The organism is Streptomyces sp. STAM6 (assembly GCF_054963715.1).
The window spans coordinates 52613-109419 of sequence record NZ_JBUEFZ010000011.1; the positions used below are offsets into that span (position 1 = coordinate 52613).

A 56807-nucleotide genomic window follows, 5' to 3' on the forward strand; every position below is an offset into this window, starting at 1 on the left:
CGCACGGATTCATCCCCGTCCTCACGGCCTCTTCCTCATTCCTCCAGGAGACTTTCATGTCCACGCGCCCCTCACCCACGTCGTCCGCGTCCGGTGGCCTTCTGAGCGCGCTCGGGCACCGATGGCCCACCTTGGTGGGGCTCGCCCTCGTGCTGGTCACCTTCTTCGACGGCGTCCCGAGTGTGGAGCTCCTCGCGGGCCTCCTCTTCATCATGCCGCTGTGCTACCTGGCCTTCGGGACCGTGCGCGGCGAGCTGCGCCCGCCGAAGGTCCTCGCCGTCCAGCTCGCGGGACTCGCCGGCTTCGCCGCCGTGGCACTGCTGGCCGTGGTGGTCGGCGAGCCCGCCGGCCACTACGTGGTGGCGGCCGGCTGGCTGGCCCACGCGGTCTGGGACTTCGCCCACCACCGGATCGGCAGGGTGGTCCCCCGGGCGTGGTCGGAGTGGTGCTGCGTCGTCGATGCCTTCGGCGCCCTGTCGATCGCGATCCTGGCCTAAGGGCTGTCCCGTAATCCCCGGCGGGCGCACGACGACAGCCACGGTATCTCGCTGCGTTGTCGGAACGCCCGAATACGCCCAGTATGAGGACGCCCCTCCGCCTTGCGATGCACCGCATCTGACGCCGCGCGCTGATCCACCGGGGATTACGGGACAGCCCTTAGGGTGCGTATCGAGTCGTGATCAATTCGCGGGATGTGCCTTCGTGGCACAGTCCGGTCCGATAGACGGTCTTACGTGACGCGCCTGCAACTGACCGATGCGGATCGGGAGTTCATCGAGCCGTACCTGCCGATCGGCGAGTACGGCCCGTACCCCGAGCGACTGCGGCAGCAGTTCGAGGGCGTGTACTGGCGGTTCAGGACGGGCGGGCAGTGGCGGGAGATGCCGACGGCGGTCGGCGCCTGGTCGACCGTCCACAACCGCTTCCGGCAGTGGCGTGACGCCGGCGTCTTCGAGGGCCTGCTGGAGGGCCTGATCACGGGAGCCTCGAAGGGGGGTGAGGTGGACCTGTCCCTGGTCAGCATCGACTCCACCACCGCCCGAGCCCACCACGACGCGGCCGGGATGCACCTCGACGAGGACGTCGTCACCGCCCTGGAGAAAGCCGCGGCCGAGGAGGAGAAGTCCAGGTCAAAGGGGGGCGGCCTCGAAGAGCGAAACGGGCAAGAGACCGAAAGTGATCCCGCGCTGGAAGGACGACGACGCATCCGGCGTCGGCGGAAACTCCGGCTGGAGGCCGCCCTCCTCGGACGTTCCAGAGGCGGGCAGATCAGCAAGGTCCACCTCGCCGCCGACCGCAAGTGCCGCCCGCCGGCGTTCATCCTGACCACAGACCGGGCAGCGGACAGCCCGCAGTTCGTCCCCGCCCTGAAGAAGGTACGGGTACGCGGGCCCGTCGGCCGGCCCCGCATCCGGCCGGACGCGGTCGCCGGGGACAAGGCGTACTCGTCCCGCGGAAACCGCGCCCACCTGCGCGAACGCCGTATCAAGGCGGTCATCCCGGACAAGAAGGACCAGGCCGCCAACCGGAAGAAGAAGGGCTCCAGAGGTGGCCGACCTGTCAGCCACGACGCCGATCTCTACAAGGAGCGGAACACCGTGCTGAGGTGCCGGACGCCAAGGGCGGGCAGGAGTTGAGTCAACGGTCAACCAGCCGTGGACGCGGGGCCTCACCCGTGGATTCCGCGTCGGTGTCGTCGGTGCCGACCGGGCCGCGGGGAAGCATCCCGTCCAGCCACTTCGGCAGCCACCAGTTGGTCCGGCCGAGAAGTGTCATGGTCGCCGGTACCAGCACCATGCGTACGACCGTGGCGTCGATGAAGATCGCGGTGGCCAGGCCGAGCCCGAACATCTTGGTGGAGGGGTCCTCGGCGACGGCGAAGGACAGGAAGACCGCCACCATGATGAGGGCGGCCGAGGTGATGATCCGGGCGGTGCGCGAGACGCCCTCGACGATCGCCGTGCCGTTGTCGCCGGTGCGCAGGTACTCCTCGCGCACGCGGGAAAGGAGGAACACCTCGTAGTCCATCGACAGGCCGAACAGGATGGCGAAGAGGAACATCGGGATGAACGACACGATCGGAACCGTCGCTTCCAGCCCGATGAGTGCGCCTCCCCAGCCCCACTGGAAGACCGCGACCATGATGCCGTAGGCCGCGCCGATGCTCAGCAGATTCAGCAGTACCGCCTTGAGCGGCACGAGGATCGAGCGGAAGACCAGCATCAGCAGCAGGAACGAGAGCGCCAGCACGGCGGCGACGAACACCGGCAGGCGTTCGCTGGTGCGTCGGCCCACGTCGGACAGGCTCGCGGCGGCGCCGCCTACGTGCGCCCTGGCCGGGCCGTGCCCGATCGCCGCGGGCAGCACTTCGGTGCGCAGCCGGGCGATGGTGTCGGCCGTGGCCATGTCCTGAGGGCCGGTCGTCGGGAACACCACGAGGGTCGCGACGCCGGTGGCCCGATCGACGTGCGTCGGCGCGACGGACGCGATGCCCGGATCCGCCGCGACCGCCCCGACGAGACGGTCCACCACTCCCGGATCACCGGCGGGGTCCGCGGCGATGACGAGGGGACCGTTGGTGCCCGGGCCGAACCCCTCGGCGACGAGGTCGTAGGCACGGCGCTCGGTACGGCTCTGCGGCAGTGAGCCGTCGTCGGGCAGGCCGACGCGCAGGCCGAGCACGGGCAGCGTCGCGGTCAGCAGCAGCCCCGCCGCGCCTATCGCGTACAGCACCGGGTGCCGGCCGACGTGCCTGATCCAGCGCCGCCAACCGGCGGCGGGAGCGGCGCCTGCCGCCGGGTCCCGCCGCCGTGCGAGTCGGACCGGCTTCCCGGTCTGCAGAGCCCGGCCGATCCGGCCGGCCCGGCCCAGGCGTGGGCCGGCGGCGCCGAGGAAGGCCGGCAGAAGCGTCACCGACGCGACCACCATGGTCAGGACGACGATCGAGACGGCGAGCCCGCCCACCGTCATGAACGGCACGTTCGCGACCGCCAGGCCGAGGATCGATACGACGACGACGACGCCGGCGAAGACCACGGGCCTCCCCGCCGTGGCCACCGCTCGCCCCGCCGCCTCGTGGGGATCGAGCCCGCGCGCGAGGTACTCCCGGTGCCTGGCGAGCACGAACAGCGCGTAGTCGATGCCCACTCCGAGCCCGACCATGCTGCCCAGGATGGGGGCGAAGGTCGGGACGTCCGTCACCCCCGCCAGTACCGTCATCGTGGCAACTCCGATGGTCAGCCCGAAGACCGCCATGCCGATCGGCAGCGCGGCGGCGACGAGCGAACCGAACGCCAGGAACAGAATCGCGGCCGCGGCGAGGAGGCCGATCAGCTCGCTTGTGCCGCCGTCGGGGTCGGAGAAGGCGTAGAAGAGGTTCCCGCCCATCTCGATGCGCAGGGGCAGTTCGGCGCGCAGCCGGTCGGCGAGATCGACGAGGGCGTCGAGGTCTTCGGCCGACAGCCGGCTCTGGTCGGGGTACTGCACCCGGACGACTGCGATCCGCCCGTCGGCCGAAACGAGGCCGCCGCGCACGGCGGTGTCCCCGCCCGTGTCGAGCGCCCCCGCCGGGTCGCTCGTGCCGAGCACGTGCGGCAGCCGCTTCACCTCGGCCCGCAGCCGCGTGAGAGCGGTGCGCGCGCCGTCGTCGTCGAAGAACGTCGCACCGCCGTCGAGGGGGGTGACGACCACTTGGGCGGTCATCCCCTCCTGGCCGGTGCCGGCCCGCTCGATCAGTTCCGCGGCCCGCTGGGAGTCCAGTCCCGGAGCTGTCATCGAGTCCGCGGTCCGCCCGCCGAAGGCGACGGCGGCGAGGACGGCGAGCGTGGCGGCGATCAGCCATGCCGCGATCACCCGCCAAGGATGGCGGGCGGCGCTTGCGCCCAGGCGCAACAGGGCTTTCGAGAGCATCGGGTCCTCCAACCACCTCGTCGGCCGTCCTTGTACGGCCGCCGATGCCGAGGCTCGTCGCCGCGGCGCTCCGCGGCATCGGCCCGCGGGCCGCGGATCCGTCGGCCCCGGGGCGGAGTGACGACCCGTCCTTTCGGCCGATGCGCGGCACGCCGCGGTCCCTAGGCTGAGAACCGTGCTCCGAGACGACCTGCGAACCCTGTGGACCGAACCCCGGCCGCCCGACGCGCCCGCCCGAGTGTGGCGGGACTGGGCGCTGCTTGCCGCGGGCCTGGCCGGTGTGATGCTGGAGGCCACCCTGCGCGAGAACGTCGTGTGGCGGCCGGTGGCGGTGGTGTTCGCCGTATGGCTGTGCCTGCTGCCCCTGTGGCGCCGGACCCGCCCGCTGGCGATGGTGACGCTGGCGTTCGGCTCGGTGATCCTGCTGCCGGTGGCCTCGCTCGTCGCCGCACCGCGCGAGTCCGTCGGCCTGTACACCGGCGCGGTCGTGCTCGTGCTGGTGTACGCGCTGCCCCGGTGGGGATCGGGACGCGAGATCGTGCTGGGCAGCGCGGTGATCCTCGCGGCCGGCGCGCTGTGTTCCGTCACGGACGAGACCCCGGTCGTCGAAAATGTCGTGGGCTTCGTCTTCCTGCTGCTGCCCGGCGTGGTCGGGGCTGCCGTGCGGTTCCGGGTGACCGCTCGCGAGCGGCAGTTGGAGCAGGTGCGCTCCCGTGAGCGCGAGCAGCTGGCCCGGGAACTGCACGACACGGTGGCCCACCACGTGTCGGCCATGGTGATCATCGCCCAGGCGGGCCGGGTGCTCGCGGGCACCGACCCGTCCGCCGCCGTCGAGGCGCTGGAGGAGGTCGAGGAGGAAGGGGCGCGCACGCTGGAGGAAATGCGCGCCATGGTCGCCGCGCTGCGCGACCGCGGGGTCGGCGCCGAGCTGGCGCCCCCTGCCGGAGTCGCGGATCTGGAGCGCCTGGTGCGCACCCCGGGTGGTCGCCTCAGGGTCGACCTGGGGCTCGACGGCGAACTGGACGCGCTGCCCCCGGCCGTGGACGCGGCCGTCTACCGGATCGTGCAGGAGTCGGTGACCAACGCGCTGCGCCATGCGGTCGACGCGACCGAGCTCGTCGTCCGGGTCGCCGCGGAACGGCACACGGTACGGGTGAGCGTGCGCGACGACGGCCGGCGCACCGGCCGGGGTCGCGACGGATACGGACTTACCGGATTGCGCGAGCGCGCGACGCTGCTCGGCGGCACACTACGAGCCGGCCCGGGTACCGACCGGGGCTGGCATGTCGAAGCCGAACTGCCGAGAGCGAGGAGCGAGAGCGGTGTCCATTCGCGTCCTCGTCGCTGACGACCAGACGATCATCCGCACCGGGTTGCGGATCATGCTGAACGCCCAGCCCGGCATCGAGGTGGTCGGCGAGGCCGCCGACGGGCGGGAGGCGGTACGTCTGGCCCGCGAACTACGCCCCGACGTCTGCCTGTTCGACATCCGCATGCCCGTACTCGACGGGCTCGAGGCCACCCGGCTGGTCGCCGGCCCGGGCGTCGCCGACCCGCTGGCCGTGGTCGTCATCACCACGTTCGACCTCGACGAGTACGTCTACGGCTCACTGCGTGCCGGCGCCCGCGGATTCCTCCTCAAGGACACGGGGCCGGACCTTTTGGCGCAGGCCGTACGGTCGGCGTCCGACGGTGAGGCGCTCATCGCGCCCAGCGTCACCGTCCGTCTGCTCCAGGCATTCGCGGACCTGCCCGCCGGCCGGCCCGTGGCCCAGCCGGTCTCCCCCGTCACCGCCCGCGAGGAGCAGGTGCTCCTCGCCGTCGCTCGTGGGCTGACCAACACCGAGATCGCCGATGCACTCCACATCAGCCTCAGCACGGTGAAGACGCATCTGGCCAGCCTGATGGCCAAACTCGGCGCCCGCAACCGGGTCGAGATCGCGATGTGGGCCTACGAAACGCGCCGTATCCTCCCCGGAACCTGAGCCGGATGCCGGGCCATGTCCCAATGAGTCCCCGCCCGGACATCAGTGCACCGGTCGGCTCACGTCGGCTCCACGTGCCTCACCCGCCTCAGAGCGTGACGTACCAGGAGGCCGGAACCGGGACGGTGAGACACCCGATACGACAAGACTCCCGACAGCTACCTCGCCAGTCTCCACCTGCACGCCGCGATGATCTGGATCAAAGACCTCACCAGGACCACCCGATGATCACGACTCGGTACCCGCCCTAGGCGGTGTCCAGGAAGGATTCGGCAACGCTCGTGCGTGCGTAGAGCACGGAACGTCCCACTCGATGGGCGCTGACGAGCCCCGCGTCGCGCAGCGCGGTCAGGTTCTGGGAGACACCGGCCGGGGAGAGCCGGGTGCGCCGCGCCAGTTCCGTGGTGGAGGCCGGGGTCTCCAGCTCGGTCAGCAGAAGGGTGCGTGAGCGGCCGAGCACGGCGGCGAGGGCCGCCGTCGCGGTGGTGGGACGCGGTTCCCACAGGGAGCCGATTCCCCGTGCCGGATAGGCGAGTTGGGGCGGATCGGGCGGGGACACCCTGGTCAGTGTGCCGGGCCCCGTGAAGGCCGAGGGGATCAGCAACAGCCCTTCACCCGCCGTCTTCCGCGAGAGGGGCTTGGGCCGGTGCAGCCGCAGAGTGTCGTCGTCCCAGCGCACCGAGTCGTGCAGGTCGTTGAACAGGTGCGCGGCGCCCCACTCGGCGACCTGCCGGGCCCGGTACGTGACGTCGGCGTCGAGTACGGTCCGGATCCGCGCCCAGTAGGCGGCGAGCGCCACGTCCCAGTAGTGCTCGATCTCTTCGGCGACACGGGCCAGTCTGGCCCGCGGATCGGCGTACAGGGCGCGTGACCGGGGGCCGAGGCCGCCCTGGTAGAGCCGGAGGCGGTCGAGGTCGTGGCGGACCCGGTCGGGATGGGCCGCCCGGATGCCCGCCAGTTCCTCGGTCAGGGTGGGGGCGGGTCCGGAGGGGGTGGGGTTGAGGAAGTCGGGGACGTAGCCCGAGGGCGGGACGAGTTCACGGAGCCACCCGCGGTCCAGCCCGGCGGCAGCCGTCCGTGGCCGCGCCTGCTCGATCCAGCGCTGGTGCACCGGGTGCGGGGCCCCTCGCGTCAGCAGCCGGAAGCTCGGCCCGACCTCCCACATCGGAGAGACGGCGAAGCGCATCTGCGCCAGGTCGCGCACCGAGAACACCAACCGCGCCACGAAGCCCCCACCCCGTTGGATTCAGCCATACCTGAATCAATGGCGGTCACCTTATGGCATGTGGATCATTCCGGCATGACTTCTCAGACGAGCGGCGCAACGGCGTCAGGCACGTGGACTCTCGGCGACTTGACGGTCAACCGGCTCGGTTTCGGCGCGATGCGTCTGCCGCAGACCGGCGAGGCGCTCATACCCGACGCGGTTCCGCGTGACCGCGACCAGGCGATCAACGTACTGCGCCGGGTGGTCGACCTCGGCGTGAATCACATCGACACCGCCGCGTTCTACTTCTCACCGCTGCGCTCCGCCAATGAACTGATCAACCGGGCCCTGGCCCCTTACGGCGACGACCTCGTCATCGCCACCAAGGTCGGTCCGGCGCGGGGGCCGTCGGGCGAGTGGGTGACCCACGCCGGGCCCCGGGAACTGCGCGGACAGGTCGAGGAGAACCTGCGCCAGCTCGGCCGGGACCACCTGGACGTGGTGAACCTCCGGGTCGTCGGCACCCATTCGATCGCGGAGCGTTTCGGCGCGCTGGCGGAGCTGCGCGACGCCGGACTCATCCGCCACCTCGGCCTTTCCAACGTCACTCCCGAGCACCTGGCCGAGGCGCGGGCCATAGCGCCGGTGGTGTGCGTGCAGAACCGGTACGGCATCGGTCTGAAGCCCGACCAGGAGGCGTTCGTCCGGACCTGTGGTGAGCTGGGAATCGCCTTCGTGCCCTTCTACGCGATCGCCGGTGCAGGGCGCGAGGCAGGGGCGAGCGGCACCGACCACCCCGCGATCGCGGAGATCGCCCGGGCGCACGGGGCGACGCCCGCCCAGATCAGGATCGCCTGGACCCTGCACCGCGGTCCGCACATGCTGGCCATCCCGGGGACCGGCGATCCCGACCATGTGGCCGCCAACGTGGCCGCCGGTGCGCTGCGGCTCTCCACGGACGATCTGGCGGTTCTCGAATCCCTTCACCGCGCGGGGCTCTGAGGACCGGTCACGGTGGCCGAGCAGGCCCGGACGGCGTCGTCCCACACTCCGGGGCTGCGGTAGTGGTTCGCGTGGCCGGCGGCGAGCACCAGGCGCAGTTCCGCGAGGTGCTCGGTGCCGTCGGGAAGGTCCAGTTCTTCGAGGAGGGCCAGCGCGGCGGCCGGTTCGAGATGGCCGTACACGTCGTGGAAACCGGCCTTGATGCCCCTGAAGAGCGCCCGGTGCAGCGCCGGGAGGCGTACGGCAGTCGCGTACGCCTCCCGTTTCACCGGCCAGGGCACCGGTCCGGAGCATTCCAGGACGCGGCGGGCCCGGCGCAGCAGACCTTCCGGCGCGCCGGGCAGCAGTCGGTGGACGTCCTTGCCGAGTACTTCCGCGAAGGCCGTCTCGACCGTGCGCCGGTCCTCGAAGTGGTCGACCCACAGTGAGTACGTGACGGCCTCGGGGCACTGTTCCGCCTCCAGCCGCTGCCGGTACCCGTCCCACAGGAGGTCGGCCGGCAGCGGGCCGTCCGGGTCCTGAGTGGCGAACATGATCTCGCAGGTCACCCAGTACTCGTCGAGCAGGTCCAGCAGTCCGAACGCGAGGCGGAGACATCCGGTGTCGTCCAGGTCGTCCTCGACGAGCGCGTCGGCGGCCCAGGAGTGGGCGATCTCGCCGGCGGTGAGGCGGCGACCGGGTGCCTCGGCGTCGGCCCATGTTCCGTCGTCGGCCTGGGTGATGCCGCGCTCGGCCAGCCAGCGACGCGCGTCGTCCATCGCCTCCGTATCCATGGCCACAGTATGCGGGGTCCGTGAAGGAGGGCTCCGGTCGTAGGGAGGGCGGCGCTCGGCACCACGGTGTCACCGGCGGGGGAACCCTTGCCGGCACTGGGAAGTGGTCCGCGCGGAAAGGGACTTCGTCCGGCTTGACGGACCTCATACTGAGATGTGTCTCGTACGACGGTCGCGGGAGGTCTGCACTTCATGGCAGCAGCTCGACGATGCGGGCAGGATCGCGTCCCGCGCCCTGTTGACGTCCCGGCCGTCCGCCCCCTCGAAGTGCGCGGCGGCGAGTTCAAAGCGTCCGTCCCGGGGCTGCTGGGGCCGGCGGCCCGGCGCGAGCGGGAATGAGCGTGGTCCCGGACGACGCCGCGGACGCCGGAGGCGCCGTGGGCGTGGGCGCCGGGTCCGGGGCCCACGGTGACGCGAACCGTGGTCCGGCGGCCTCGGCTTTCGCCGCCTTCGCCGCCTTCGCGGCCTTCGGCGGGTTCTGGGGAGTGTGGGGGGCGTCCGTGCCGCGGGTGCGGGAGCAGGCCCGGGTGAGTGACGGCGAGCTGGGACTGGCCCTGCTGTTCGTCGGGGTCGGCGCTCTGCCGGCCATGCTGCTGGCGGGCAGGGCGGTGGATCGCTGGGGGCCGCGGATCGCCGCGGGAGCCATCGGGTTGCTGGGGGTGGTCGGGGTCGGTCTGGCGCTGTCGGCGTCGAGCCTCTCCCGTCTCTGCGTCGGGCTCACCGTCGTCGGTGCCTCCAGTGGCGCTGCGGACGTGGCCGTCAACGCGGTCGCGGGACGCGCCGAGCACCTGGCCGGCCGCCCGGTCATCGCCCGTGCCCACGGCATGTTCTCCGTGTTCGTGGTCCTCACCAGTCTGGGTACGGGCGTGGCGGCAGCCGCCTCCTGGCCGCTCGTCGTCCCCTTCGTGGGCGTGGCCGTCCTCTCGGCGGCCGCGGGGACCGCCATGCTCGGGACACTGCCCGGACGGCCCGCCGTTCGCCGCGAAGAACACGTGCCGGCGGCCGGCTCTCCGCCCCTCCGCCTCCCCGCCGTCCCGCTCCTGCTCGTCGGGGTGCTGGGGGCCCTGGCCTTCGCGAGCGAGAACGCGCACCAGAGCTGGAGCGCGGTGTTCGCACACACCGAACTGCGTGCCGGGGCGCAGCTCACCGCGGTGGCTCCCGCCGTCTTCGCGGGAACCGTCGCCGTCGCACGGTTCGCGCTCGGCGGCCTGAGAGCCGCGCACACGCGGTCCGTCGTCCTGACCGGCTCGCTGGCCGCCGCGGCCGGCACGCTCGTCGTCGCGGCCGCACCCACACTGCCGGTGGCCGCGCTCGGGCTGGTGCTGGCCGGAGCGGGAACCGCCGTCCTCTTCCCGGCCCTTCTCAGCGCCGTCGCGGGCAATGTGACGGAGTCCCATCGCGGCCGGGCCACGTCCGTGGTCACCGCCGTCTCCTACCTGGGCTTCCTTCTGGGCCCCGGCTATGTCGGCCTCTGGGCGGACGCGACCGGCCTGCGCGGAGCCATGGTCGCGGTCGCCGCGCTCGCCGCCGTCCTGTTCGTCGTGACACCCCCACTGCTCCGCCTGACCGGCTTCACCGGCGAACGGCCCTGAGGGGCCGGGGCGAATCCCGTCTTCACTGAAGTGCGACTCCAGCCGCGTTCCCGTGAGAGTCGCTGTCCGGCCGGCGAGGAGGAGACATGGCGACGGGGAAGAGTACGGGGGCACGAGTCGCCCGGACGGCCGCGAACCGGGCGCCCGTGCTGGGTGCGGCCCGGGATCTGTTCACGGACCGCGGCTACACCGCCACGACGATGAAGGCGATCGCCGACCGGGCCGGAATGGCGGTGCAGACGCTGTACTTCACCTTCGCCACCAAGCGGGCCATCCTCTCCGAGCTGCTCGACGTGGAGATCGCCGGGGACACCGAACCCCTCGCGACCCTCGACCGTCCCTGGGTCGCGGAGGCGCTGGACGCTCCCCCGGCCCAGCAGGTCAGGCTTCAGGCCGCCGCCGCGCCATCCTGGGGCGTGTGACCCTCCTGCTGGAGGTGGTCCGCTCGGTGGCGGCGAACGATCCGGAGATCGCCGAGCTGTGGCGTACGAACATCGAGCAGCGGCACACCGTGCAGCTGCGCTTCGCCGAGGCGCTCGCCTCGAAGGGGGCGCTGCGGCCGGGGGTGGACGCAGCCCGGGCCGCCGACATCACGCTCGCCGTGCTCGCGCCGGAGACGTACCACCTCCTGGTCGGGGAAAGGGGCTGGCCGCCGGCCCTCTGGGAGGAGTGGGCCGGCGAGGTCCTCGTCCAGCAGCTGCTGGCGCTCTGAACCGCTGCCGTCAGACCAGCAGCGCGGCGGCCTCCCGACGTGCCTCGCCCAGCCACGACGCGCGTACCTCGGGGGTGGAGTCGGTCACCGTGCGGAACACGACCCTGCGCACATCGGCCGCCCCTACGTACGGAAGGACGCATGCCGACCAGATGGCGCCCAGCGGGTCACCGAACTCCTTGTCCTCACGCTCCGCCGGGGTGTCGGAGGTGTTCAGCACGAGTGCCCGGCCGGCCCGCAGGAGTCCCGCCGGTTCCCCTTCGGCCGAGGTGAGTTTGTAGGCGACGCCCGGGACGAGGACCCGCTGGACCCAGCCGGTCAGCACCGCCGGCGGCATGCCCCACCAGTTGGGGTGGACGAAGACCATGGCGTCGAGCGTGGACACCTCTTCGCGGTGCAGAGCCACCCTCGGGTCGCGCGCGGCCGAGGCCGCGTCGACCGTCTCGGTCTCCTCGACCGTCAGCACCGGCGGGAACCCCTCCGCGCACAGGTCGTGTGCGACGACATCGCATCCGCGGCCGCCGAGTTCGTCCACCACGGCGTCGAACAGCGCATGGTTGAAGCTGCCGGGACGGGGATGGGCGAGATAGACCCCTGCGCGCATCGTGCTCCTCATCGCGATTCCGGGAATTCGGTCGGGTGCCGGACGACGGCGACCGGGTGCAACGGGCGGCCGCGACACGCCCTGTGGCATTGTCCCTCGCGAGGATACGAGGCGGTCTGCCCACGGGAGGAACGAAGTCGGGGTGTGACACTGAACGTCATGACGAGGGAAAGCACCTGGGGCCTCCGGCAGATGGTCCACCCGCGGGAGATCACCGGGGAGCTGCGGAGCTCACTGATCGACTGCTGGATCGAGGTCACCAACGCGGGGGGCGCCGCGGGGTTTCCGTTTCCTCCCGTCACGACCGACCAGGTCGCTACGGCACTGGACCGGATCGTCGCGGGGCTGGCTCCCGCGCGCAGCCGCCTGCTCGTCGCCCTGCACGGTGGGGCCCTGGCCGGATGGATGAGCCTGCGTTGTGAGCCGGGGCCGCTGGTGGGGCACTGGGGGACGATCCACCACGTCCAGACCCGTCCCGGGCTGCGCGGCCGGGGCGTCGGCGCCGCTCTGGTGAACCACGCGCGGGACATCGCGCGCGACGAGATGGGGCTCGAACAACTGCACCTCGCGGCCCGGGGCGGTATGGGCCTGGAGGCTTTCTACGGCCGGCTCGGCTGGAAGGAGACCGGACGCCGGCCGGGTGTGCTGCGGCTGGCGCCCGGGGACGACCGTGATGAAGTCCTCATGGTCCTGGCTCCTCTGTGAGGTGACTCGGGCACTGCGGCCCGCGGAGCCGCCGTAGACTCGCAGCCGGTCTCCGGACGTTCGGTCCTGGAACTTGGCGTGGAATGAGAGTGGTTGGGAATGTGGCAGGAGATACCGATCTACGACCGGCTCATCGCTGAACGCGGCGATATTCCCGCACAGGTGCGCAGCGAAGCCGAGCGGACCGTGCGGAACCTGGAGCAGGTGATGCGCTGGGGGACGACGAGAGTGGACGGTCTCGGGCAGCCCGGCGGGCTGCCACATCCCCCGGTACGCGGCTGACACGTCGTCGGCGGCCGATTCCCCGTGGCGTCGGCCGACCGGCGTCGGCGTCACGCGTCACGGGGAATCGAAGCCCTGCCGGGCGCGTTCACCCGACGACCGCCCCTGCCCGGCCTGCCTCCGAACCACCGTCCCGCGTCAGGCGGACGGGCGGCCTCGGCCGGCCGGCTGCATCGAGGCCTCCGACTGCACGCTGTCGGCCGTGTGGACGGCCTTCTGCAGCACGTGGCGGCCGAGGTCGCCGTCGACGCCCACGTGGAGCTTGTCGATCAGCCCCCTGTTGAGGGCCTCGGCATGCGCCGTTCCGGAGACGGACAGGGCGGCTCCGGCGAGAGCGACGCTGATCATCGCGCGCTTCGTTGTGGTCGACATGCACGGTCAACGACCCGTCGCCGGGACGGGTCACCGGCCCTTTCACCCGTTCGGCGTCACGGGCTTGGGGTGCGGCTGTCCTCCTGGAGACGCGGGAAGAGCGGCTGCGACGCGGGGAGGGTCCCGTCGACCGGCGTCAGCTGCTCAGCGATCCGGGCGGCGGCCGTGGGGACGAACGGGCCGAGTTCGTCGGCGAGGACCCGGCACGCGGTGATCAGCGCGGCGAGGGCGGTGTCGAGGCGCCTCGCCGCCTCCCCGTCACCGTTCCGCTCCGCGCGGGCCAGTTCCCAGGGCCGGGTCGTGTCGATACAGCGGTTGGCCTCCTCGACGATGCTCCAGGCGGCGCGTGTGGCGCGCCGGAAGTCGAAGTCGGCCAGTGCGGCGTCGATGCGGGCGGGGGCCTCGCGGCAGACGTCCTCGAGCGCCGCCGCGGCGGTGAGCCCGACACCGGGCGTGGGCACCTTCCCACCGCGGTAACGGTGGACCATCGTCACGCTGCGGTGGACGAGGTTGCCCAGTCCTCCGGCGAAGTCCGCATCCGCGCGGGCCCGCAGGCGGTCCGGGGTGAAATCGGCGTCGCCGACGCGGGGCACGTCTCGAAGGAGCCACCAGCGGACCGCGTCGGTGCCGTGGGCCGCGGCCAGCTCGGTCGGGTCGACGGTGTTCCCACCGGACTTGCTGATCTTGCGGCCGCCGACGGTGAGGTAGTCGTGCACCAGGATGTCGGTGGGCAGCGGGAGTCCCGCCGACAGCAGCATGGCCGGCCAGTACACGGCATGGAAGCGCACCACTCCCTTGCCGACCAGGTGGACGCGGCGTTCACTGCCCGCCCACCACTGGTCGAACGCGCTGTCACCGGTGCCGTAGCCGAGGCTGGTGACGTAGTTCCCGAGTGCGTCCCACCACACGTACACGACCTGGCTCGGGTCGTCGGGCACGGGGATGCCCCAGCCGCGGGCCCGGCTGTGGGAACGGGAGATCGAGAAGTCGTGCAGGCCGCCCTCGATCAGGGCGAGGACCTCGTTGCGGCGCGCGGCGGGCTCGATGCGCAGAGCGCCGCTCGCGATCAGCTCGTGGAGTGGGTCGGCGTAGCGGGACAGCCGGAAGAACCAGTTCTCCTCCGCGACGAGCTGCGGTTCGGTGCCGTGCTCGGAGCAGCGCCCGTCGACCAGTTCGTCGGGGGTGTAGAACTGTTCGCAGCCCACGCAGTAGAGGCCCTCGTACTCCTTGCGGTAAAGGTCGCCGGCCGCCGCGCACCGGCGCCACAGCTTCTCCACTCCGATCCGGTGGCGGGGGTCGCTGCTGGTACGGATGAAGTCGTCGAGCGAGAGTGCCAGTGGGTCGCGCAGCGCGGCGAAGGCCTCGGCGTTGCGGTCGACGAACGACTGCACATCGGTGCCCGCGGCCTCGGCGGCGAGGACGTTCTTCAACGAGTTGTCGTCGGTGCCGCTGAGCAGCCGGACCCGGTCGCCCCGGTGCCGCCGGTGGCGGGCCAGGGTGTCCGCCTGGACGAGCTCGAGGGCGAAGCCCAGATGGGGGTGCGCGTTGACGTACGGGATGGTCGTGGTGATGTAGTGAGCGGCCATGGGTCCTCCTACCGGGTGGTGGGGCCTGGTCCGCACAACGGTCGAGGCCCCTTCCCGGGGCCTCGGATTCGGTACGCGTCCGTGCTCAGCAGCCCCGTCGAGGGGGCATCATCCGGTGCTGAGGCGAAGGCGTGATCATGGTTTCGATCGTAGCAACGGGCTCTCGCGGGAAGCACACGTTTTTCCGCCGCTCGCCCCCGGAGGTGCCGTTGCGCCGGGCGGTACGGCGCGTCGGCAACGCAACGGCTCCCCTCACCGCATGAGAGGTCCCGTGAGCGAGGGTCGCGTCAGGACACGTAGCGGTGACCTATCCGGCCTCCGACGCCCTGGCGTACCCGGCTGCTCGTGCGAGGATCGGCCCCGGCAGGCACGGCCCCGAAGCCGTCTCGGTCGGAGGGACGATCCTGCCGGCCCGCCCAGCGGGTTCTTCGCCGGCGGCGGACGCCCCGTTGAGGCGAGCCTGGGGATCCGGCCCCCGCACGACAGGCGACGCTGCGGGAACGCACGGCGCGGTGAACCGCCGGATGCGACCGGGGTCCCGCTCGACTCCGCCGCCGGCCGCCCCGGACCGGCCGTCAGCGCACGGACAGGAGGGCGGACACGGGGCCCGTGGCTTCCGGGTCCTCGGCTCGTTCGGTGAGCCGGGCGAAGACCCGCTGCCAGGCCTCCCGGTCGTCGCCGAGCCGGTCGCGCACGAGTGCGGTGGCCGTCTCCCGCGCGGTGCGCACCTCCTCGGGGGCGTCGGACCTGCGCCCGGCACGGTTGAGGTAGCTCAGCACGACGGCCGCCGGCGCCGTTTCGTGTACCAGGTCCCGGCCCGTCAGTTGGCCCGTCTCCAGGAGGTGGTCGAGCAGGGCGTCCACGGGCTCGCGGTGGTGCCCTTCCACTCCGTGCCGGAGCCGGGCCACGGTCAGCTCCCGTCCCAGCGGGACGCTTCGCGTCGACGGCTCACGCAGGTGCGCGGCGTTCCGTACCCGGAAGTCGTGCGGTGCGTCGTGACGCCGCACCAGTTGCTCCCAGCCGGGGATCGGCTCCTCGCGGTGCGCGGCTTCGAGCCCCTCCCAGTCCGGGGAGCCGGGGACGCTGTCCAGGATCCCTCGGGTGATCCAGTGCTCCTCCGCGCGCCGCAGCCGTTTCACCAGCCGGTCCGCGGACGACTCCTTGTCGGCGCGGGCTTGGAGGAGGGCGGCCGGATCGTCGGTCGTCAAGGCCTTCTGACACAGACGGGTCACGGCTGATCCGAGCATGCCGCTCTCCGCCAGCGCCGCCAGCCGTTCCCGCCCGCCGTGGCGCAGCAGGCTGAGACAGCCCACCAGTTGCTGCGCCAGGTTGAGGCGTTTGCCCACCCGGGCGAAGACCAGTTCCACGAGGTCGGGCTCGGCCGACTCCAGCCACACGGTGCCGCCGGGCGGCCGGGCGAGGGGATCGTCGCGCAGCTCCGCGACGAGGCGTGGTGCCACCACGCCCGGTCGTGCCGCGATCCGGCGCCGCACGCCGAGGTCGGAAGCGGTGCGCAGGACGGCCAGGTCGACCTCGGGATCGGCCAGGTCGAGCAGCAGGTCGACGCCGCCGTCACCGAGCCACCGGGACTGTTCGGAGAGCAGGCGCAGCGCCGCCCGGTCGCGCGACCGGAGGAGCCAGGAGAGAGCGGTGGGCGGTGTCTGCCGGTACCGCAGCAGGAACGCGGCCAGCAGCCACGGCCCGTCCGGGCCGAAGCGGGGCAGTACCGCGTCGAGGACCCGGGGCCCGGCCAGGCACAGCAGGCTGCCGAGCGGCCACGCCCACAGGTGGTTGCCGCGGGCGAGCAGTTGCAGTGCGGCTTCGGGGGTGGCGGGCGCGACCGTGCCGGCGGGCCCGCCGACCGGTGTGCACAGCGCCGTCAGCGCCTCCGGTGCGCGTGGACCGTCCCGGCGGGAGCGTTCGAGCAGCTCGGGCCAGGTGTCGGGCTCCTCCCGGAGCTCGATGCCCTCGTAGGTCGCCACGCCGCGCGCGGTGGCGGCGAGTCCCAGCCAGGCGTCCGTGTCGGTTCCCAGCTCGCGTGCGAGGAAGGCGGCGAGCGCCCGCCGCCAGCCCGTGGCGAACGCGAAGTCCTCCCAGCCGTGGGGCAGTCGGATCCATCGGGCGGCGGGCAGACGGTGCAGCAGGTCGTCGGCCTGCAGGACGCCGTGGAGATACGCCCGTTCGGCCACCCGGGCGGCGGCTTCGGTGTTCCTCGCCCCCCGGATTCCCGCCAGTACGTCCGCCTGGGCCGGTGCCTCGCAGCGGTGGGCCGTGTCGTCCAGCCCCCGGTCCAGGCAGGCCTGCCTCAGCCAGTCCGGGTGCCGCCCCCCGGGCACGTCCACGGCCTTGTGCGCCGCGAGGTACCGCAGGACGCCCAGGTCTTCCGGAAGCGGCGCTCCACCGTCCCCGGCCAGCGACAGGAGCAGGTCGACAGCGCCGAGCGCGGCACGTCCCAGGCGCCCGACGGGCTCCGCCGGCGCCACATGGGCGGCGGGCACGCCGGCGACCTCGGGCTCGTCCGGGGCGTGCACGTCGGCGACCTCGCGCTCGTCCGGGGCGGGCGGCTCCCCGTCCCTGCCGGACTCGTCCGGTGACACGACTCCGGCAGCGGCGGACGGCCCACCGGCTGCCGGACGTCCGGCCGCGGGACCAACGGACGGATCACCGGCTGCCGGTCGGCCGGCGGGCGGATTCGTACGCGCCGCTTCGGCGATGGCTTCCGCGAGCGTGCCGCGGTGCTCGGGCAGCGACGCCAGCAGCGCCTCCCAGGCCTCGGGGGGCGTTCCGAGGCCCTCTCGCACCGGCGCCGCGAGCGCTTCGCGGCTCTCGCTCCCCCACAGTCCCCGCTCGTCCAGGGCGTTCAGGGCATGCACGGCGCGGGCGGCGGGCCGGGCGGTGGTGACGAGTTCGGCGGGGTCGAGAAGGCCGGCCCGCACCACACCGACGACCCAGTCGGAGGCCGCGGCGTCCAGTTCCTCCTCGGCCAGCCGCCGCGACGGCGGTGTGAGGTTCCCCGCGATGCGTCCACCGGCCCGCCACGGGGCGTTCAGGACGGTCAGCAGGAAGCCGGCGCGCTCGGTGTCCGTGGCGTCCTCGTGCCGGACCAGTTCCTCCGCGGCCTTGGGCATGAACGGCGCTCGGCGGTTGGCGTCGGCGAGGGCACGGATGTCGTGGACGTACGGCTCGTGGAACAGGTCTCGCAGGGTGCTGGTTCCGCGGCTGGTGCTCAGCAGTTCCGGCAGTGCGGCCGGGTCCTCGTACGGCTCCCCCTCGGTCCGCAGCCGGGCGGGCCCGCCGGGCTCGTCGAGCGCGGCGGCGACGTCCGCCCTGACCTCCGGGTGGATGTGCCGTGCCAGGGCGGGGTCGGCGAGCATGGCCCGGACGCTGTCGGGGCCCCGGCACTCCCACACCCGCACGAGTGCGTACCGCTGCGCCACCTTGCGCGTGCCGGCGGCCAGCGCCCGGGCGACGAGCCGCGGGTCTCCGCAGGCCAGTAGCGGCGCCGTACGGCTGCGTGAACCGTCGCCGCCGGCCGACAGCAGTTCCGCGCGCAGCGCGTCGTCGAGGGGAACGCGGTGGATCGCGTGCGCGATGGTCCTGCGAAGAGACGGTGTGCAGCGCGCGTTGCGGTACACGGCGGCGTTGACCGCCGGATCGTCCGCTGCCACGAGCCCCTTCAACAGACGGGTGTCGAGACGGGCGTGGCGGGCGAGGGCGGACCGGGCACGGCTGTCTCCGTGTCGGACGACCGCTGCCGAAAGCCCTGGCCCGGGCAGTGAGCCGCCCGAGAGCAGCGTGTCCACCGTCCGGTCCGGGAGGGTGGTCAGCGCGGCGGCGGCGTGTTCCGGTGGCGTCTGCTCCAGCAGCAGTTCCAGCGTCTCGCAGACGGACCGCGGAGGCAGCGGCGCCGGTTCGCCCGCCGGCACCAGGTCCTCGGTGAGCAGCGCGGGCAGGGTGTCCCCGTACGTCGCGAGCGTGTCGTGGAGCGCGCGCCAGCGGGCGGGATCACCGCCGAGGTGGCGCTGTGTCAGCTCGCCGAGCAGAGCCGTCACGGCGCTGCCCGGCCGCACACTCCCGGCCAGATACCCGGCGAGTGCGCGGGCCGGCCGCACACCCCCCACCAGTTCGACGGCGAGGTGGTCGTCGAGTTCGCCCGCCCCGCGAGCGGCGTCGACCAGCCGCGCGAGTCCTGGCGCCTTCCGCGCGCCGAGCGCGGCACGCAGCGCCGCCGCGGCCCGTCCCGGCTCCTTCACCGCAGCCGGCTTCCGGGACGCGGGTGGTTCCGGCCCCGGCTCTCCCAGCCGCTTGCGCAGCGCGGCAGGCTCGTCGCCGGACATACCGGCGGTCAGCAACTCCAGCGCCGCCCGGCGCAGTCCTGCCGCTTCCTCGTGCGTACGAGACGTCACGCCCGCCCCCGTTCGATCATGTGTCCGGCGTGGTGACCATCTCAGCACGTGTCACTGACAGCGGCTCCACCTGCCTCGAGCCCAGGACGCGGGCGGGTCCGGGGGCGGGCGGGGCGACCCGCGCCCGGGAAGCGGCGGAGTCGGGGGGCGGGAGGGGGACCCTCGGGGGAAGCGACGGAGGGTGGGGCGGCCGCGCTGCGGGCCTCCCCACCCCATGGCCTCACCGGCGGTCACCCGCGCGGGAGAGTGGCCGTTCAGACGCCGGCGATGCTCTGGATCCAGGAGCGATAGGCCGTCACGTTCGTGTACGCCGTGGTGGTCTGGCGGTCACTGGTGGAGGCCACGCCGACCTGGACGCCGTTGGCCATCATCGGGCCGCCCGAGTCGCCGCCCGCGGTGATGCCGTTGCCCCGACGGGCGCAGATCGCCGAGCCGTTGTAGGCGTCGCGGCAGCCGCCGGTCACGATGACATCGGCGACCTTCAGGTAGCGGGACTGGCAGTTGATCTCGGAGCCGCACTGGGACGTGGCTCCCCAGCCGTACACCTGCACGGTCTGGTTCACCGAGACCGAGCCGGGCTGGCCGAGGCGGGAGTAGGTGGCGGAGACGGAGCGGTCGAGCCTGACGAGGGACAGGTCCGAGGAGGCATGGTTGTGGACGCTGACGCCGTTGGCCACGGTGCCGCCGGTGGTCTGGTCGAGGCTGCCGATGCGGAAGGACAGCCCGCCGCCGCTGACGCAGTGCTTGGCGGTGAGGATCCAGGTCGGGGCGATGATGGTGGCGCTGCAGGTCTGCCGGCCGTTGGAGAACAGGCGGGCCGCCCAGGGGGCGTTGTTGGCGTAGCCGCCGCCGATGATCGGCTGGACCGCGGTGGTGGAGGGCGCGGCGGGGGCGGGCGCCGCCGTCCGGGCCTCGGCTGCCGGCGCGAGCGAGAGTAACGACAGCGCGGCGGCCGCAAGGGCGGGGACCAGTCTGGTGAGTCGCACGGTCTTCTCCATCGTGTGGGGGTGGAAGCGTCCTTCATGAGGACCGAGCCGCATAGGTATGCGGCCGGACATGCACGCAAAGGCTGGGTAGGCCTGTCACGTCCATGTCAGATTTGGCTGTGGCGAATTTGACAGAGCCGCCACTGCGGGCGCAAGGGGTCGGTCGTCAAAACCTCACCGCGGGCAACAACACCCCGTGGCCGAATCACGCTGGCCGGTTAGGTATACGACATGCGGAATGGGGATATGACTGGTCCGGACCATTGTGCACCAAAAGCCCGTACTCCTGGGCCACTTGCGGACCGCGCCGGGGCATGCGGCGGTGGCCCTCCGGCGAACCGGAGGACCACCGCGTGCTCCCGCTGTCCGGCCGTGTTACGTGGTGCAGCCGGTGAACTGCTCGCTGGTCTGGGCGGCGTACACACTCGCGCCGCCCTGGTCGTCGTGCCTCAGCGGCACGGTGATGGTGTCCTGGGCGCTCCAGGCGAAGCCCTGCGCGTCGAACGTCCAGGTGCCGGTGACCTTCGTGGCCAGTTCTGACAGTGCCACCCAGCCGTAGTGCTTCGGCGGGACGGTCACGACCAGGCTGTTGCCCAGTTCCTGGCCGAGGTTGAGGGTGACCGAGCCGTTGACCGTGGTACTGACCTCTGTCTGGAGGGCCGGGGCGCCCCCGGCGGACAGGGTGGAGGAAAGGGTGAAGCCGATGGTCGACGACCAGCCCGTGGTGGTCTTCAGGGAGAAGGTCCACGGCACCGGCGCGCTGGTGCCGTTGTACCAGACGGGGGACACGCACACCTTCGGCAGCGGCGCGGCCGGGGCCTGGGTGGCCTTGGTCCAGGAACAGGTGGAGACGTCCTTGGCACAGCGGGCGGCCGCGTGGTCGACGGCCATGTTCCACGCGGCCTCACGTGCAGCCTGCGGCAGGACCCATTGCTGGGCCTTGGTGCCGTTGCACCGGTAGGTCTGGGTCCACGCGTCGTTGTACTGGGCGTCCTGGACCACGTCGAGGCAGGCGTTGGTGGCCTTCTGGCGGATCATGAACGCGCCTTGGACGGACCCGCTGACGGGCTGGAAGTACCAGTTCTCACTGGCGCGGCCGTCGCACGTCTGCTGCCGCAGGGGGAAGCCGGCGTCGATGCACTTGCCCGTGACGTTGTTGACGATGGTGAACGAGGCGTCGGCACCGATGCTGTTGATCCGCCACGACTGGGCGTGGCCGGGGGCGGAGTTGGTCACGACGAAGACGCCGTTCCCGGAGTTCCCGTTCTGCACGTCGAGGTTGCGGCCGTTGCTGAAGGAGGTGAGCGTCGTCTCACTCAGGGCGGAGGACGCATCGGCCGCCGCGGCGGGGGACGCAACGGCGGGGGACGCCACGATGCCGAGCGCCGCGCACAACGCCGCCGCGAAGGCTGCGATCGCACCGGGCAGACCGCGTGAGAACCTGCCGCGTCTCAAAGGCATGGCTAACATGCATGTCCGTTTCTGTCGTGGGGTGGGTTCGGCCACGCAAAATGTTTCGGGCCATTTCCCACGGGCAATTCCAGCCCGTTTGCAGAGCATGTCATTCGCGGCACTTCCGCGACGCTACACCTGTCGGCCATTCACCGGCCGGATCTTCCTCGCCGGACGTCGGAAGGGCGGCGCACCGACACGGGAAGCTCGGGGGGCACTCCCGTGACGCCTTGTGCGCCGCCCTCAGGGACGGCCGCGCCACTCCTCAGAGATCGTGCCGGAACAACTCAACGATCACTGCCCACAAGGCACGAGCGCCGAGCCCGGCCATAATGCGCACGGCCAATTCACGGCTGAACCTTGCACGGGTGGTCGACGGTTTGTCGTCCATGTCTCCTCCTCCCTGACGAGGCCCACGGGTCGCGGGCCCTTCCCCCGATGGGTGAGGTGACCCGCTCAACGTAACGCCACGGGCCACGAGTTCGGAAGCGGCCTGCCGGGAAAGGCCGAAAGGACCCCGCGGGCGGCTCTGCCACCCGCACCTCGCGTCGTCTCGGCCGGACGGGGGAATACCGGCTGCCGGTGGCCGGTGCGAACGGTGTCGCCGCGAAAAGGCCGGGCGCCGCGGCGAGGATGGGCGTATGGGCGTCGTCCTGCCAGTCGTGTTCTCCGTGTCCGCAGCGTTCAGCAATGCGCTCGCCACGGTGCTGCAGCGCCGCGCGGCGCTGACGGTCCCCGAGTCCGGCGGTTTTCGCCCGGGCCTGATCCTGGACCTGGCGCGCCGCCCGATGTGGCTCGCGGGCATCCTGGCGGTGATCGCCGCGGGTGCCGGGCAGGCCGCTGCCCTCGCCACGGGACCGCTGTCGCTCGTGCAGCCCCTGTTCGTACTGGAATTGCCGCTCGCGCTGCTGATCGCCTCGCTGATGTCCCGCCGACGGCTGCCGGGCGCACTGTGGCTGGCGGTGTCCGGCGTGGTGGCGGGGCTCGCGGTGCTCCTTGTCGCGGCCTCTCCGGAGGGTAACCGGGAGCACGTGCCGGTGGAGCGCTGGGTGCCGACTCTGGTGGTGTGCGCGGCGGGTGTGATCGCGCTCGCGGCCTTCGGACTGCGGCGGCCGACGGGGCGGGCCCGCGCGGGCAGCCTCGGAGCGGCCACCGCCATCTGCTACGCGCTCACCGCGGCACTGATGAAGACGTCCATGCACACCCTCGACGACAGCGGCCCGGTCGCGTTCCTCACGAAGTGGCAGACCTACGGCTTCTGCGTCACCGGCATCTGCGCTCTGCTGTTGCTCACCCACGCCATGCAGGGCGGGCCGCTGGTCGCGTCGCAGCCGGCGCTCACCCTCGGGGACGCGACCGTGAGCCTGGCACTCGGCCTGCTCCTGTACGAGGAACACATCCGGACGGGCTGGTGGCTGGTGCCGCAGCTGCTGGGGCTGGTCCTCATCGTCCTGGGTGTGTTCGCCCTCGCCCGCAGCGGAGTGAGCTCCACATGACGGTCCGGGTCGACACGAGGTGAGCGGCCGGGGGCCGGGCCGGGACGCACGTCACCACGGGAGGGCGGCGGCAGCGCCGATCGTCTCGAACACGATCAGCCAGCCGGAGACCGCGGCACATGCCCTCGCGCCACGGCCGCCCCCACCGAACCTCACAGCGGTGACGACCATGAAAGTGCCGACGGCCGCCAGGAGGAGAGCCGCGAGGAGGAGAGCGATCAACCCCACGAGTCCGAACGCGCCGCTGGTGAACGTGACCCCGGCGATCGCGCAAGCCACGGCCCCGATCAGATGGGCTCCTCCCGCGACGAAGAACAGCCAACGGGCGGCCCGGGCGGCGGGCATCCTCATGCGGTCTCCTCCGTCGTGCGGCTCGGCGGCTCCGCGCTGCCGTGCGGCGACACGATAGCCACACCCGCCCTCCCTGCGAAGACCTCGCGAAGGCCCCCTGGGGCCAAGATCAGTGGCCCGGGCTCGGCGAGGTGTGCGAGGCTCGGCCCATGCGGTACATCATCATCGGCGCGGGTGCGGTCGGCGCCACCATCGGCGGACGGCTCGCCCAGTCCGGCAGAGACGTCGTCCTCGTCGCACGGGGCGAGCACGCGGAGGCCCTGCGGACGGAGGGGCTGCGGCTCACCACCGCGGACGGGGAGCGGGTCCACCGGCTGCCGGTGGCGACCGAGCCCTCGGACCTGGGTGCCCTGCGTCCGGACGACGTCCTGTTGCTCGCGGTCAAGACGCAGCACGCCGTCGCCGCGCTCGACACCTGGGGTGACGCGGAGGTGGCGGGCGGCGGCACGGCCGCACAGCGGCTACCGGTGTTCTGCCTGCAGAACGGAGTGGAGGGCGAGCGGCTCGCGCTGCGCCGGTTCGCCAGGGTGTACGGGGTGTGCGTCTGGCTGCCGTCGACGTTCCTCCGGCCGGGCATCGTGTCTGCCCTGTGCGAGCCGTTGACCGGAATCCTGCATCTCGGACGCGCGGCGGGCGGCAGCGACGCGCTGTCCGGGCGGGTGGCCGCGGACCTTGCGGCGTCCGGCTTCGAGGCCCCGGTCGTCGAGGACGTGATGCGCTGGAAGTACGCGAAGCTGCTCGGCAACCTGGGCAACGCGATCCAGGCGACGACCGGCCCCGAGCCGGATCCCGCGAAGTCGGCGCTGCTCCGGCGGGCCATCCGGGAGGCGAAGGCGGTGTTCGAGGCGGCGGGTGTCGCGTACGTCTCCGAGGCGGAGGAGGCGGAGGCGCGCGACGGCAAGGTGAACCAGCCGTCGGGCGTGCGGGGCGGATCGTCCTGGCAGAGCCTGGCCCGCGGCACGGGCTCCGTGGAGGCCGACTATCTCAACGGCGAGATCGCGCTGCTGGGCCGGATGCACGGCGTACCGACGCCGGTCAACGACGTGCTGCGGCACGCCGCGAACATCTTCGCGCGCAAGGGCCTGCCGCCGGGTGCCATGGCCGTCAAGGACCTCACCGCCCTGGCGGACGAGGCGACGGCACGCGCGGGCAGCACCGCGTCCGCCTAGGGCGGGTCCACCTTGACAGGTGGGTCAGTGGTCGGACGTGTCTGTCCGGTCAGTGATCACTGCTGAGACGTGGGACCGGATCGCGCCGCTGGTGCCGCCCGATCCGGTCCGTGGACGACGGTGGGCCGACCATCGCAGGACCCTGGAAGCCATCGCGTGCACGTACCGCACGTGCGCGCCCTGGCGCGATGCATCGTCATCGCGCTGCTGGTCGGCGCCGCCGCGCGCGAGGACAGGTGAACCCGCTCCTGCCGGAGGCCTCGCAGCCGTGCTGGGTCCCTACCGCGTGCCTCATGCGATCTCGGTCTTCCCCCGGGCACAGCGGCCCGCTTACGCTCGGACCGTTTCGGTGCGACCTGATGACCTGCTCCCGGCACAGTGAGGCGGCTTCCATGCCTGGATGGATGGACCTGGCTTACACCACGGCCGGCGGTGTCGTCGGCGCCGCGGTGACCAACTACCTCTCCATGAACCAGGAACGCCGGCAGCTGCGAGCAGCGGTCATGCAACAGCTCCTCCGCGTCGCCGCGGTGCGGGACAGGGTGTGCGACATCGTGCCGAGCGGGCGGGAGGGTCCCGCGCGGCATGTGGCCGGGGCGCACCTGCTTGCCGCGGCGCGCTTCGGCGTCACGGCGGTCCTGGAGGACGGCCGTGACGCCCAGCAGGCGCTGCGGGAAGCGATCTCGGATCTTGTGGTGGCCGCGCTCTCGGCGGGCGTGCCCCGTGCGGTCCTGGACTTCGCCGGAGGCGGCGAGGAACGGGCCCTGCAGTGCGAGGTTCTCAGAGTGATCGATTCCCGCCTGGGCGGTGTCCTGGGTGAGTCGCTCGAAGAACTCATGACGCAGTGTGAGGACTACCGGCAGGCGACGGCCCAGCACCTGCTCCGGGCGCTGTGGCACCCCTGGCGGACACGGTTGCGGATGCGCGTGCGCCTACGCACATTGCGTCGAGATGTCGCCGTACTCCATCGCAGACAGGAAGCGGCGATGTCTGCGCTGGCTCAGCCGGAGCACATCAATGTCCTCACCGAGCGACTCGGTCGGCTTTCGGACCAACACCCAGGACGTGCCACCAACCCGGGACCGGCGGCATAGACGGTGCCGCTCGGTGTCGATCGGAGCGTACTGAAGGTGTTGCGGGCGGTGGGTTCAGCTTCCTCCAGGGAGGGACTCCGCGCCTCACTCGTGCTCCGGCTCCGCGAACGCATCCGATTGCCCGCGCCGGACAGGACGTCGTCGCGGCGCGGGACGCGCGAGGGGCCCGGTGTGCCGGCCGGGCCCCTCGGTACGGGTGGTGCGGTCAGTCGATGCGAACGCAGACCGGCACCGGGAGCCTGGGCGACCAGGTCTGGGTGGTCTGGTCGAAGGCCCGGGCGTACCCGTTGTTCCCGGGCGCGCACGGAGAGGCGATCGTCGTCTCGACGTAGATCGCTCCGCCGGGAGTGATCGAGTGCGGCTTCGCTGTCACCCACTTCCGGAACATCACCGTTCCGTTGTTCAGTTTCACCGTGAGGAACACCCGTCCACCGACGGTGAAGTGACCGCCACCTATCTTCAGGTGGTTGTTGAACGTGTACTTGAACAGGAACGGTTGCTGCGGTGCCTTGGTCGGAGGCGTCTGCGCGAGCGACTCCGGGGCGAGGGCGCTGGTTGCGGCCGCCGGTCCCGCGGCCGGCGATGTCGCCGCCGCGGCAGGGGCCGTGCTGAGGGCGACCACGGCCAGGGTGGTCGCGGCGACGGCCGAGAACCTCAGCCGCCGTGTGCGGTGCGGCGCGGAACGCGCGAAAATGTGCATGACTGCTCCTGGAAGTCTTGGGAGCGCGGTGTGGCAGCGAACTGTGCCGGTCGCCGGGCGAGGGGGCGGACCGGGGCTGCTGTGGGCTGTCGAGAGTCGCGATCGCTCGTGGGTGCCGACCGAAGGCCTGGCACGCATTCTCACTCGATCACCGAGTCTAGAATATGCCACTTAAGCCCACAAATTGGATGAATAGTGACATTATCAACCACTGGCTGTGGGTACGGCGTTCACTCAGGAGCGTGAGGGGGCGCGGTGCGATGGTCGTCAGGCATGAGACAGGGCGAAGGAGACCAGGAAGCCGCTGACGGTGATGAGTCCGATGGCCAGGTGCGCCTTCTCGAACGCCTCCGGAATCATCGTGTCGGCGACCATCGCGAGGATGGCACCGGCCGCCACCGCGGTGATGGCGGCGACGGCCACGGTGGGCAGGCCGCCGACCACCGTGTGGCCCAGGATCGCGGCGGCGGTTCCGGCGGCCGCGATCGCGCCCCAGACGCCGAAGACGTACCCTTTGCCGCGGCCCGCCCTCCTCATGCCGGCGGAACTGGACATGCCTTCGGGGATGTTGCTGACGAACACCGCCACCACGGTCACCGTGCTGACCGCACCGCCGTCCAGGAGGCTGACTCCGATGACGGCGGACTCCGGGACTCCGTCCAGCAGGGCGCCGAGGGCCAGCGCCAGTCCGGAACCGGCCGCCTCGCCCTCGGACGGCTGCTGCTGCCGGTGGCCCGAGCGCTTCCGGTGCCGGGCGCCGCGCCGGGCCAGCCATACGTTTCCCGCGGTGTAGGCGACCGCTCCCCCGACGACCCCGACGGCCGTGGCACCGAGCCCGCCCTGCGCGTACGCCTCGTCGACGAGCTCGAAGGAGACCGCGGAGAGCAGGACTCCCGCGCCGAAGGCCATCACCGAGGCGATCAGCCACTGCGGAATCCGCAGGGCGTAACCGAGCACGGCGCCCATCAACAGCGCGGAGCCCGCCGTCAGACCCCACGCACCTGCCTGTAACCATCCCGCCATGCCACCCTCACTACCGCCGCGCCGGTCGGCGCCACAAGCAACTGGGGGCCGACTACCCGAAGTCGGGCGGTGATCCCGGCGAAGGTGACGATGACGCCGTAGAGGGTGAACAGACCGCCGATGATGCGGCGGATGTCGAACACAGCCGGGCCGCGGTGGCCGACTTCTCTTCCGGCTCGGAGACTTCGCGTCACAGTTCGGACACGTGCTCGACCCACGGCGAAGACGACGACGCTCAGGGGCGCGGGCCGATCGGTCGGCTGCCGTCCCGGACGACGATCGCCATGGCCGGGCAGGAATCCGCGGCGTCCAGGGCACGTTCGTCGGGCGCGATGCGATCGCTCACCGGCTCGGCCCTGTCGCCGTCGAGGCGGAAGAGGTCCGGCGCCATCCCCGCGCACATCCCCGAACCCATGCACTGTTCCCGGTCGATCTCAGCGGTCCACGACACGGTGTTCACCACCCCACCGGCATGTCGCGGGGGCCGCGCACCAGCATCTGGTTCTTCCACGTCACGTCCCCCGCGAGGTGGAGCCCCGGGAAGCGGGTGATGAGAGCCTGGATCGCCTCCTGGAGTTCCAAACGGGCCAGTGGCGCGCCCAGGCAGTGGTGGACGCCGTGACCGAAACCGAGGTGCTGCACACCGGTCCGCGTGATGTCCAGCCGGCCGGGGGCGTCGAACTTCAGGGCGTCGCGGTTGGCGGCTCCCACCGCCACGAGCACCGGCTCCCCCGCGCGTACCAGCGTGCCCCCGACCTCGATGTCCTCGGTGGCGTAGCGCGGGAAGGCGGCGCCGCTGCCGAGGGGGACGAACCGCAGCAGCTCCTCGACGGCGCCGCGGACGAGGTCCGGCCGCTCGCGCAACAGCCGGAGCTGCTCGGGGTGGTCCAGCAGCGCGTGCACGAAGTTCGGGATCTGGCTGGCGGTGGTCTCATGGCCGGCCACGAGGATGCCGACGCACAGATCGACCAGTTCCAGTTCGGTCAGGCGGTCATTGGTGTCCCGCGCCTCGATCAGCCCCGTCATCAGATCCGGTCGTGGGCGGCGGCGATGGTCCTCGATCAGCCCGGCCATGTAGGCGCGCAGTTCCTCCTGGTTGCGCTCCGCCTCCTCGGCCGTCAGCGAGCTGGTCGACAGGGCCGCGTCGCTCCACACGCGGAACTTCGGCCGGTCCTCCTCGGGGACGCCGAGCATGCGGCAGATCACCGCGACGGGAATCGGCAGGGCGTATCCCTCCACGAGGTCGGCCGGCGGGCCCGCGTCCTCCAGTTCGTCCAGGAGGCCGTGGGCGAGTTCACGCACCTGGGGGCGGAGCTTCTCCACCTGGTGCACGGTGAAGGCCTTCGCCACGAGGGTGCGCAGCCGGGTGTGCTCGGGCGGGTCCATGCCCAGGATCCCGGCGTCCTGCCGGCCTTCGGACTGCCGCGGTTCGTCGTGGCGCGCGGCGTCGGCCCGGCTGAAGCGGCGGTCGCCGAGGACCAGCCGCGCGTCGGCGTAACGGGTGGCGAGCCAGGCGGGTTCACCGTACGCCATCCGCACCCGCAGGAGTCCCGGCCGCCGGAGCGCGTCCGTGTAGGCGTCGGCCAGCCCTAACCCCTCCGGTTCGTTGAAGGGATAGGCGAGCGGTGTCTGCTCGGCCGTGGTCGTCATGGGTGGACCTCCCCTGTGTAAGCAGCTGCTTACCAACCTAGAGTGGGGTCGATCGGCGGTCAACGGCGCCTGGACCAGGGCGCTTTGGGTCGTGGCCGGACATGGAGGTGGCGTGTGACGGTGGACGAGTCCCGGGCGGAGCCCGCCCCGGACGGCGGCGGCGCCGTGCCCCCGCGTGCGCGCGGCGGTCCCGCGACGCGGGACCGGCTGCTCGCCGCGGCGTCCGCGCTCTTCGCCGAGCGCGGGTACGAGCGGGCCACCGTGCGTGACATCGCCGCCCGCGCGGGGGTCAATCAGGCGCTGCTGTTCCGGCACTTCGGGTCGAAGCAGGGCTTGTTCGGGGAGGTGGTGGCCCGGGGCGGCCACGCGCAGCTGCGCACCACGCCTCCGGAACAGATCGTCGAGGTGGTGCTGCGCAGCATGCTCCAGGCCCCGGTGGGCGGCGAGGGCGAGGGCCCCCGCCAGTCCCTGGAGACGCTGCTGCGCTCGCTGGGAGGGGACGACGAGGTGTCCGCGGTGGTCACGGCGCTGGGCGACGACTACGCGCGGGTGCTGGCGACCTTGAGCACGGCCGAGGACAACGGCCTGCGCGCCGACCTCGCGCTGTCCTGGCTCCTGGGCATCGGACTGATGCGCGTGGTCGTCGGCAGGCGGCCACTGGCGGACGCGGACGCCGACGAAGTGTGCCGGCTCGTCGTGGGGACCCTGCGGGGCCTGCTGGAGGGCCTGCCGGACTGACGCGGGAGGCAGGGACGCCGGGAGCGGGTGTCCCTGCGCCCGGTGCCCAGGTCGCCCGGAGCCGTGGCGCCCCGGAGTTCGTCTGCGGGTCGTCACCCGGGAAGGGCGCCTCCGGCGCGTGCCGGGGGCGCCCTCCGGGCGGCTCCCTACGACCGCTTGAGGATGTCCGCGCGGGCCGCGACGTCCAGCGCCGTGTCGAGCCGGAGGGTGGGCTCGTGATGGGCCTGTGCGAAGGAGAGCAGGTCCGCCACGGCCGCCTCGTCGACGGCGCGTTCCTCTGCCAGCGCCGTGAAGCGGGCCGCGGCGTCGAGGAACCGCTCCTCCCGCTCGGCCGGCAGGCCCTCCGTCGGCAGACAGTCGAGAAACTCCCCCTCCGACGCGACCCAGGACGCGGCGCCTTCGAGCCCGTCCTCCCGCAGTTCCTCCGGGTACGGGATGCGGTGCCAGGCGTCCCGCTCCCACCAGTACACGAAGCCGAACAGGTTCCCCTGGGCGTCGTCGCGCAACAGGTCCCACGGAAGCCATGCGGGACCGCCGGCCAGGAAGTCGATCTGTTCGCCACCGACATGGGTGTGGCTGCCGTCGGGATCCTGGCCGACGAACACGGCTCCGTGCCCCTCGACGAACGTCAGCCGCCACCAGCCGCAGCCGTCGGCCGAGTGGCACCACACACCGTCGTCGTCCACGGCGTACTCGTTGTGGTTGTCGCCCGCCATGGCGATCATCGCCATGGTCGCGGCCCGGGCCCACAGCCGCTCGGGGCGTTCGAGGTCCTCGGGCAGGCTCGGAGTGTGGATCACGCGGTCCCCCTCAGGTGTTGTGTCGGCCAAGCCTGGCACATACGCCCACCTGGTGTTCCCGGGGGACCGCGGTGCGCCGGGGCCGGCCGCGTCTCAGGCGCCGAGGGCGGCCGACACCACGGCGCGGGCCTCCTCCTGCACGCGGCTCAGGTGGTCGGGACCGAGGAAGGATTCGGCGTAGATCTTGTACACGTCCTCGGTGCCCGACGGGCGGGCGGCGAACCAGGCGTTGGCGGTGGTGACCTTGATGCCGCCGATCGCGGCATGGTTGCCGGGCGCTTCGGTGAGGACCGCGGTGATGGGGTCCCCGGCGAGGGTGTCGGCGGTCACCTGGCCGGGAGAGAGGCGGCCCAGAACGGCTTTCTCCTCACGCGTGGCGGGGGCGTCGATGCGGGCGTAGGCCGGCTCGCCGAAGCGGGCGGTGAGGGCCGCGTAGTGCTCGCTGGGGGTCCGCCCCGTCACGGCGAGCATCTCCGAGGCGAGCAGCGCCAGGGTGATCCCGTCCTTGTCGGTGGTCCACACGGAGCCGTCGTGCCGCAGGAAGGAAGCACCCGCGGACTCCTCCCCGCCGAAGCCGAGCGTGCCGTCGGCCAGTCCGTCGACGAACCACTTGAAGCCGACGGGTACTTCGACGAGTTCGCGGCCGAGGTCGGCGGCCACGCGGTCGATCATCCCGGAGGAGACCAGGGTCTTGCCGACTTTGGCGGCGGCCGGCCAGCCGGGCCGGTTGCGGTAGAGGTAGGCGATGGCGGTGGCCAGGTAGTGGTTGGGATTCATCAGACCGCCGTCGGGCGTGACGATGCCGTGGCGGTCGGCGTCGGCGTCGTTGCCGGTGGCGATCCCGTAGCGGTCGCGCTGCTCGATCAGGGACGCCATGGCGTGCGGCGAGGAGCAGTCCATCCTGATCCTGCCGTCCCAGTCCAGCGTCATGAAGCGCCAGGTGGGGTCGGTGTGCGGATTGACGACGGTCAGGTCGAGCCGGTGCTCCTCCGCGATGCGGCCCCAGTAGGCCACCGACGCGCCGCCGAGCGGGTCGGCGCCGATGCGTACGCCGGCCGTCCGGATCGCGTCGAGGTCCAGGACGGACGGCAGGTCGCGCACGTAGGTGCCGAGGAAGTCGTAGTGGCCGGTGGTGTCCGCGGCCAGCGCCCGCCGGTAGGGCAGCCTGCGCACGTCCTTGAGGCCGTCCGTGATGATCTCGTTGGCGCGCTCCTGGATCCAGCCGGTGGCGTCGGACCCGGCGGGGCCGCCGCTGGGCGGGTTGTACTTGAATCCGCCGTCGGAGGGCGGGTTGTGGGAAGGGGTGACCACGACACCGTCGGCCGGGGCGGTGGTCCGGCCGCGGTTGTGGGTGAGGATGGCGTGGGAGACGGCCGGTGTGGGGGTGTAGCCGTCCGCGGAGTCGATGAGGACGGTCACGCCGTTGGCGGCGAACACTTCCAGGGCGGTCACCCTCGCGGGCTCGGAGAGGGCGTGGGTGTCCGCGCCGAGGAACAGGGGCCCGTCGGTGCCCTGCCGGGCGCGGTACTCGCAGATCGCCTGGCTGGTCGCGGCGATGTGGTCCTCGTTGAAGGCCGTCGCCAGGGAGGATCCGCGGTGGCCCGAGGTGCCGAAGGCGACGCGCTGGGCGGGATCGGCCGGGTCGGGGTGCAGCGCGTAATAGGCCGTCACCAGGCGGGCCACATCGATCAGGTCCTCCGGTCGCGCCGGCCGGCCCGCACGCTCGTTCGACATCGGTCCACTCCTCCGTCAGATGGTGTCATCGGTGCAAGGGTCATGGTCGCTCGTCCGTGCTGTTTCACGCGCCCACCCACCCGTATCGCGGGCCGATTTTCGAACGTCACCCCGTACGCCCCGCTCGACGCGAACCGGAATGACCGGGTCAGGACGGCGAACGACATGTCCACCATGGCGGAATACGCCATTCCTTCACAACGTGGAGCAATCGCTTACAAGCGGAGAGTCACTCCCCATGGCCGCCCGCGCCCATCGCTCCGACCGGGGGCATATGCGTCCCCCCGGCTTCCGACGACGCCCCGCCGGCACCGGAGGGGGCCTGGTCGGTTCGAGCCGAGGCGGCGTACGCCCGTGCGGCCGGGGGCAGACGGCCGCGCCGGACGTGACCTAGCCTCCCGCGGCATGCGCATCACACACCGCAGAAAACTGACGCTGTCCGCGCTCCTCACCCTCGCGGCCCTGCTGTTCGGCCTCGGCCAGCCGGCCGCCGCGGCCGAGCCCGCCGCCGCCGACCTCACCTTCGCGGCCGACCAGCAGACCGTCACCCCGGGCTCCACCGTCAATCTGACGATGACCTTCACCAACAACCAGCAGACGGACATCTGGTTCGTCTACCAGTCGGTGCAGCCGACCTGGCTCACGACGCAGCGCAAGGACCTCAAGTACGCGTTCACGTCGTGCACCGCGGACGGCGTCACGTGTACCGGGACCGGCACCACCAGCCTCGGCATGAACTACGCGATCCCGCTGGCCCCGGGAGCCACCCGCACCGTGACGCTCACCGTCCAGATCGCCGCCGACTCCGGCTGCAACGGGAACATCGGCTTCTACTCGTACCTGTACTACGAGTACAACAACGGCCAGGCCACGAAGGACGGGGTCGTCAACACCCCCGAGACCCGGGTGGTGTGCGCCACCAACCCGGCCCCCGTACAGCCCTAGGGGCGCCGAACCGGGCCCGACGGCGGCCGGTCGCACCTCGCGTGCGACCGGCCGCCGCGCCGTTCTGGCCGAAACCCGCATCCCTCGCGGCGCCCGGTGGGACCGCGCCACACCCGGCCGAGCACCGGCGCCGCGGTCGCGACCGCAAGCGATTACTCGCGGGCGGCGCCTGCCCCCGTGCCGGTCCGGGAAGGGCTCGGGACGGGCCCCGCGCAGACCTTCGACGGCCCGTCCTGGACCTCCCGCCCGCGCCGGGGCACCTGCGCTTTTCCGTCATGTTCCACGTCGCGCTCACGAAACCTCCACACAGGCCGCACTATGTGACGCGTCGGAGCGGCACGGTGACGCCTCAGTGGGAGCGCCCGTGACGCTGGGGGGTGGGGCACGTCCGCCAGGGAGAGGCGGGCTGCCCTTCCGGGGGAGGGAATGCACCGCATGCAGCGGACTCTGCGTACGACCGCGCTCACCGTCGGCGCGCTGTTACTCGGGCTCGGGTCTCCGGCCACGCCCGCGACCGCCGCGGAGGCGGACCTCGCGCCACGCATCGACCTGAGGGTGCTGGTCGTGACGGACGGCGGGCCGGCCACCGCGGCGGTCGCCGCCGAACTCGACGGCGCGGGCACGCCCTACACGCTCGTCGACCTGACCGAGTCCGGCCGGCCCGTGATCGACGCGGCCTTCCTCGCCGACACGGTCGACGGCCGGCCGCGTGCCAAGTTCCAGGCCGTCGTGCTGCCCAGCGACGCGCCGTTCCCGGCCGGCTCGCGCGAAATGGCGGCACTCGTCGCGTACGAGAAGACCTACGCCGTCCCGCAGGTCGACGCGTACACCTACGCGCGGCCCCAGACGGGACTCGAATACCCGGTGAACGGCGGCTACATGGGCTCCGTCGACGGCCTCCGGGCCGAGGTGACCACGGCGGGCAAGGCGGGCCCCTTCGGCTACCTCGACGGCACCGTGCCGTTCGAGGACAACGCCCCGTCGGTGAGCGAGAGCTACGCGTTCCTCTCCCGACCGGCCCCCGGAGCCGACTTCACGACCTATGTCGACGCACCGATACCCGGCCGGCAGACCCGCGGCGCGCTCGTCGGCGAGTACCGCCACGACGGCCGCCGTGAACTGGTGGTCACCTTCGCCTACAACCAGTACCAGCAGCAGTTCCGGGTCCTCGCCCGCGGCATCGTCGACTGGATGACGCAGGCCACGAGACTGGGGACGTCCCGCAACTACTTCGCGGTGCACGTGGACGACGTCTTCGCCGCCGACGACCGCTGGAACCCGACCCTGAACTGCACACCCGGGGACGTCGACTGCCGGCCCGGCGAGGGCACACCCGACCCGATCCGGATGACCGCCGCGGACGTCGAGCACGCGGTCCGGTGGTCGCGCGAGCGCGGCTTCACCCTGGACATGGCCTTCAACGGCGGCGGCAGCGTGGAGCACCGGGAGGAACACGGCGGTGCCGACCCGACCGCCGACCGGCTCATCGCCGACCGTGACGCGTTCCGCTGGATCAACCACACCTACGACCATCCGTACCTCGGGTGCGAGCAGGACGTCAGCAGCGTCCCGTGGAAGTGCGCCACCGAGCCGGACGGCAGCACCCGCTACGTGAGCCGGGCCGAGATCGACCACCAGATCGCCGGCAACCGGACGTGGGCCGAGCGCGCCGGGCTGCCGCTGCGCCCCGACGAGTTGGTCACGGGGGAACACTCGGGGCTCAAGCTGCTCCCCCAGCAGCCCGAGGACAACCCGCACCTGGCGCCGTCGCTGACCGCCAACGGCATCGGCTGGCTCGGCGCCGACAACTCCCGCGACCCGGGTCAGCGGCGGGTCGGCTCCGCCCTCACCGTCGCCCGCCATCCCATCAACATCTTCTACAACGCGGGCCGTGTCGCCGAGCAGGTCGACGAGTACAACTGGATCTACACCAGCCGCGCGCAGGGCGGCAGCGGCCTGTGCGAGGAACTGGCCACCACCACCTGCCTCGACCAGCCGCTCGACGCCGCCACGGGGTACACCGGCCACATCGTGCCCCTGGAGACGCAGGTCGCCCTCGGGCACGTGCTCTCCGGAGACCCCCGACCCCACTTCATCCACCAGTCCAACCTGGCCGAGGACCGCATCGGCTACCCCGTGCTCGACGGCGTGCTCGACCGGTACGCCGCCCTGTACGCGGCCGACACCCCCCTGGTGAACCTGACGATGAGCGGCATCGGCGCCGAGCTGCGCGACCGGGCGGCGTGGGACGCCGCGCTACGGGCCGGTCACGTCACCGCGTACCGGATCGGCTCCACCGTGACCGTGCAGGCTCCCGCCGGTACCCCCGTCGCCGCCACCATGCCGGCCGGCACGCTGCGGACCACCGGGAGCGGCCCCACCAGATTCGGCGAGCCGTACGCCGGCACCGCTTCGGGTCGGGTCGCCGGCACCGGCGACGGCGCGCTGGACCTCACGCTGCCCGCCGCCTCCGCCGGCCCGGTCACCGCACCCGCCGACGCGACGCCCCGGGACACCGTCCGTCCGCGGGTCCCGGCCCCGTTCGGCCCGGCCCCGCGCACCCCGGTGCCCGCGGGCGTCGCCCGGCCCGTGCCGTACGGCGCCGAGCGCTGACCGAGCCCCACCTCTCCCCACCCGGCCTCGTCACCGGTCCGCCGCCGGTCCGGTCGCCCCGGGCCGGTCCCTGCTGCCGTGGAGCACGTCCATGCACGTTCGGCACCACACGCCGCGCACCGGCGCGGCGCGCGTCACCCTGCTCACCGAAGGCACCTACCCGCACAGTCACGGCGGGGTCAGCGTCTGGTGCGACCAGCTCGTGAACGGCATGCCCGACATCGACTTCGAGGTGATCGCGGTCACGGGCACCGGCCGCGAGCCGCTCGTCTGGGACCTGCCGCCCCACGTGACCGAACCCGTCTCCGTTCCCATGTGGGGACCGACTCCCGCCGGCGCGCCGCCCCGCGGCCGCCGCGAGCGTCGGCTGATGGCGGCGTACGAACGCTTCCTCACCGCCCTGCTCGACCCGGAGCGGGAGGAGCTTTTCGCGCCGGCCCTCCACGAACTGGCCCACGCCGCCCGCGACGGGCTGCTCAGCCCCGCGCTGCGCGGCGACCGGGCCGTCGCCGTGCTGACCGGGGTGTGGAACCGTCCCGGCCTCACGGTCAGGGAGGCGCGCCCGACCCTGCACGACGCCGTGACGGCGACCAGCCTGCTGGAACACGCGCTGCGGCCGCTGGCGGCGGACCCGCCGCATCGCGGGGTGGCCCATGCCGTCAGCGGCGGGATCGCCGTCCTGCCCGGCCTCGCGGCGCTCGAACTGCACGGCGTCCCGCTGCTGTTGACGGAGCACGGCGTCTATCTGCGCGAGCGCTACCTCAGTTACCGGAGTGCGCCCTACCGCTGGCCCGTGAAAGCGGTGCTGCTGGGCTTCTTCCGGCTGCTGGCCGGGGAGACCTACCGGCGGGCCTCTCTGATCACGCCCGGGAACCGCTACAACCGGCTGTGGGAGGAACAGGGCGGCGCCGATCCCCGGGCCATCCGCACGGTCTACAACGGTGTCGATCCGGCGGCGTTCCCCGCCGCGGGTCCCGAACCGGAGCGCCCCACGCTCAGCTGGGCGGGCCGGGTCGACCCGATCAAGGACCTGGAGACGCTGATACGCGCCTTCGCGCTGGTGCGGGAGCGGCGGCCCGACGCGGTGCTCCGGCTGTTCGGCGGCACCCCCCGGGGCGGCGAGGCCTACCGGGAACGGTGCGAGGAGCTCGCCCGCTCGCTGGGCCAGGGCGACGCCGTGACCTTCGAGGGCCGGGTGGACGACATCCGGGACGCCTACGCCGCCGGGAACGTGGTGATGCTGTCGAGCATCAGTGAAGGCTTTCCCTTCACGCTGATCGAGGCGATGTCGTGCGGGCGGGCCACCGTCTCCACGGATGTGGGCGGCGTGCGCGAGGCCGTGGGCACGGCCGGGCTGGTGGTGCCGCCGCGCGATCCGGAGGCGATGGCGGCCGCGGCGCTGGAACTGCTGGCGGACGCCCCGCGCCGGGCGGACATGGGTCAGGCGGCACGGCTGCGGGTGATCGAGCAGTTCACCCTCCGGCAGACGGTGGAGACGTTCCGGTCCATCTACCTGGAGCTCTCCTCCACCACCCATCGGCAGGTCCCCGCCACCGCCGATCAGTCGGTCCTCTCCTCCGCCCCGCCCGGACTCGTCCCGCTCGCCGGCCGCGGGAGCGTGGCGGGATGAGCGGGCCGGCCCTCCCCCGGCCCGACAGCGACACGGTCTCCCTGCGGATCGTGGGACCCGTCGACGAACTGGCCGCCGAGCTGGCCGATCGGACGGCGTGTGCCGTGCACCCCTACGAGGTCGCCGCGTTGCTGGAGTCCGAGGGACTGACGGGCGAGCAGGTCCGTGAACGCTACGGGCACCCGGACATCTTCTCCCTGGCCGAGGAGCTCTACCGCCGGGTGCCGCGCGACTTCCCGGAGCCGCCCGCCGTCGCGGACCCCTGGGCGCCGGACCACCTGCGCTGTGTGCTGCGCGGCCTGCTGTTCGCGCTGCCCGGCCTCGCCTACCCCCTCACCGCCCCGTTGTGGCGAGGGCCGGGGGCGGTCGGCGCACTGGTCGTCGCCGGTCTGGTGTCGTGGGCCTGGGGCCAGGCACTGGGCCACCGCACCTATGTGCGCCTGGCCGTCGGCCGCCGGGAGGCCGGGCTCACACTGCTGGGCGGGGCCCCGGCGGGAGCGGTCCTCGCCTCCCTCTCGGCGCTGCTGGTGGCGGGACCGGGTACGGCGGCGCTGTTCGCCGTGGGCCAGTCGGTGTACCTCGCGGCCGCGGGGGTGCTGCTGGTGCTGAGCCGCGAGCGGTTGCTGGCGGTGGCACTGCTCCCGCTCGTCGTCGGCGCCCTGCTCACGCGGTGGGAGCCGGGCCCGCTGTGGCGCGCCGGACTCCCCCTGCTGACCGTCCTGGCGGCCGCGGGCCTGGCGGCGTACACGGTGCGGGGCTGCCTCCGGACCGCCCCGGTGCCGGGTGCGGCGCGGCCGGCCTATCTGCCTTCGCTGCCCTACGGGCTGTTCGGGCTCGCGGCCGGTGTGCTGGTGCTGTTCGCCGGCGCCCAGCGGCCGTACGCGGTGGTCGCGCTCACTCTGAGCATGGGTCCCGCCGAATGGCTGCTGTACCGGTTCCGGGGCCTCGCCGTGGCGGCGCTGCGGGCTTCCGCCACCATGCGCGGGTTCCGGTTGCGGGCGGGGCGCGCCCTGGTCTGCTGTCTGGCGGCGTACCTCGCCCTGCTCGTTCCCGCGGCGCTGGTGACGGGGGCGGCGCCCGCGGAACTGGCCGCCCTGGGGGCCGCCTTGTGGACCGCCCTGCTGCTCCAGGCCTTCGGCGTCGCATGGATGCCGGCGGCCGTCTGCCTGGCCGCCGCGGCCGCCGTCTCCGTGGCGGCGATCGGCGGCGCACCACCGTGGCCGCACCTGTCGGCGGTCTGTTGCGCCGCCGCCGCGGTCGTCCTGACCGGGGTGGCCTCGCGGCTGTTGGGCCGTCCCTCCGCTCACGTCTGATCGCGTTCCGCCCTCCGCGGTCGCCACCGACGCGCACCGCACCGCTCATCCGCTCACGCAACGCACGGCTTCTCAAGGGACGAAAGGAAGAGCACGTGACATCAGCTCCGCTCGCCGCCGTCACCGGCGCCGAGGGCTTCATCGGCTCCCATCTGACCCAGGCCCTGGTCGCCGCCGGACACCGGGTCCGCGCCATGGCGCAGTACAACTCCTTCTCGTCGTACGGCTGGCTGGAGGTGCTGCCGCGCGACGTACTGGACCAGGTGGAGATCGTCCTCGGCGACGTCCGCGACCCCGGCTCCGTGCGGGCGCTCGCCGAGGGCGCCGAAGCGGTCTACCACCTGGCCGCGCTCATCGCGATCCCGTACTCCTACCGGGCGCCGCACAGCTACGTCGACACGAACGTCACCGGCACCCTCAATGTGCTGGAGGCGGTCCGGACCCTGGAGACGCCCCGGCTCGTCCACACCTCCACGAGCGAGACGTACGGCACCGCGCGCACCGTCCCCATCACCGAGGACCATCCCATCAACACCCAGTCCCCGTACGCGGCGTCCAAGGCGGGCGGGGACCGGCTGGCCGACAGCTACCATGCGAGCTTCGGCACACCGGTGGTCACCCTCCGCCCGTTCAACACGTACGGTCCCCGGCAGTCGATGCGGGCCGTCATCCCGACCGTCATCGGTCAGGTCGCGGCCGGGTCGCGCACGATCACGCTCGGGGACCTGCGCCCGACCCGGGACTTCTGCTACGTGGCGGACACCGCCCGGGCATTCCTGGCCGTCGGCACCGCCCCCGCGGAACGCGTCGTGGGGCGCACCTTCAACGCCGGTACGGGGCAGGAGATCTCGGTCGGCGACCTGGTCCGGCTCATCGGCAAGGTGATGAACGCCGACCTGGACGTGCGGGAGGACGCAGAGCGCATCCGGCCCGCCGCCTCCGAGGTGATGCGGCTGGTCGCCGACGCGACCCGGCTGCGCGAAGCCACCGGCTGGGCCCCGGCCACCGCGCTGGAACAGGGCCTCGCCCGGACCGTCGCGTTCTTCCGCGACCCCGCCCATCTCGCCCGCTACAAGACGGACATCTACAACATCTGAGACAACCGGCCCACGTAGAGGGGGTTTCCCATGCACGCAGTGATACTCGCCGGGGGCAAAGGCGTGCGGCTGCGTCCGTACACCACCGCGCTGCCCAAACCGCTGGTCCCGATCGGGGACCGGCACGCGATCCTGGAGATCGTGCTGCGCCAGCTGGCGTCGGCCGGCTTCACGAGCTGCACCCTGGCCATCGGCCACCTGGGGCAGATCATCCGCGCGTACGTCGGCAACGGCTCACGCTGGGGACTGGACATCGACTACTCCTCCGAGGAGAGCCCGCTGGGCACCATCGGCCCGCTGCTGACGATGCGGGACCGGCTGCCCGAGTCCTTCCTGGTGATGAACGGCGACATCCTCACCGACCTCGACTACGCCGATCTGCTGCACCGCCACACGGCCGGGAACGCGCCGCTGACGATCGCCACCTACAGCCGCAAGGTGCACATCGACTTCGGGGTGCTCACCACCGACGCGGGCCGGGTCGTCGGGTTCCGCGAGAAGCCCAGCATGGACTGCCGGGTCTCCATGGGCGTCTACGGGCTGTCGCGGGCCACGCTGGAGAACTACACGCCGGGCCTGCCGCTCGGCTTCGACGAACTGATCCTCGACCTGTTGGGTTCGCCGAACCCGCCGGCGGCCTACGACTTCGAGGGCTACTGGCTCGACATCGGGCGCCCCGACGACTACGACCGGGCGAACGCGGAGTTCACCACCCACCAGTCGCTTCTGCTGAAGGGAGCCTGAGCCCCCCATGCGCATCCTCGTCCTCGGTTCCACCGGGTACCTGGGCGGGCACGTCGCCGAGCAGCTGCGCGCCGCCCCGGCGGTCCGGCTGCTCCTCGGCGGCCGCTCCCCCGGGGCGGACCTCGTGGTGGACCTCGCGACGGCTCGGACGGGTCCGCTCGCCAAGGCGCTCGCGGAGCTCGCCCCCGACGCCGTGGTGAACTGCGCGGGCGCCGTCGGCGGCGACGCCGTCACGCTCGCGGAGGTCAACGCCCGTGGACCGGCCGTGCTGTGTGCCGCTCTGCGGGAGGCCGCCCCCGGGGCACGGCTGGTCCATCTCGGCTCGGCCGCCGAGTACGGCGACGCCGGGACGCCCGGGGAGCCCGTCGCGGAGGGGGCGCCGACCCGGCCCGTCGCTCCCTACGGCGCCACCAAGCTCGCCGGGACGATCGCGGTCACCGCGTCCGGCCTGGACGCCGTGGTACTGCGGGTGGGCAACCCGGTCGGGCCCGGTGCTCCGGCCGAGGGGCTGCCGGGCGGCCTGGCGCGCCGGCTGCGCCGGGCGGGCGGCGACCCGCGGGAGGTGGTCCGGCTCGGCGACCTCTCCGCGTACCGCGACTTCGTGGACGTGCGGGACGTCGCGCACGCGACGGTGCTCGCGGTGACCCGGCCCGGCCCGGTGCCTCCGGTGCTCAACATCGGGAGCGGCGAGGCGGTGCGGGTGCGCGAGCTCGTGCACGGGCTGGCCCTGACGGCCGGCTTCGCGGGCCGCGTCGAGGAGGCGACCGGCGGCTCGGTGCGCTCCGGTGCCGTCGCCTGGCAGTGCTCCGACATCTCCGCGGCGCGCGACGCACTGGGATGGAAGCCTCGCTTCCGGCTGGCCGACTCGCTCGAAGCGCTGTGGGCGGCGGTGGTATCCGCCGCGGAGCGGGAACAGGAGCCGGGGCCGGAGTCGGAGCCGGAGCGGGAGTCGGAGCGGGAGTCGGAGCCGGTGCCGATGTCGGAGCCGGTGTCGCGGTCGGAGTCGGAGTCGGACGAGGGTTCCGCGCGGTGACCGGTTCCGCGGTCCGGCGCGGGCGTCCCCTGCTGCTGTTCGCCGCCGTGCTGCTGCTGATCGCGGTCGCCGGATGCGCGGGGGACTCCTCCCGGAAGGCGGACCCGCGTCCGCAGTCGGGGCGCTGGGTGCCCCGGCCGGGTACGGCCTGGCAATGGCAGCTGGACGGGCGGGTCGATCCGGGGGCCGACGTCCCGGTGTACGACATCGACGGCTTCGAGAACTCCGCGGCGGATGTGGCGCGGCTCCATCGCGACGGCCGCCGCGTCATCTGCTACATCAACGCCGGTGCCTGGGAGGACTTCCGCCCGGACCGGGACGCCTTCCCGGAATCGGTGCGCGGCAGGGCGAACGGCTGGAGCGGGGAGCGCTGGCTGGACATCCGCCGCCTCGACGTCCTGCGGCCCGTGATGGAGCGCCGACTGGACATGTGCCGCGAGAAGGGGTTCGACGCGGTGGAGCCGGATCTCATGGACGGGTACCTCCATGACACGGGCTTCCCGCTGACGGCGGTGCACCAGCTCGCCTACAACCGCATGATCGCCCGGGCGGCGCACCGACGGGGGCTGTCCGTCGGTCTCAAGAACGACCTGCCGCAGATTCCGGAGCTGGTCGGGGTCTTCGACTTCGCGGTGAACGAGCAGTGCGCGCAGTTCGACGAGTGCGCGCGCCTCACGCCGTTCATCCGAGCGGGCAAGGCGGTGTTCCACGTCGAGTACGCCCTGGCGCCGGACGACTTCTGTGCCGAGGCGCGCCGGCTGGGGCTGTCGTCCATGCGCAAGAAGCTGCGGCTGGACTCGTGGCGTCAGGCGTGCTGACCGGGCGCGTGCCGCGCGGTGCCAGGCCGGCGGGCCCGCCGGTGCGATCCCCTCAGAAGAGGATCACCGACAGGACACCGGCGACGACCGTGATCACACTCAGGGACAGCAGCACCCGCCGGACCGCGGCATCGGTGATCCACCGGTGGCCGGGGCCGCCCCGCTCCCCCGGCGACGTGTGCCGCGAGCGGGGGCCGTCGGCGGGCGCCGCGGCTCTCGTGGCCGCGGTCGCCGGCGTGGTCGCGGTCACACCGAGCAGGTAGCTGGGCGCCCGCACCTGCCGGCACCGCCGGCACTGTTCGGCGACGTGCCGGGGCGAGTCCCAGGGGTACGCGTCCAGCCTCCACAAGGAGGGAAGCATCACCGCTTCATCCGGGCCGTTCGAGTCCACGCCCTGTGAACGAACCGCGGAATCGACGACAACGGCGTCCCGCTCCGCTGCAACCCGATCGACACCTGGCAGTCATCCAAACCGACAAGCCTATGCCCGCACGAAGTGCCAGTCCGACTCGGCGCGAAGTGCCCGCCCCCGGCCGCCGCACACCGGCCGGCGGCGTCGTGGCGCGGCCTCGCCGAGGGGGTGTCCCGACCGGTTGCCCGGGGCCCCTCGGCGAGATCGGCGCAGTCCCCGCGGTGCCGGACCGAGGCCCGACCGCGCCGGCGGGAGGGCCGGGGTCAGCGAACCCACACGTTGAGGACCGGCGAGACGACGCGCCTGCGGGAGTCGACCAGGCGCAGCTTGTTGTGGCCCTTGAGGCCGAGCACGACGCGCAGGTTGTAGGTGGACCTGCGCGTCGTGTTCATCGAGGCGGGCAGCGACACCCAGCGCTTGCCCTGCTTCTGCTGCAGCGTGATCTTGCTGCCCGGACGCAGCTGCATGGCGACACCGCGGATGCGGAACTGGTGCCACGCCCGCACGCTCTCGACGGTGTAGGCCGACGAGACCGCCGTGTGCGCGGAGGCCGACACGGCGGGCTTGCGCTGCGCGTCCGACGGATACGCGGCGACCGCGGCTCCGACCGTGCCGGCGAGCACGGAGGCCGCGGTGGCGCCGACGATCCAGGTACGACTGATCTGACCCATTGTCATATCTCCCGGGTGGAGGGGAAGAAGCTTGAGCGCACCCTAAGCACATCGATCGATAACCGGATTATTCGACACGAACCGGATACTCCGTCCGCCGGACAGCGGCATGAGTGCCCGCGAGCGGGGCGACCACCCCCCGGACCATCCCCGAACCACCCCCCGGACCATCCCCGGACCGCGCTCGACCGAGCTCCGGACCAGCCTTGGACGGACCCCCGGACCGGCCGCCACGGTGGGCGGAGGCCCTGACTCCACCGTCGCGCCGGACCGCTAGGATTCAGCCATTTGCGGCCGTGCCCGCGGGGCGAAGGATCAAGCGTCCCGGGGGTTTTGGTCCGTTTATTCCCGGTTCGGTAGGAGCTCTTCTTGGCTGGAAACTTGAGTGTGCGCGGGGTCGTCTCCGCTGCGGCGGTCATCGCGTCCGTCATCGGCGTCACCTGTGTCACACCGCCTCCGGCGGTCGCCGCGACCGCGTCGGTCGCCGGGGCCGAGCAGGGGCTCGACATCACACCGCAGTGGCGGACGCTGCCGCGCGGCGAGCGCATCGCGGCTGTCGACGCCCATGGCTATGTGCACTCGACCGAACCGAGTGAGGCGAACCGCGTCGAGCCGTTCCAGTGGACGAGCTTCGCCACGGGCGAAAGCATTCCGCTGGGCCGCACCTACGGCGAATTCGCCGCGTTCGGCACCGGTTCGGCGCATGTGTACGAAGAGCGCGGATTCGGCGTCCAGTACATCCGCGACATGGTCGCGGGCACCGAGAAGCGGCTCGACATACCCGAGGACCTCTCCTACCAGGGACTGTTCGGCGGCACGCTCCTCTTCGCCCAGGCGAAGGCACCCGGGGACTGGTCCGGGACCCAGGCCTGGCTGCTGGGCCGGGCCGACGACCCCGCGGCCCCGCGCGTGCCGGTGACCGGCTGGCCCGAGGGCGCCGACCTGCACGACGCCCGGCCCGTGGCCGGGGACGACAAGGTCGCGGTCCTCCGCTTCGACCGCGACCCCGCCCAGTACGGCACCACCGACCTCGGCGTCGTGGACCTCGCCTCCGGCCGGATGACCGTGATCGGCACCACCCTGCCGGGAACCACCTCTCCGGCTCCGGTCGCGGTGAGCCCGGACGCCCTCGCCTGGGTGGATTCCCAGCGCCGGGTGCACGTCCGCGACCGCGCCGCCCTCGGCGGACCGGAGAAGACCTTCACCCTGCCCGACGACCTGAGTCCGGCACGCATAGGCCTCGTCGGCGGCTGGGTCCTCGCTTTCGAGGCCGTCGGCGACTCGAACGCCCCGCTGCAGCGCGGTCTGGTCGCGCTCTCCGCCGACGGGCAGCAGCGGCACACCCTCCTCTCGGCGTCCGAGGAGCAGCTCACGCAGGTCACGGCGGGCGGCGCCGCGGTCGTCGGCGGTACGTCGTCGGCCGACTGGCACCTGCAGAAGGTGACGGCCGCGCCCGACGGCGGCGCGCCCGTACTGGAGAAGCTGCGCAAAATCGCGCCTGTCGCCGCGGGCGTCGACGCGCTCTCGCTCAGCGCGGGCGTCCTCACGACCGTGGAGCGCGAGGGTTCACAGGGTGCCGGCTTCTACACCCGCAAGCTGTCCGCGGGCCCCGCTCCCACCGGACAGTCGGCGCCGGTGTGGACCGGCCGTGAGACGGGACGGTCGTACGACTACACGCCGTGCGGCCAGCACGACTGCGCCCGGCTGTTGGGCAGCGGCGAGGGGCGTGCCGTCTACCAGGTGCGCAACCTCCAGTCGTCGCCGCAGGTGGAGGTCGTCGGCCGCCGCTCGGCCGACCAGGCCGACCGTGCGCTGACGGGCGCCTACGACGGCACCCTTGTGGACTCCTTCGGCCGGTACGCGATCGTCCAGAGCGGCGGCCCGCTCCACCCCGGCACCGTCCACGCCGGGGAGAAGACGATCGTCGTCGACCTCGACGCGAAGTCGGGCGCGTCCGTGGTCAAGCAGCTCCCGCAGACGGGCGCCGCGCTGTGGGGCACCACGCTCTACACCGGCTCCGCCGCCGGTACGGTCTCCCGCACGGACCTGTCCACCGGCAAGGACCTGGGCACGGTGTCCACGGGTGCCGCGTGCCTGCCCACCGAGCTCCAGGTGACCGGCCCCTGGCTGTACTGGGCCTGCGCCTACTACAACCACCAGGGCGTCGTGGACCTCCGCTCCGGCGCGAAGATCGCCCTGCCGGCCGGCAACCACACCGGTGGCCTCCTCGGTGACGGATTCTTCGTGGAGAGGCGCTCCTCCTCGCTGTGGCTCACCGACTTCCACACCGGTTCGCCCGTGGGACGGTCCCTCGTGACGGGGGTCGACCCGACGTACGCCGACCGGAACCAGGAATGGAGCGTGGACCGCTTCGGCGGCGGCATCGCCTACCGCGACAGCGCGAACGTCGTCCACGTCCTGTCCAGCGGAGTGCCGACGTCCCGGCTGACCGCCGTCACGGCCACCGCGCCGGCCACCTTCCTGGCGAAGGACTCCTGGCGGCCCTCCTGGTGGCTCTCGAAGCCGGCGGCCTCCTGGCAGCTCACCGTCAAGAACAAGGCGACCGGCACGGTGGTCCGCACCCTCACCGGTGGCGAGGCCCGCGGTCCGCTCCACGCCGTCTGGGACGGCAAGAACACCCAGGGACGGCTGCTGGAGAACGGCGCGTACACCTGGACGCTGACGGCGGTCGCCGCCGACGGGCAGGGCGCGAACCTCTCGCTGGGCGGCACGGTGCAGCTGGCCGGCGGCATGGCGCCCCGCCGTGACCACGCCGGACCCTCGGGCCTGCCCGACGGCGTGGCCGACCTGATGTCGCTCAACTCCTCCGGCGCGCTCGCCTTCCACCACGGCAACGGCGCCGGTGGTCTCACCGGCGCCACCACGGGCAGCGGCTGGACCACCACGGCCGTGGCGGTACCGTTCGGCGACGTCAACGGTGACCGCTGCAACGACGTGCTCGTCCGGACCGGCGGCGAACTGCGCGCCTACAAGCCGGGCTGCGGCAAGCCGCTCACGCCCACGACGCCGTACACCTCGCTCGGGACGACCTGGGCGCAGTTCAACGTGCTCAGCTCGCCCGGCGACCTGACGGGAGACGGCCGACCCGACCTGATTGCCCGTCAGGCCACCACGGGTGACATCTACCTGTACGCCGACAACGGTACGGGCGGGCTGAAGTCCCGCGGGCGGATCGCCGCCAACTGGAAGGCGTACCGCGCCGTGTGGGGAGCGGGCGACCTCAACGGCGACGGCGTCGGCGATCTCCTCGCCGTGGACGGGGCCAACACGCTGTGGCGGTTCGACGGCACGGCCGCCGGCACGCTCAAGGCGCGGGTCCAGGTCTTCGGCGGCAACTGGGCGTCCGGTCGCAACGCCTTCATCGGCACCGGCGACCTCAACAAGGACGGCAAGGCGGATCTGATCAGCCGCAACACGGCGGGCGACTTGCTGCGCAACTACGGCAACGGTGCCGGTTCCTTCGGCTCGACGGTGAAGATCGGCACGGGTTGGCAGGGCTACAAGGGCCTGTTCTGATCCACCGTCCCGGCCGGTCGGACCTCGCGCCGACCGGCCGGGCCGCCGAAGACGGACACCGGAAGACGGGTCTGCGACCGGGCGCCGCCGTTCACAGAGCGATGCGCACCCGGTACATCCGCAGCCAGTCGTCCAGTTGGAGCGCCGCCTCCAGGGCGGCACGGCTCATGCCGTTCTCCAGCGCCGCGGCGCCCTGCGCCGCCACCGCCCTCCTGAGTCCCATTCCCAGCCCGCACAGAAGGCGACCGCCTCGTCGAGGGCGGCGGCCGCGACCCGTTCGGCGTACGGCTTCCGTTACGGCCATTCGGCGGAAATACGGGGACAGATCGTCGCGGCCAGCTCCCGGAGCATCGGCCAGGACGTCTATGAAGCGGCGCGCCTGGCGGGGGATTTCGCCGACGCGGTGAACGCCCGGCACCTGGCATGGGAGGCGGAGCGGGACGAGGGCGACTGGGCCTCTCCCTTCGACGAGCCGGCCGCCGAGTACCGTGCGATGGTCGGCTGGTTCCGCTCAGGACAGGAAGCCGGCGAGCCTGCGGCGCAGGTCGGGTAGGTGCCGGAAGGTGTCGTCGTCGGCGAACTCGTGGTCGGCGTAGTCGAATCCGGGCGTCACCACCTCCGCGACGAGGGCGTGCGTCGCGCCGTCGACGAGCCGGGACGCCTTCCACACCGTGCCCGGCACGAGGAGGAACGTCCGCCCGGCCGGGTCCAGGGTGATGTGCTCGACGGCGCCGTCGTCCGCCGCCGTCACGTACTGGACGGGACCGCCGTCGGTGAGGAAGTGCAGGATGTCGCTGCGGTTGCGGTGGAGCCTGCCACGGGGCTGGTCCATGGTGAGGAGGTAGTGGATCGAGGTGGCCGCCGGCCGGGTGCCGTGGGGCAGTTCGAGCGTGTGCGGACTTGTGTAGATGCGCCGGAAGAAGCCGCCCTCGGGGTGCGGCTCCAGCCCCAGTTCCGTTCGCCAGTCGCGCACCGTGCACCTCTTCCCGGAGTCGGCGGCCGCGGTCGCGTTGGCGGTCGCAGTCGCAGTCGCAGTCGCAGCGGGACACAAGCTTAGGTCCCCTGCGCCACTGAGGCGGGGGCGCGGGCGCGATCCCGACGCGGGATCGCGGGCGCGGACATGCGGCCGGCCGTGCTCCGGGGGTGACCGGAGCACGGCCGGGTGCCGCACAGGGGGCGGAGACCGCTCGGAGCGTCAGGCCAGGGCGTCGCCCCAGCCACTCTGGATCATCGTCTGGAACGCCCAGGTGCCGCCCTGCCGGACGAGGATGTCGGCATAGCGCAACTGCCGCTTCTCCCCGGCCACGGTCATGGTCGAGTCGGTGAAGACCACGGCCACCGACGAGCTCAGGAACACCGGGGTCCGGCTGGACTCGAAGGAGATCTCCTCGTCGCCACCCTCGCTCATGACGTGGGTCATCGTCTCGACGAACTGCTCACGGGTCCACTGGGCGGTGCGCCCGTCGCCCGCGGAGTCGTCGCTCACCAGATTCAGCGGGAACACCGCCATGTCGGCCATGCGAGCGATGTCGCGCCGCGCGCTGGCGGCGTCGTACTCGCTGAACCATGCGTCCAGGCTCGCCCGGTCCTCCTCGGAAGGAATGAAGCCGGTGTCGGGCAGAACGGTCAAAAGGACCCCCTCATCAAGTTCGACCAACGTCCTGGACTGTATTCCCCTTTCACCAACTAGTCAAACTTGATTACGCACCTCCGAGTGCGGCTGTCGCCCCGCGCAGCAGAAGTCCGCAGCCGAGCGCGAGCACCACGGCCGCCGAGCCGAACGGGGCGGTACGGCGGACCAGCGTCAGTGTGCGGCCGCGGGGGCGCATCGCGAGGCGGCGCGCCGTGGTGTCCCGCAACCGGACGACCGCGAACCCGGCCGCCGCGAGGGTCAGTGCCAGTCCGGCGCCGTAGGCGATGACCAGGAGGAACCCGAACCAGGCCTGCCCCAGGGCTGCGGCCCCGACCAGGACGACGACGGCGGAGGGACTCGGGACCAGCCCGCCGGCCAGGCCCATGAGGATGACGCCCCGCAGCCCCGGAGCGGGCGGGGTGTGGCTGTGGCCGTGGTGGTGACCGTGGCCGTGGTCGTGGTCGTGGCTCTCGCCGTGGCTGTGATCGTGTCCGTGGTCGTTCTTGTTACCGTGGGCGTGCTTCTGACCGTGGGCGCGGTCGTGCTCCTCTCCCTCGCCGTGACTGTGACCGTGAGCATGCTCGTGATCACGGCCGTGATCATGGTTGTGATCATGGCCGTGACTGTGTCCGTGGCCGTGCGTATGGACGGCGTTCCGCCGCCGCCACGCCCTGCGCAGCAGCAGTGCCCCGATCACGGCCACCAGCGTGCCGCTCGTGACGCCCAGCCAGGACACGACGGTGGGTGTCGCAGCCGAGCCCGCGGTGATCAGCGCTCCGAGCGCGAAGACACCCAGGGTGTGGGTCATCGTCACCGACGCGGCGAGCGCGAGCATGTCGCGCACCGACTTGCGGCCGCCCGCCGTGGCCGCGGCGGCCATCATGGTCTTCCCGTGGCCGGGTGCCAGCGCGTGCATGGCGCCCAGCAGCAGGGACGCGCCGAGCGCGAGCGCGCCGAAGCCGACGGTCAGTTCGTGCCGGGACACCAGACCGGTGAGGGCCTGGGCCCAGCGGTCCGCGCCGCGCGGCAGCACTCCCGCCACCGGGGAACCGACGCTGTCGCCCCCCTCGGTCTCCGCGGTACCCACCGCGCCGCCGAGCGCCGGACCGCCCGGGCGGGCGTCGAGTTCGGCCGAGCGCTGGTCCGGCGGCGAGGAGAGCAGGTCCTCCGGGTACGCGGTCAGCCGCCGTGAAGTGGAGTCCTGGCGTACGTCCGAGGCTTCCAGAGTCATCCGGTCACCTTGGGCGGTGATCTCCCGCCATCCCGCCACGGTGGCGGCGTCGGCGGGTCGGTACGAGATCCGGAGCTGCTCTCCGCGCGGCAGCGGTGCGGTGAGCGCGCAGCTCACGCGCAGGGTGCGCAGTCCGGCCTGGCCGGGCTGCTCCTCGGCCCGCGCGGAGCCCGTTGTGACGGGTACGGCCCTGCCCCGTGCCCCGTCGTCGCCTGTCGTGAGGGAGGCGCCGGCCGCGGCCGCGCGGCACCGCTTCTGCGCCCACGCGGACAACTCCCCCGCCGTCAGGGTGTCGTCGGCGTCGGTGTCAATGCGGGAGCGTTCCTGGGCGGCGGGGATCTCCGCCAGGTCCTCGATGTGGTCGACCCGCAACTGTCCGGGGGCGACGACGAGTCCGTCGTACTGGTTCACCGTGAAGTTGCCCAGCGGATGTGCCTGGGCCGCTTGTGCGGGAACCAGCACGATCGCCGCTCCGGCCGCCAGTACGGCCAGTGCGCGTACGGTGCTGCGCCGGTTCACGAGGTACCCCGCTTCGCGCCGTCCGTCTGCCGCGCCGCCGCCGGGGACAGTACGGCCGCGGCCTCCGGTGCACCGGTGGGCGAGAAGGCGGGGTTCAGGTCGAGGGCGTCGCTCAGATGACGGCGCGCGGCGGCGTCGTCACCGAGCGCGTGTTCGATCATGCCGCGGTGGAAGAGGAAGGAGGCGTTGCGGTATCCGGGTGAGCCGGCCGTCGCCTGCTTCGCGTAAACGAGTGCCTCCTTGTGCTTGCCGTTCACGTGGAGGGCCCAGGCGAGGGCGTCCGCCGTGTGCACCGTGTGTCGTCGGGACCATTCGGCGCGAGCCGAGGCGAGCGCCGCGCGGACGTCTCCGTGGTCGGCCTCGACGAGCGCCGACTCCAGGTCGCTCGCGACGCCGTTGGCGCGGGCCAGGCGGGTCCACGTGCCGACGAGCTTGTACTGCTCGTCCGCCCGGTCGGGCCGGCCCGTCGCCTCGCGCAGTTCGCCGAGCGCGGCGAGCGGGCCCGGCAGCGGATATCTGCGTACGACCTCCTCCAGGTCCGTCAGGGCGCGCCCGGTGTCGCCCAGGGCGGCATGGGTGCGGCCCCGGCCCTCCAGCGCCGGCACGTACGCCGGGTCGGCGCGCAGTGCCGTCGCGTAGTGGGTCAGAGCCTGCGGGTACTGTCCCTGGCTCCAGGCCAACTGGCCCAGCGCCGTGGCGACGTAGGCCACGTCGGCGCCGCCGGTCGCGGAGTCCAGGGCCCGCAGCAGGACCCTGCGGGCCCCGGCCGCGTCGCCGTGGAGTTCCAGCACATAGGCGTACCGGGTGAAGACGGGGATGCCGGGGCGGCGCCGGTCGGCCTCCTGCACCGCTTGCCGGGCCTCGGCGTAGCGGCCGAGTTCGACGAGGGCGTCGACCCGGCCGGCCAGTGCCCGCTCGCTGTAGGGGTTCACCCTCAGCGCCCGGTCGGAGCGCTCCAGCGCCGTGGTGAAGTCGTGCCGGGCGGCGGCCAGCGCGGCCTGCCCGGCGAGCGCCGCGTCGTTCTCGCCGGCGGGGCGCAGTCGCAGCGAGCGTTCCAGCGCCTTCTCCGCCTGCGGATACCGGGTGGGGTCACCGCTGGTGCGGGCCTGCTCGACGTAGGCCGCGCCCAGGGTGGCCCACCCGGTGGCGTCCTTGGGCTGGTCTTTGAGGTGCTTCTGCAGGGATTCGATGCCCCGCGTCAGGTCGCCGGCCGCGAGTCCCTCGACGGAGACCCCGGAGGCGAGCGCGGGCGCGCCCCGCCCCGGAGGGCCGGGGTCCGGGGCGGCGTCGGCGCCGAACGCGATCGGGGCGCCGGTGAGCACCAGGGCGAGGACGGCCGCGCCGGCCACGGTGCGCCGCCGGGAGCGCGCAGGGATCAGCCCTGCCTGCGTCTCCGGCGACGGCCGCGAGTCCGGTTCCGGCGCTGCCGCGGGCTCGCGCGCTGCCGCCGGCCGCGGCCCCTGCCCGTTCGCCGCCTCCGCCCCGGGCCGCGCCTGTGCGGTCCGGGCCGTCCCTGGCCCCGGCTCGGGGTGCTCCCCCGGTGCTGTCACCGGGGGGTGCTCCGGGCGCCGGGCGCGCTGCGGGCCGCACACGAGCGCACCGGCACGCGCACGCACCCGCACTGCCGCTCGGACGAGCCGCGGCTTTCCTCCAGGCATCGATCCTGCCTTCCTCGTTCTCGGTGGAGCAGTCCTGCTGTCGTTCCGGCCGGGTCAGCCGAGCCAGGAGCGGCGTCCGGCGGGGCGGCGGCGGGACCGCAGCCAGAACATGGCGAGGCCGACCGCCAGCACACCGGCGGCGCCGGACGTGGCCGAGACGAGCATCACGGTGTTGTTGTCCCAGGTGCCGCCGAAGATCGACGCTCCGCCGGTGAGCCCGTTGGCGCTCTTCGTGCCCGCGTTCGCCGCCGCCCGGGTGTCGGAACCGGCGGTGGGCAGCGCGACGTACGGGAAGGTCTTGCCGAAGTCCCTGTCGTTGGCGTCGACGGCGTCGCCGAGGTCGTTCTTCGCACCGACCAGCTCGCCCTCGACGACCTGGAGCGCGATGTCGATCACGTCGTCCGAGAGCCGCCGCCCGTTGGGGAAGCCCGCGTTGTCCCCGTCGAGCACGCCGAGGCGCTTGGGCTCGGCGGCCGGCTTGACGGACGTGTTGAGGCGCAGCATTTCCGAAGCCTTGACCTTCGGCGGCTGGTTGAGGTCCTTGACGCCGGTGAGGAATACCGAAACGAGGTCGTCACGGGGCTCTGCCGGGGCCTTAATCTTGTAAATGGCCTCGACGAGTTTGGGCAATTCGGGCTCGGTGACGTTCTTCAGGAAGTCGGCGTCGTTCTCGGGCGACGACGCGTTGAACTTGTCCTTGTCCTTGACGGGGTTGACGACTTCGTTGACCAGCGGCATGCCGAGGCGGGACACCCTGGTCCATTCACCGGCGGCGTTCTGCCGTTCCGTCGTCGCGTAGATGCCGACGACCGGCTGCTCGTGCGACTCCCGCAGATAGCTGTTCGGCACCTGGAGGGCGATCGTGTTGACGTTGAAGCCGCCCAGGGTGTCGTTGCCGACCTCCGAGAGGTTCCCGCCGTACAGCAGGTCGAAGACGCGGAGGTCGAGGAAGAACGGGTCGTCCGCCTGGCCCGCGAACACCTTGAGCCCGCCGGGGACCTCACGGACGGCCTGGTCGCGGAGCTTCTGGTAGTCGGGCATCGACGCCTTGCCGACGTTGGACGGGGCGACGGGCACGTGCTCCGCCAGCTTGTGCCGGGAGGCGACCTTGCCGTTCTTGAGCCGCTGCAGCTCCAGGTCGTAGGTCTGGGTGAAGTTGAGGTCCTTGTCGTCGAGGCTCTCGACCGGGCCCGTGTTGTAGAGGAAGGTGTTCTCGTTCTTGCGGTGGTCCTTGAACGTGAACCGGTACAGCAGGTCGTCCTGGGCGTCACCGTCGCTGTCGACGTGGAGGTCGTAGCGGGCGTCGGTGGCGAAGGGGTAGAAGTTCGGGCCGCCCGCGGGCTCCTGCAGGGGCAGCCAGTTCGCCACGACCGTGGTCGTGTCGGGGTGGTCGGGGCTCACGAAGGCGTACACGTCGGTGGTGTCGTACTGCGGCTGTCCGGAGATCAGCGGGGCTTCGCGGTGGCTGGAGGCCTGTGCGGTCCCCGGCTGGAGCGCCGCGACGCCGGCAGCGGTGAGCGTGCCTGCCGCCAGCGCGCCGCACATCAGCCACGCGAGGCTCTTGCGTCCCGACCGCCGGGACGTCCGCCGTGTGTCGCCGGTATCGCCGGCCCCTCTCGTCATGCCCGGGTCCGCCTCGCCGGTGCCGCCTGTCGCATTCTCGGTCCTCTTCGGTGTCGTCATCGCATCCGCCCCCATCCGTCGGTCCATTGGTTCGGTCGTGCTCTACGTGCATTACGCGCGCCGCTCGCGTCTTGTTCGGCCGAGCGGTGATCTCGTGTACGAGCGGTCAGGCGGCGGTCGGCGCGCTGCCGGACGGCCCCTGGAACCGGGCCGCACCCGTCCGGATCTGGACGTCGTAGTGCGTGCCGCTCTCGCCGTCGCCGTGGACGCGGGGCATCCGCAGGCGATGTTCCTGCTGGTCGGGCCGTTGTTGGCGGTGGCTCTCGTGCTCCGGTGCGGCGGCCTTGCCGGTCCTGGCCGGCGACTCGCCCGGGCCGCCGGGGGTGCCGGGCATCGCATGGCCGGGCCGCGCCGCCGGCACGGTCGGGACGGGCTCGGTGGGGCCCTGGTCGAGCATCGAGGAGGCGATCATGAGGCCGCTCGCCGCGCCGACGCCGCACGCGGCCACATAGCGCCCTCGGGTGAGGACGGGGCGCGCTGCGGCCCGCCGCCCTCTGCCCGGTACTCCCACGAGGAGCGGGGGCGGGGCCGCGGGCGCGGCCGCGGTGTCCTCCGGCCAGGGCCGGCTGTCCGTAGCCCGGGCGGTGACGCCGGCCGGGGTCTCGCCACGTGCCCAGAGCGGCTCCACGACGGGCGGGTGCGGGGGCAGCGGAGGGGCCACGACATCGGTGTGCCGCGGGCGGGGTTCGCTCAGCCGCAGATCGGTCCGGCGGAGCTCCGCGCGAGCCAGGTCGATGTCGTCCAGCAACTGCTGGAAAGACCTCATGATGGGAAGGGACGCCCATTCAGTTCCTGAACCGGGAGGCCTCTCCATTTCTTTGTCATTCACGTGCACCGGTGTTCCTCCTCGACGTCCGCGGTGTCAATCACCCCGTGTGCCGCGAGGATTGACGACGCGTGGACGCATTCTTCTCAGCGGGTTCCGCCAAGCCGAGACCACGGGTTTTCCTTGTGCAGTGATACGGAGCCCGCGGCGGTTCTTCTCATTCGGCTTCCGCGAAAACCCCGGCGAGGTGCCCGGCCGGCTCCTCCGCGTTCGGCGGGCTGATGCGTGCCCCCGGTAACCGTTGGGACGGTTCACGAACGCCGCCGCGGTGCCCACCCCGTGGATCCGCGGGAACCGGCCTCACCGTCCCGGTACACCGGAGTTCGGGCCGGGCCGACGGCCGGCGCGGGCGCGACGTGAGCCCCGCACGCCGGTGCGCCCGTAGGCCGGTGCGCCGTAGGCCGGTGCGTCCGCGGCGGGGACCACGCGGGCCTCCATTCGCCCGCGCGACAACGAGGTGACTGTGGGAAGGACTTGGTGGCGCCGAACGCGCCGTCGCGCGCCGTCGGCGCCGGAACCCTCCGGCTCCCCAGCCGTTCGCGTTGGGCGGCGGTGCGTGTCCGCGGTCGAGCGACGCTGCCCCGGTGGGCCCACCGGGAGCTGTGCCTCGCGCGGCATCACGGTCCCCGGGGCCGGCCGGATCCGCCTGGCTGACCCGTCTCGGCTTGTCTGACGGTGCGTCCGACGACCTCTCCGCCGACCGGCCGCCGCTCCGCGTCGTCACGCGCGGGCAGCGCGGGGTGTCCTGCTCCGGCGATCACGAAGGCTCGTTTCCGGGCCAGGTTGCCGACGTCCTGGACAGCGGTGTTCATCCCCCGCGCCGGTCGGGGAATGGATGTGCGCGGCGTCGCCGGTCAGCCACACCCGTCCGTCCGCGGAGCGGTTCACCAGTCGGTCGCTGATCCGGAAGACCGAGGATCAGCGCAAGTGGAGGTGGTCGTCGGCTGTAGGGACAACCGGTCGAGGACGGCCTGCGTGTGGCCGAGCGTATGGGGCCGAGCGTCGGGGGTGCGGCCGCCTTCCGGCCGTGCGCCGCTCCGTTCGCGCCACCGCCCCGGCTCCGTCGCGCGGCGGAGAGCCCGAGCCCTCCGTCGCGTGGCGGAGAGCTCGGGCGGCACGAGCAGCGGCATGCGGAAGCGGTGTGTGCCGGGGAGCGGGATGCAGACCCGTGCGTCGGCGAGCATGCGCTCTTTGGGGGAACGCGCCTCCTTCGGAGATGGGTCCGCGCGATGGGGACCGTGCGGTGCGCGCCGTCCCGGCCCACGAGGGAACGGGTGCGGAACTCCTCTTCCACGCCGGATGCGGTGACCGGCCGGCTGGTCACGCCGTCGTGGTCCTGGGTGAAGGAACCGCGTGCGGTGCCGCGTTCGACGGGGGCGCCGAAGCGGGCGAGGAACCCCTCGGTGATCCACTCGGTCTCGTACGGCGGGAGGGCCGCGAAACCGTTCGGGACGTCCTGCGGAGGTGCCAGATCAATGCGCCGCTCTTCGGTGCCGCCGAGGTGTGCGTCAGCCGGCCGGGCAGGGGCATGGCGGGCCCGAGCGTGGCCCGTACCACGCCCGTGCGGTCCCCGCGTCTCCAGCGTGCGGCTGCGTTTCCGGGCCTTCGCACAAGGCCGCCTGGTCGCCGGCCGGTCGACGATCCGGCGGGCGAAGCCCTGCCGGCGCAGCTCCGCGGCGGCGGGCGGCCCGACCGGTCCGGCGCCCGCGGTCGGTACGTCCGGCACGTCGCTGTGCGCCACCGGCGCCTCCGGGTGAGGGGCCGCCCCGCGGACGGATCTCGCTCATGGGCCTCGGTCGGGCGCCCCGGGGCCACCGCGGGGGCGGGCAGCCCCACGCGGCCCGGCGACGGTCACACCGTGAGCAGTGAGTCGTCCTCGGGTCGCGCACCCGGCAGCCGGTAGCGGGCCGCGATGAGGGCGGCCTCGATGTCGCGGGTGCCGGTGGAGACGCACAGGGTGTAGGCGATGTCCTCCATCCGCTGGCGCACCTCCGGTCCACCGTTCTCGGCGTGCAGGATCCGCAGTGCCTCGTACTGCTCGATCAGGTTGCTCAGGACCGCGGGGTGGGCCATCAGCACGGCGGATCTCCTTCCACGACGCGAGGCGCCGGTCGCC

At 72.5% G+C, this 56807-nt stretch carries 48 protein-coding genes and 4 pseudogenes; 24 read left to right on the forward strand and 28 right to left on the reverse strand.

The annotated features are described in order from the left end of the window. The first annotated feature begins 56 nt into the window (after positions 1–56). Both ACY34K_RS15810 and ACY34K_RS15815 read left to right on the forward strand, forming a co-directional pair. Positions 57–497, forward strand: a complete 441-nt coding sequence (locus ACY34K_RS15810; RefSeq protein WP_462747333.1) for a hypothetical protein — start codon at positions 57–59, stop codon at positions 495–497. A gap of 237 nt (positions 498–734) precedes the next feature. Further along, positions 735–1607 (forward strand): annotated as a pseudogene (locus ACY34K_RS15815) (transposase); the annotation flags it as partial. A gap of 31 nt (positions 1608–1638) precedes the next feature. On the opposite strand, the gene ACY34K_RS15820 reads toward ACY34K_RS15815, so the two are convergent. Continuing rightward, a complete protein-coding gene (locus ACY34K_RS15820; protein ID WP_462747334.1) occupies positions 1639–3909 on the reverse strand; it encodes an MMPL family transporter in 2271 nt (756 codons plus the stop codon). A 175-nt stretch (positions 3910–4084) separates the two neighbouring features. Between ACY34K_RS15820 and ACY34K_RS15825 the strand changes: the two genes are divergently transcribed. Beyond that, the gene (locus ACY34K_RS15825; RefSeq protein ID WP_462747336.1) at positions 4085–5257 is read left to right on the forward strand and encodes a sensor histidine kinase; all 1173 of its coding nucleotides are present in this window, start codon (positions 4085–4087) and stop codon (positions 5255–5257) included. Further along, positions 5232–5894, forward strand: a complete 663-nt coding sequence (locus ACY34K_RS15830) for a response regulator (protein ID WP_150497990.1) — start codon at positions 5232–5234, stop codon at positions 5892–5894. Before ACY34K_RS15825 ends, ACY34K_RS15830 begins: the two co-directional genes overlap by 26 nt. A gap of 247 nt (positions 5895–6141) precedes the next feature. Here the strand turns inward: ACY34K_RS15830 and ACY34K_RS15835 are convergent, their stop codons facing one another. Then, on the reverse strand, positions 6142–7080 hold the full coding sequence (locus ACY34K_RS15835) for an ArsR/SmtB family transcription factor (RefSeq protein ID WP_462747569.1): 939 nt from the start codon (positions 7078–7080) through the stop codon (positions 6142–6144). Between the two features lie 114 nt (positions 7081–7194). Between ACY34K_RS15835 and ACY34K_RS15840 the strand changes: the two genes are divergently transcribed. Further along, positions 7195–8103, forward strand: coding sequence for an aldo/keto reductase (locus ACY34K_RS15840; protein ID WP_462747339.1), 909 nt, complete (start codon positions 7195–7197; stop codon positions 8101–8103). Here the strand turns inward: ACY34K_RS15840 and ACY34K_RS15845 are convergent. Beyond that, on the reverse strand, positions 8085–8876 hold the full coding sequence (locus ACY34K_RS15845; protein ID WP_462747341.1) for a hypothetical protein: 792 nt from the start codon (positions 8874–8876) through the stop codon (positions 8085–8087). The two genes, ACY34K_RS15840 and ACY34K_RS15845, sit on opposite strands and share 19 nt — an antisense overlap. 335 nt (positions 8877–9211) lie before the next feature. Here ACY34K_RS15845 and ACY34K_RS15850 point away from each other — a divergent pair, with 335 nt between their 5' ends. From ACY34K_RS15850 to ACY34K_RS15860, 3 genes are all read left to right on the forward strand, one after another. Continuing rightward, positions 9212–10468 (forward strand): MFS transporter, encoded by a 1257-nt coding sequence (locus ACY34K_RS15850; RefSeq protein WP_462747343.1) that lies wholly within the window; start codon positions 9212–9214, stop codon positions 10466–10468. Positions 10469–10554: 86 nt separating this feature from the next. Further along, positions 10555–10890: a TetR/AcrR family transcriptional regulator gene (locus ACY34K_RS15855; protein WP_462747345.1), complete on the forward strand. Its 336-nt coding sequence runs from the start codon at positions 10555–10557 to the stop codon at positions 10888–10890. Further along, entirely contained in the window at positions 10887–11180 is a 294-nt protein-coding gene (locus tag ACY34K_RS15860) for a hypothetical protein (protein ID WP_462747346.1), read from the forward strand. Before ACY34K_RS15855 ends, ACY34K_RS15860 begins: the two co-directional genes overlap by 4 nt. A 10-nt stretch (positions 11181–11190) precedes the next feature. Here the strand turns inward: ACY34K_RS15860 and ACY34K_RS15865 are convergent, their stop codons facing one another. After that, positions 11191–11784, reverse strand: coding sequence for an NAD(P)H-dependent oxidoreductase (locus ACY34K_RS15865; protein ID WP_462747347.1), 594 nt, complete (start codon positions 11782–11784; stop codon positions 11191–11193). Positions 11785–11943: 159 nt separating this feature from the next. On the opposite strand from ACY34K_RS15865, the gene ACY34K_RS15870 reads away from it, so the two are divergent. Further along, positions 11944–12489, forward strand: coding sequence for an N-acetyltransferase family protein (locus tag ACY34K_RS15870; RefSeq protein ID WP_462747350.1), 546 nt, complete (start codon positions 11944–11946; stop codon positions 12487–12489). A gap of 99 nt (positions 12490–12588) precedes the next feature. Then, the gene (locus tag ACY34K_RS15875) at positions 12589–12771 is read left to right on the forward strand and encodes a hypothetical protein (protein WP_462747352.1); all 183 of its coding nucleotides are present in this window, start codon (positions 12589–12591) and stop codon (positions 12769–12771) included. A 138-nt stretch (positions 12772–12909) separates the two neighbouring features. On the opposite strand, the gene ACY34K_RS15880 is transcribed toward ACY34K_RS15875, so the two are convergent. The 6 genes from ACY34K_RS15880 to ACY34K_RS15905 all read right to left on the reverse strand — a co-directional run bounded on the left by ACY34K_RS15880 (position 12910) and on the right by ACY34K_RS15905 (position 21964). Beyond that, the gene (locus ACY34K_RS15880) at positions 12910–13143 is read right to left on the reverse strand and encodes a hypothetical protein (RefSeq protein ID WP_462747354.1); all 234 of its coding nucleotides are present in this window, start codon (positions 13141–13143) and stop codon (positions 12910–12912) included. A gap of 56 nt (positions 13144–13199) precedes the next feature. Then, a complete protein-coding gene (locus ACY34K_RS15885) occupies positions 13200–14729 on the reverse strand; it encodes a methionine--tRNA ligase (RefSeq protein WP_462747356.1) in 1530 nt (509 codons plus the stop codon). Positions 14730–15304: 575 nt separating this feature from the next. Continuing rightward, positions 15305–19135, reverse strand: a complete 3831-nt coding sequence (locus ACY34K_RS15890) for a hypothetical protein (protein ID WP_462747357.1) — start codon at positions 19133–19135, stop codon at positions 15305–15307. Between the two features lie 254 nt (positions 19136–19389). After that, positions 19390–20121 carry a S1 family peptidase gene (locus ACY34K_RS15895; protein ID WP_462747358.1) on the reverse strand — a complete coding sequence of 244 codons (732 nt, stop codon included), beginning with the start codon at positions 20119–20121 and terminating at the stop codon, positions 19390–19392. 375 nt (positions 20122–20496) lie between these two features. Beyond that, positions 20497–21582, reverse strand: a complete 1086-nt coding sequence (locus ACY34K_RS15900; RefSeq protein ID WP_462747359.1) for an RICIN domain-containing protein — start codon at positions 21580–21582, stop codon at positions 20497–20499. Between the two features lie 256 nt (positions 21583–21838). After that, on the reverse strand, positions 21839–21964 hold the full coding sequence (locus tag ACY34K_RS15905; protein ID WP_462747360.1) for a hypothetical protein: 126 nt from the start codon (positions 21962–21964) through the stop codon (positions 21839–21841). Between the two features lie 250 nt (positions 21965–22214). On the opposite strand from ACY34K_RS15905, the gene ACY34K_RS15910 reads away from it, so the two are divergent. Then, the gene (locus ACY34K_RS15910; RefSeq protein ID WP_462747361.1) at positions 22215–23069 is read left to right on the forward strand and encodes a DMT family transporter; all 855 of its coding nucleotides are present in this window, start codon (positions 22215–22217) and stop codon (positions 23067–23069) included. A gap of 51 nt (positions 23070–23120) precedes the next feature. Here ACY34K_RS15910 and ACY34K_RS15915 read toward each other — a convergent pair whose 3' ends face one another. Further along, positions 23121–23420 (reverse strand): hypothetical protein, encoded by a 300-nt coding sequence (locus tag ACY34K_RS15915; RefSeq protein ID WP_462747362.1) that lies wholly within the window; start codon positions 23418–23420, stop codon positions 23121–23123. A 149-nt stretch (positions 23421–23569) separates the two neighbouring features. Here ACY34K_RS15915 and ACY34K_RS15920 point away from each other — a divergent pair, with 149 nt between their 5' ends. The 3 genes and pseudogenes from ACY34K_RS15920 (at position 23570) to ACY34K_RS15930 (ending at position 25683) form a co-directional block, all read left to right on the forward strand. Beyond that, entirely contained in the window at positions 23570–24589 is a 1020-nt protein-coding gene (locus ACY34K_RS15920) for a ketopantoate reductase family protein (RefSeq protein WP_462747363.1), read from the forward strand. A gap of 37 nt (positions 24590–24626) precedes the next feature. Then, positions 24627–24779 (forward strand): annotated as a pseudogene (locus ACY34K_RS15925) (transposase); the annotation flags it as partial. A gap of 214 nt (positions 24780–24993) precedes the next feature. Beyond that, positions 24994–25683, forward strand: a complete 690-nt coding sequence (locus ACY34K_RS15930; protein WP_462747364.1) for a hypothetical protein — start codon at positions 24994–24996, stop codon at positions 25681–25683. 205 nt (positions 25684–25888) lie between these two features. On the opposite strand, the gene ACY34K_RS15935 is transcribed toward ACY34K_RS15930, so the two are convergent. The 4 genes from ACY34K_RS15935 to ACY34K_RS15950 all read right to left on the reverse strand — a co-directional run bounded on the left by ACY34K_RS15935 (position 25889) and on the right by ACY34K_RS15950 (position 29056). Continuing rightward, positions 25889–26383, reverse strand: coding sequence for a hypothetical protein (locus ACY34K_RS15935; protein WP_462747366.1), 495 nt, complete (start codon positions 26381–26383; stop codon positions 25889–25891). Positions 26384–26650: 267 nt separating this feature from the next. Further along, positions 26651–27406, reverse strand: a complete 756-nt coding sequence (locus ACY34K_RS15940) for a ZIP family metal transporter (protein WP_462747367.1) — start codon at positions 27404–27406, stop codon at positions 26651–26653. 235 nt (positions 27407–27641) lie between these two features. After that, complete coding sequence (locus ACY34K_RS15945) at positions 27642–27857, reverse strand: ferredoxin (protein ID WP_462747370.1); 216 nt, start codon at positions 27855–27857, stop codon at positions 27642–27644. Positions 27858–27862: 5 nt separating this feature from the next. Continuing rightward, positions 27863–29056: a cytochrome P450 gene (locus ACY34K_RS15950; protein WP_462747372.1), complete on the reverse strand. Its 1194-nt coding sequence runs from the start codon at positions 29054–29056 to the stop codon at positions 27863–27865. Between the two features lie 114 nt (positions 29057–29170). Here ACY34K_RS15950 and ACY34K_RS15955 point away from each other — a divergent pair, with 114 nt between their 5' ends. Then, the gene (locus ACY34K_RS15955) at positions 29171–29794 is read left to right on the forward strand and encodes a TetR/AcrR family transcriptional regulator (RefSeq protein WP_462747374.1); all 624 of its coding nucleotides are present in this window, start codon (positions 29171–29173) and stop codon (positions 29792–29794) included. Positions 29795–29940: 146 nt separating this feature from the next. Here the strand turns inward: ACY34K_RS15955 and ACY34K_RS15960 are convergent, their stop codons facing one another. After that, positions 29941–30594: a hypothetical protein gene (locus ACY34K_RS15960; protein WP_462747376.1), complete on the reverse strand. Its 654-nt coding sequence runs from the start codon at positions 30592–30594 to the stop codon at positions 29941–29943. Between the two features lie 93 nt (positions 30595–30687). After that, positions 30688–32328, reverse strand: coding sequence for a phosphoglucomutase (alpha-D-glucose-1,6-bisphosphate-dependent) (gene pgm, locus ACY34K_RS15965; protein ID WP_462747378.1), 1641 nt, complete (start codon positions 32326–32328; stop codon positions 30688–30690). Between the two features lie 405 nt (positions 32329–32733). Between pgm and ACY34K_RS15970 the strand changes: the two genes are divergently transcribed. The 8 genes from ACY34K_RS15970 to ACY34K_RS16005 all read left to right on the forward strand — a co-directional run bounded on the left by ACY34K_RS15970 (position 32734) and on the right by ACY34K_RS16005 (position 42521). Beyond that, positions 32734–33273: a hypothetical protein gene (locus tag ACY34K_RS15970; RefSeq protein ID WP_462747380.1), complete on the forward strand. Its 540-nt coding sequence runs from the start codon at positions 32734–32736 to the stop codon at positions 33271–33273. A gap of 435 nt (positions 33274–33708) precedes the next feature. Further along, the gene (locus ACY34K_RS15975; RefSeq protein WP_462747382.1) at positions 33709–35886 is read left to right on the forward strand and encodes a hypothetical protein; all 2178 of its coding nucleotides are present in this window, start codon (positions 33709–33711) and stop codon (positions 35884–35886) included. A 91-nt stretch (positions 35887–35977) separates the two neighbouring features. Then, on the forward strand, positions 35978–37516 hold the full coding sequence (gene pelF / locus ACY34K_RS15980; RefSeq protein ID WP_462747384.1) for a GT4 family glycosyltransferase PelF: 1539 nt from the start codon (positions 35978–35980) through the stop codon (positions 37514–37516). Then, the gene (locus ACY34K_RS15985) at positions 37513–38829 is read left to right on the forward strand and encodes a hypothetical protein (RefSeq protein WP_462747386.1); all 1317 of its coding nucleotides are present in this window, start codon (positions 37513–37515) and stop codon (positions 38827–38829) included. Before pelF ends, ACY34K_RS15985 begins: the two co-directional genes overlap by 4 nt. A 95-nt stretch (positions 38830–38924) precedes the next feature. Beyond that, positions 38925–39926, forward strand: a complete 1002-nt coding sequence (locus ACY34K_RS15990) for an SDR family NAD(P)-dependent oxidoreductase (RefSeq protein WP_462747388.1) — start codon at positions 38925–38927, stop codon at positions 39924–39926. Between the two features lie 30 nt (positions 39927–39956). Next, the gene (locus ACY34K_RS15995; protein WP_462747390.1) at positions 39957–40670 is read left to right on the forward strand and encodes a nucleotidyltransferase family protein; all 714 of its coding nucleotides are present in this window, start codon (positions 39957–39959) and stop codon (positions 40668–40670) included. A 7-nt stretch (positions 40671–40677) separates the two neighbouring features. Then, positions 40678–41703 (forward strand): NAD-dependent epimerase/dehydratase family protein, encoded by a 1026-nt coding sequence (locus tag ACY34K_RS16000; RefSeq protein WP_462747391.1) that lies wholly within the window; start codon positions 40678–40680, stop codon positions 41701–41703. Beyond that, positions 41700–42521, forward strand: coding sequence for an endo alpha-1,4 polygalactosaminidase (locus ACY34K_RS16005; RefSeq protein ID WP_462747394.1), 822 nt, complete (start codon positions 41700–41702; stop codon positions 42519–42521). The genes ACY34K_RS16000 and ACY34K_RS16005 overlap by 4 nt, the downstream gene beginning before the upstream one ends. Before the next feature lie 52 nt (positions 42522–42573). Here ACY34K_RS16005 and ACY34K_RS16010 read toward each other — a convergent pair whose 3' ends face one another. Beyond that, positions 42574–42882: a hypothetical protein gene (locus tag ACY34K_RS16010; protein WP_462747396.1), complete on the reverse strand. Its 309-nt coding sequence runs from the start codon at positions 42880–42882 to the stop codon at positions 42574–42576. A gap of 314 nt (positions 42883–43196) precedes the next feature. Continuing rightward, positions 43197–43604: a hypothetical protein gene (locus tag ACY34K_RS16015; protein ID WP_462747398.1), complete on the reverse strand. Its 408-nt coding sequence runs from the start codon at positions 43602–43604 to the stop codon at positions 43197–43199. 369 nt (positions 43605–43973) lie between these two features. Here ACY34K_RS16015 and ACY34K_RS16020 point away from each other — a divergent pair, with 369 nt between their 5' ends. Then, positions 43974–47141, forward strand: coding sequence for an FG-GAP-like repeat-containing protein (locus ACY34K_RS16020; protein WP_462747401.1), 3168 nt, complete (start codon positions 43974–43976; stop codon positions 47139–47141). A gap of 511 nt (positions 47142–47652) precedes the next feature. Here the strand turns inward: ACY34K_RS16020 and ACY34K_RS16025 are convergent. From ACY34K_RS16025 to ACY34K_RS16065, 9 genes and pseudogenes are all read right to left on the reverse strand, one after another. After that, a complete protein-coding gene (locus tag ACY34K_RS16025; RefSeq protein WP_462747404.1) occupies positions 47653–48114 on the reverse strand; it encodes a cupin domain-containing protein in 462 nt (153 codons plus the stop codon). 222 nt (positions 48115–48336) lie between these two features. Beyond that, the gene (locus ACY34K_RS16030) at positions 48337–48771 is read right to left on the reverse strand and encodes a nuclear transport factor 2 family protein (RefSeq protein WP_462747406.1); all 435 of its coding nucleotides are present in this window, start codon (positions 48769–48771) and stop codon (positions 48337–48339) included. A gap of 70 nt (positions 48772–48841) precedes the next feature. Continuing rightward, positions 48842–50524 (reverse strand): HoxN/HupN/NixA family nickel/cobalt transporter, encoded by a 1683-nt coding sequence (locus ACY34K_RS16035; RefSeq protein WP_462747408.1) that lies wholly within the window; start codon positions 50522–50524, stop codon positions 48842–48844. Next, positions 50521–51873 (reverse strand): tetratricopeptide repeat protein, encoded by a 1353-nt coding sequence (locus ACY34K_RS16040; protein ID WP_462747410.1) that lies wholly within the window; start codon positions 51871–51873, stop codon positions 50521–50523. The genes ACY34K_RS16035 and ACY34K_RS16040 overlap by 4 nt, the downstream gene beginning before the upstream one ends. Positions 51874–52236: 363 nt before the next feature. Then, the gene (locus ACY34K_RS16045; RefSeq protein ID WP_462747413.1) at positions 52237–53805 is read right to left on the reverse strand and encodes a DUF4331 domain-containing protein; all 1569 of its coding nucleotides are present in this window, start codon (positions 53803–53805) and stop codon (positions 52237–52239) included. A gap of 166 nt (positions 53806–53971) precedes the next feature. Beyond that, entirely contained in the window at positions 53972–54631 is a 660-nt protein-coding gene (locus tag ACY34K_RS16050; protein WP_462747414.1) for a hypothetical protein, read from the reverse strand. 677 nt (positions 54632–55308) lie between these two features. Continuing rightward, positions 55309–55579 (reverse strand): annotated as a pseudogene (locus ACY34K_RS16055) (FAD-dependent monooxygenase). A 358-nt stretch (positions 55580–55937) separates the two neighbouring features. Beyond that, positions 55938–56432, reverse strand: a pseudogene (locus ACY34K_RS16060) (FAD-dependent monooxygenase); the annotation flags it as partial. A gap of 110 nt (positions 56433–56542) precedes the next feature. Next, complete coding sequence (locus tag ACY34K_RS16065; RefSeq protein WP_462747417.1) at positions 56543–56770, reverse strand: DUF5133 domain-containing protein; 228 nt, start codon at positions 56768–56770, stop codon at positions 56543–56545. Positions 56771–56807 lie beyond the last annotated feature (37 nt).

What these genes read in the sequence shown, in the direction of transcription:
- ACY34K_RS15810 (WP_462747333.1), top strand. Translation starts at nt 57, where the DNA reads ATGTCCACGCGCCCCTCACCCACGTCGTCCGCGTCCGGTGGCCTTCTG.
- ACY34K_RS15995 (WP_462747390.1), top strand. Translation starts at nt 39,957, where the DNA reads ATGCACGCAGTGATACTCGCCGGGGGCAAAGGCGTGCGGCTGCGTCCG.
- ACY34K_RS16015 (WP_462747398.1), bottom strand. Translation starts at nt 43,604, where the DNA reads ATGGGTCAGATCAGTCGTACCTGGATCGTCGGCGCCACCGCGGCCTCC.
- ACY34K_RS16045 (WP_462747413.1), bottom strand. Translation starts at nt 53,805, where the DNA reads ATGACGAGAGGGGCCGGCGATACCGGCGACACACGGCGGACGTCCCGG.
- ACY34K_RS15975 (WP_462747382.1), top strand. Translation starts at nt 33,709, where the DNA reads ATGCAGCGGACTCTGCGTACGACCGCGCTCACCGTCGGCGCGCTGTTA.
- ACY34K_RS15940 (WP_462747367.1), bottom strand. Translation starts at nt 27,406, where the DNA reads ATGGCGGGATGGTTACAGGCAGGTGCGTGGGGTCTGACGGCGGGCTCC.
- ACY34K_RS15870 (WP_462747350.1), top strand. Translation starts at nt 11,944, where the DNA reads ATGACGAGGGAAAGCACCTGGGGCCTCCGGCAGATGGTCCACCCGCGG.
- ACY34K_RS16010 (WP_462747396.1), bottom strand. Translation starts at nt 42,882, where the DNA reads ATGCTTCCCTCCTTGTGGAGGCTGGACGCGTACCCCTGGGACTCGCCC.
- pelF (WP_462747384.1), top strand. Translation starts at nt 35,978, where the DNA reads ATGCACGTTCGGCACCACACGCCGCGCACCGGCGCGGCGCGCGTCACC.
- ACY34K_RS16000 (WP_462747391.1), top strand. Translation starts at nt 40,678, where the DNA reads ATGCGCATCCTCGTCCTCGGTTCCACCGGGTACCTGGGCGGGCACGTC.
- ACY34K_RS15930 (WP_462747364.1), top strand. Translation starts at nt 24,994, where the DNA reads ATGGACCTGGCTTACACCACGGCCGGCGGTGTCGTCGGCGCCGCGGTG.
- ACY34K_RS15855 (WP_462747345.1), top strand. Translation starts at nt 10,555, where the DNA reads ATGGCGACGGGGAAGAGTACGGGGGCACGAGTCGCCCGGACGGCCGCG.
- ACY34K_RS15820 (WP_462747334.1), bottom strand. Translation starts at nt 3,909, where the DNA reads ATGCTCTCGAAAGCCCTGTTGCGCCTGGGCGCAAGCGCCGCCCGCCAT.
- ACY34K_RS15985 (WP_462747386.1), top strand. Translation starts at nt 37,513, where the DNA reads ATGAGCGGGCCGGCCCTCCCCCGGCCCGACAGCGACACGGTCTCCCTG.
- ACY34K_RS15970 (WP_462747380.1), top strand. Translation starts at nt 32,734, where the DNA reads ATGCGCATCACACACCGCAGAAAACTGACGCTGTCCGCGCTCCTCACC.
- ACY34K_RS15920 (WP_462747363.1), top strand. Translation starts at nt 23,570, where the DNA reads ATGCGGTACATCATCATCGGCGCGGGTGCGGTCGGCGCCACCATCGGC.
- ACY34K_RS15865 (WP_462747347.1), bottom strand. Translation starts at nt 11,784, where the DNA reads ATGCGCGCAGGGGTCTATCTCGCCCATCCCCGTCCCGGCAGCTTCAAC.
- ACY34K_RS15900 (WP_462747359.1), bottom strand. Translation starts at nt 21,582, where the DNA reads ATGCCTTTGAGACGCGGCAGGTTCTCACGCGGTCTGCCCGGTGCGATC.
- ACY34K_RS15875 (WP_462747352.1), top strand. Translation starts at nt 12,589, where the DNA reads ATGTGGCAGGAGATACCGATCTACGACCGGCTCATCGCTGAACGCGGC.
- ACY34K_RS15905 (WP_462747360.1), bottom strand. Translation starts at nt 21,964, where the DNA reads ATGGACGACAAACCGTCGACCACCCGTGCAAGGTTCAGCCGTGAATTG.
- ACY34K_RS15835 (WP_462747569.1), bottom strand. Translation starts at nt 7,080, where the DNA reads ATGCGCTTCGCCGTCTCTCCGATGTGGGAGGTCGGGCCGAGCTTCCGG.
- pgm (WP_462747378.1), bottom strand. Translation starts at nt 32,328, where the DNA reads ATGTCGAACGAGCGTGCGGGCCGGCCGGCGCGACCGGAGGACCTGATC.
- ACY34K_RS15915 (WP_462747362.1), bottom strand. Translation starts at nt 23,420, where the DNA reads ATGAGGATGCCCGCCGCCCGGGCCGCCCGTTGGCTGTTCTTCGTCGCG.
- ACY34K_RS16050 (WP_462747414.1), bottom strand. Translation starts at nt 54,631, where the DNA reads ATGAGGTCTTTCCAGCAGTTGCTGGACGACATCGACCTGGCTCGCGCG.
- ACY34K_RS15885 (WP_462747356.1), bottom strand. Translation starts at nt 14,729, where the DNA reads ATGGCCGCTCACTACATCACCACGACCATCCCGTACGTCAACGCGCAC.
- ACY34K_RS15910 (WP_462747361.1), top strand. Translation starts at nt 22,215, where the DNA reads ATGGGCGTCGTCCTGCCAGTCGTGTTCTCCGTGTCCGCAGCGTTCAGC.
- ACY34K_RS15935 (WP_462747366.1), bottom strand. Translation starts at nt 26,383, where the DNA reads ATGCACATTTTCGCGCGTTCCGCGCCGCACCGCACACGGCGGCTGAGG.
- ACY34K_RS15950 (WP_462747372.1), bottom strand. Translation starts at nt 29,056, where the DNA reads ATGACGACCACGGCCGAGCAGACACCGCTCGCCTATCCCTTCAACGAA.
- ACY34K_RS15845 (WP_462747341.1), bottom strand. Translation starts at nt 8,876, where the DNA reads ATGGATACGGAGGCGATGGACGACGCGCGTCGCTGGCTGGCCGAGCGC.
- ACY34K_RS15880 (WP_462747354.1), bottom strand. Translation starts at nt 13,143, where the DNA reads ATGTCGACCACAACGAAGCGCGCGATGATCAGCGTCGCTCTCGCCGGA.
- ACY34K_RS15850 (WP_462747343.1), top strand. Translation starts at nt 9,212, where the DNA reads ATGAGCGTGGTCCCGGACGACGCCGCGGACGCCGGAGGCGCCGTGGGC.
- ACY34K_RS15840 (WP_462747339.1), top strand. Translation starts at nt 7,195, where the DNA reads ATGACTTCTCAGACGAGCGGCGCAACGGCGTCAGGCACGTGGACTCTC.